Origin of the sequence: Lentimicrobium sp. L6 (genome assembly GCF_013166655.1) — a bacterium.
Classification (GTDB): domain Bacteria; phylum Bacteroidota; class Bacteroidia; order Bacteroidales; family UBA12170; genus UBA12170.
This window is the reverse complement of the sequence record NZ_JABKCA010000005.1, coordinates 1-57,671: the sequence shown is the minus strand read 5'-3', so window position 1 is coordinate 57,671 and position 57,671 is coordinate 1. Positions and strand designations below refer to the sequence as shown.

General features: G+C 35.0%; 29 protein-coding genes and 2 tRNA genes (1 of these 31 running past the window's edge). 23 read left to right on the top strand and 8 right to left on the bottom strand.

Annotated features, from left to right (window positions below; all coding sequences use genetic code 11):
- A protein-coding gene (nifJ, locus tag HNS38_RS02275; RefSeq protein ID WP_172345915.1) for a pyruvate:ferredoxin (flavodoxin) oxidoreductase crosses the window boundary here: on the bottom strand, positions 1–2,002 show its 5' portion. It extends 1,544 nt beyond the left edge of the window; 2,002 of the gene's 3,546 nt are visible here — the first part of the coding sequence; it begins with the start codon at positions 2,000–2,002; its stop codon lies off the left edge, out of view.
- Between the two features lie 274 nt (positions 2,003–2,276).
- Here nifJ and HNS38_RS02270 point away from each other — a divergent pair, with 274 nt between their 5' ends.
- From HNS38_RS02270 to HNS38_RS02225, 10 genes are all read left to right on the top strand, one after another.
- The gene (locus tag HNS38_RS02270; RefSeq protein ID WP_172345914.1) at positions 2,277–3,290 is read left to right on the top strand and encodes a dihydroorotate dehydrogenase-like protein; all 1,014 of its coding nucleotides are present in this window, start codon (positions 2,277–2,279) and stop codon (positions 3,288–3,290) included.
- Between the two features lie 199 nt (positions 3,291–3,489).
- Complete coding sequence (locus HNS38_RS02265) at positions 3,490–4,137, top strand: response regulator transcription factor (protein WP_172345913.1); 648 nt, start codon at positions 3,490–3,492, stop codon at positions 4,135–4,137.
- A gap of 71 nt (positions 4,138–4,208) precedes the next feature.
- Positions 4,209–6,242 carry a tetratricopeptide repeat-containing sensor histidine kinase gene (locus tag HNS38_RS02260; protein ID WP_172345912.1) on the top strand — a complete coding sequence of 678 codons (2,034 nt, stop codon included), beginning with the start codon at positions 4,209–4,211 and terminating at the stop codon, positions 6,240–6,242.
- A 5-nt stretch (positions 6,243–6,247) separates the two neighbouring features.
- Complete coding sequence (locus HNS38_RS02255) at positions 6,248–6,880, top strand: response regulator transcription factor (RefSeq protein ID WP_172345911.1); 633 nt, start codon at positions 6,248–6,250, stop codon at positions 6,878–6,880.
- Positions 6,881–7,087: 207 nt separating this feature from the next.
- The gene (locus HNS38_RS02250; protein ID WP_172345910.1) at positions 7,088–7,735 is read left to right on the top strand and encodes a response regulator transcription factor; all 648 of its coding nucleotides are present in this window, start codon (positions 7,088–7,090) and stop codon (positions 7,733–7,735) included.
- Between the two features lie 265 nt (positions 7,736–8,000).
- Positions 8,001–25,925 carry a BspA family leucine-rich repeat surface protein gene (locus HNS38_RS02245; RefSeq protein ID WP_172345909.1) on the top strand — a complete coding sequence of 5,975 codons (17,925 nt, stop codon included), beginning with the start codon at positions 8,001–8,003 and terminating at the stop codon, positions 25,923–25,925.
- 388 nt (positions 25,926–26,313) lie between these two features.
- On the top strand, positions 26,314–26,556 hold the full coding sequence (locus tag HNS38_RS02240; RefSeq protein ID WP_172345908.1) for a hypothetical protein: 243 nt from the start codon (positions 26,314–26,316) through the stop codon (positions 26,554–26,556).
- A gap of 63 nt (positions 26,557–26,619) precedes the next feature.
- Complete coding sequence (locus HNS38_RS02235) at positions 26,620–30,816, top strand: two-component regulator propeller domain-containing protein (protein WP_172345907.1); 4,197 nt, start codon at positions 26,620–26,622, stop codon at positions 30,814–30,816.
- Positions 30,817–31,025: 209 nt separating this feature from the next.
- A complete protein-coding gene (locus HNS38_RS02230) occupies positions 31,026–32,246 on the top strand; it encodes an L-serine ammonia-lyase (RefSeq protein WP_172345906.1) in 1,221 nt (406 codons plus the stop codon).
- 118 nt (positions 32,247–32,364) lie between these two features.
- Entirely contained in the window at positions 32,365–32,808 is a 444-nt protein-coding gene (locus HNS38_RS02225) for a WG repeat-containing protein (protein ID WP_172281249.1), read from the top strand.
- Positions 32,809–32,813: 5 nt separating this feature from the next.
- Here the strand turns inward: HNS38_RS02225 and HNS38_RS02220 are convergent, their stop codons facing one another.
- Positions 32,814–33,842 (bottom strand): quinone-dependent dihydroorotate dehydrogenase, encoded by a 1,029-nt coding sequence (locus HNS38_RS02220; RefSeq protein WP_172281247.1) that lies wholly within the window; start codon positions 33,840–33,842, stop codon positions 32,814–32,816.
- A gap of 57 nt (positions 33,843–33,899) precedes the next feature.
- Positions 33,900–34,343, bottom strand: coding sequence for a DUF5606 domain-containing protein (locus tag HNS38_RS02215; protein ID WP_172281245.1), 444 nt, complete (start codon positions 34,341–34,343; stop codon positions 33,900–33,902).
- A gap of 129 nt (positions 34,344–34,472) precedes the next feature.
- Here HNS38_RS02215 and HNS38_RS20875 point away from each other — a divergent pair, with 129 nt between their 5' ends.
- From HNS38_RS20875 to HNS38_RS02175, 8 genes are all read left to right on the top strand, one after another.
- Positions 34,473–35,993 (top strand): sugar transferase, encoded by a 1,521-nt coding sequence (locus tag HNS38_RS20875; protein ID WP_305847159.1) that lies wholly within the window; start codon positions 34,473–34,475, stop codon positions 35,991–35,993.
- Positions 35,994–35,996: 3 nt separating this feature from the next.
- Positions 35,997–36,395, top strand: coding sequence for a VanZ family protein (locus HNS38_RS02205; protein ID WP_172281243.1), 399 nt, complete (start codon positions 35,997–35,999; stop codon positions 36,393–36,395).
- Positions 36,396–36,411: 16 nt separating this feature from the next.
- Complete coding sequence (locus HNS38_RS02200; protein ID WP_172281241.1) at positions 36,412–37,425, top strand: GNAT family N-acetyltransferase; 1,014 nt, start codon at positions 36,412–36,414, stop codon at positions 37,423–37,425.
- A gap of 1 nt (position 37,426) precedes the next feature.
- The gene (locus tag HNS38_RS02195) at positions 37,427–39,091 is read left to right on the top strand and encodes a hypothetical protein (RefSeq protein ID WP_172345905.1); all 1,665 of its coding nucleotides are present in this window, start codon (positions 37,427–37,429) and stop codon (positions 39,089–39,091) included.
- On the top strand, positions 39,091–39,798 hold the full coding sequence (locus HNS38_RS02190) for a 2-phosphosulfolactate phosphatase (protein ID WP_172281237.1): 708 nt from the start codon (positions 39,091–39,093) through the stop codon (positions 39,796–39,798). The genes HNS38_RS02195 and HNS38_RS02190 overlap by 1 nt, the downstream gene beginning before the upstream one ends.
- A gap of 26 nt (positions 39,799–39,824) precedes the next feature.
- The gene (locus HNS38_RS02185) at positions 39,825–40,661 is read left to right on the top strand and encodes a S1 RNA-binding domain-containing protein (protein ID WP_172281235.1); all 837 of its coding nucleotides are present in this window, start codon (positions 39,825–39,827) and stop codon (positions 40,659–40,661) included.
- Positions 40,662–40,760: 99 nt separating this feature from the next.
- Positions 40,761–40,835 (top strand) — tRNA-Val (locus HNS38_RS02180).
- Between the two features lie 176 nt (positions 40,836–41,011).
- A tRNA-Val gene (locus HNS38_RS02175) sits at positions 41,012–41,086 on the top strand.
- A gap of 424 nt (positions 41,087–41,510) precedes the next feature.
- Here HNS38_RS02175 and HNS38_RS02170 read toward each other — a convergent pair.
- The 3 genes from HNS38_RS02170 to HNS38_RS02160 all read right to left on the bottom strand — a co-directional run bounded on the left by HNS38_RS02170 (position 41,511) and on the right by HNS38_RS02160 (position 46,627).
- A complete protein-coding gene (locus HNS38_RS02170; RefSeq protein WP_172345904.1) occupies positions 41,511–43,610 on the bottom strand; it encodes a PQQ-binding-like beta-propeller repeat protein in 2,100 nt (699 codons plus the stop codon).
- 135 nt (positions 43,611–43,745) lie between these two features.
- Positions 43,746–45,209: a transglycosylase SLT domain-containing protein gene (locus HNS38_RS02165; RefSeq protein ID WP_172284265.1), complete on the bottom strand. Its 1,464-nt coding sequence runs from the start codon at positions 45,207–45,209 to the stop codon at positions 43,746–43,748.
- Between the two features lie 44 nt (positions 45,210–45,253).
- Positions 45,254–46,627, bottom strand: coding sequence for an MFS transporter (locus HNS38_RS02160; protein WP_172284267.1), 1,374 nt, complete (start codon positions 46,625–46,627; stop codon positions 45,254–45,256).
- Between the two features lie 198 nt (positions 46,628–46,825).
- On the opposite strand from HNS38_RS02160, the gene HNS38_RS02155 reads away from it, so the two are divergent.
- On the top strand, positions 46,826–47,917 hold the full coding sequence (locus tag HNS38_RS02155; RefSeq protein ID WP_172284270.1) for a mannose-1-phosphate guanylyltransferase: 1,092 nt from the start codon (positions 46,826–46,828) through the stop codon (positions 47,915–47,917).
- Positions 47,918–48,002: 85 nt separating this feature from the next.
- Here HNS38_RS02155 and HNS38_RS02150 read toward each other — a convergent pair whose 3' ends face one another.
- Both HNS38_RS02150 and HNS38_RS02145 read right to left on the bottom strand, forming a co-directional pair.
- The gene (locus tag HNS38_RS02150) at positions 48,003–48,533 is read right to left on the bottom strand and encodes a dihydrofolate reductase family protein (RefSeq protein WP_172284272.1); all 531 of its coding nucleotides are present in this window, start codon (positions 48,531–48,533) and stop codon (positions 48,003–48,005) included.
- A gap of 6 nt (positions 48,534–48,539) precedes the next feature.
- A complete protein-coding gene (locus HNS38_RS02145) occupies positions 48,540–49,406 on the bottom strand; it encodes a ChaN family lipoprotein (protein WP_172284275.1) in 867 nt (288 codons plus the stop codon).
- Between the two features lie 224 nt (positions 49,407–49,630).
- On the opposite strand from HNS38_RS02145, the gene HNS38_RS02140 reads away from it, so the two are divergent.
- From HNS38_RS02140 to HNS38_RS02125, 4 genes are all read left to right on the top strand, one after another.
- Complete coding sequence (locus HNS38_RS02140; protein WP_172284277.1) at positions 49,631–51,286, top strand: S41 family peptidase; 1,656 nt, start codon at positions 49,631–49,633, stop codon at positions 51,284–51,286.
- A gap of 1 nt (position 51,287) precedes the next feature.
- A complete protein-coding gene (locus tag HNS38_RS02135; RefSeq protein WP_172284279.1) occupies positions 51,288–52,892 on the top strand; it encodes an O-antigen ligase in 1,605 nt (534 codons plus the stop codon).
- Entirely contained in the window at positions 52,876–53,352 is a 477-nt protein-coding gene (locus HNS38_RS02130; RefSeq protein ID WP_172284281.1) for a WbuC family cupin fold metalloprotein, read from the top strand. The genes HNS38_RS02135 and HNS38_RS02130 overlap by 17 nt, the downstream gene beginning before the upstream one ends.
- A gap of 589 nt (positions 53,353–53,941) precedes the next feature.
- The coding region (locus tag HNS38_RS02125; protein ID WP_216663616.1) for a hypothetical protein at positions 53,942–57,671 on the top strand (3,730 nt) is incomplete at its 3' end.

Genomic DNA, 57,671 nt, shown 5'->3' with positions numbered 1-57,671 from the left:
TACCGTCTTCGCGACCTGTAAATACAGAAACAGGAAGTTGATCACCTTTAAGGTTGTTAACAGGCTCTACTAAGTCTCTAATGAAAGCAGGAATGCTCTCGTCAATGATAGCTTGTTCTGCTTGTATGTCTAAATTTGCCCACTCAGCAGGAATTTCCACCTTGGTAACATCACCACCATTGTCAACAGCAGCAAAGTTCATGTTTACGATTTTCTCACCTTTGTTTCCATAGGATTTTACAATCATTTTCTTCATTTGTTCCACCGCCAATTCGTAAGGAACTACCTCAGCAACTTTAAAGAAAGCAGATTGCATAATAGTATTGGTTCTATTTCCTAGACCAATTTCTTTAGCTATTTCAGTAGCATTGATGATGTACATGCTAATGTTTTTCTCAGCCAAAGTCTTTTTGAAATGTGGAGGAAGATGATTCATTGTTTCTTCCACGTCCCAAATACTATTTAATAGGAATGTACCATTTTCTTTGATGCCAGCTAGCATATCATATTTTTTCAAATATGCAGGCACATGACATGCAACAAAATCAGGAGTAGTTACTAAATAAGTAGAGCGGATAGGTTGGTCGCCAAAGCGAAGGTGAGAAGCAGTAAAACCACCAGATTTTTTTGAGTCATAAGCGAAATAAGCCTGAGCATATTTGTCAGTATTGTCACCAATAATCTTAATAGAGTTTTTGTTTGCACCTACTGTTCCATCAGCGCCAAGTCCGTAGAATAATCCTTCAAATGTTCCTTTTGGAGCTAGAGAAATAGCTTCACCAACAGGAAGAGAGAGGAAAGTAACATCATCATTAATACCTAAAGTGAATCTGTTTTTAGGTTCAGGCAATTGTAAATTCTCATATACTGCAACTATTTGAGCTGGAGTAGTATCTTTAGAACTTAAACCATAACGACCACCAACTACAATAGGAGCATTTTCTTCACTGTAGAAAATATCTCTTACATCAAGGTATAATGGCTCACCATTAGCACCTGGTTCTTTTGTTCTGTCTAAAACAGAAATTCTTTTCACTGTTTTAGGAAGTACTCTTCTGAAATATTTCTCAGAGAATGGGCGATATAGGTGAACAGAAATAAGGCCTACTTTTTCACCATTGGCCACTTTATGGTCAATAACTTCTTTAATGGTTTCAGTTACAGAACCCATTGCAATAGTAATGTCTGTAGCATCTTCAGCACCATAATAAGTGAAAGGATGGTATTCTCTTCCAGTTAATTTAGTGATTTCTTGCATGTATTCTTCAACTACGTCAGGAATAGCATCGTAGAATTTATTAGCAGCCTCACGAGATTGGAAATAAATATCTGGATTTTGTGCTGTTCCGCGTGTTACAGGGTTTTCTGGATTTAAAGCATTGGCTCTAAAAGCAGCTAAGGCTTCTTGATCAACAAGAGGAGCTAAATCTTCGTTATTTAGTATTTCAACTTTTTGAATTTCGTGCGAAGTACGGAATCCATCAAAGAAATGTACAAAAGGTACACGAGTTTTAAGAGAAGCAAGGTGAGCAATACCCGCTAAGTCCATTACTTCTTGTACGCCACCAGTTGCTAAGAATGCAAATCCAGTTTGACGGGCAGACATCACATCAGAGTGGTCGCCGAAAATAGAAAGTGCTTGAGCAGCAAGGCTACGTGCACTTACATGGAATACTCCTGGTAATAATTCGCCAGCAATTTTATACATATTAGGAATCATCAGGAGTAGACCCTGAGAAGCTGTATATGTTGATGTAAGAGCACCAGCTTGTAAAGAACCATGAACGGCTCCAGAAGCACCACCTTCTGACTGCATCTCAGATACGGTCACGGTCTCTCCAAAAATGTTTTTTCTGCCACCTGCTGCCCACTCATCTACATATTCTGCCATGTTAGATGATGGTGTGATAGGATAGATAGCAGCAACTTCGCTAAACATATAGGCGATATGTGCAGCTGCATAGTTACCATCACAAGTGATAAATTTTTTCTTATTTTCCATCTTATATAGTATTTAAAATATCAATTTTATGCCAAAGCAGTGCTCCGCTTTAGCGGATGCAAATTTAATAAAATTAAGTGTGAATTTTGCGTAGAACGCGTAAGAATTGCTAATTTTCAGCAATTTAGAAAGGATATAGATTGTATAATGATTTCAAACGATTGCGATAATATAGAGTGCTGATATGGCAATAGTTAAAACATCCTTAATTTTGAAAAGGAGCTTAATAATTTGTATATTTACAATCCAATAAAAAAACTAAATATATAAAGATATGAGTAAGTTGAAAACAAATTATATGGGCATAGAATTAAAGAACCCCATAGTAGTTGGAGCTAGTAATTTGGTTACCGATTTAAATCATTTAAAGAAACTAGAAGCAGCAGGAGCAGGAGCAATTGTTTATAAATCATTGTTTGAAGAACAAATACAGCTAGAGAACTTTTTTGAAGAAGAAGCTATGGCGGAGTATAATAATCGAAATGCTGAAATGATTAATATATATCCTGATATGAAGGATGCTGGGCCTGTAGATTTTCTTCTTAAACTGAAGAAAGCCAAAGAAGCTTTGAATATTCCATTGATTGCAAGTTTAAATTGTGTTTATAAAGAGACATGGGTAGATTATGCCAAGGAAATTGAGAAAACAGGAGTTGATGGTATTGAACTCAACTTTTATGCTACTCCAAGAGAGTTTGGTGTATCAGGTCAAGAGATTCTAGAAGAACAATTGAATATTACTTCTGCTGTAAAAGAGGCTTTAAAAATTCCAGTTGCAGTAAAACTGAGTCCATACTATACCAACACCCTTCGTTTTGCACATATGATGGAAGGCGCAGGAGCTGATGCATTGGTATTGTTTAATAAATTATTCCAACCAGATATAGATATTGATACTGAGGAATTGACTTTTAATTTTAACAAGAGTGGTAAAGGAGATTATCGCCAGTCACTAAGATATATGGGAATGTTACATGGCAAAATGAAAGCTACCCTAGTTGGAAATAGTGGAATTATCGAGGGTAAAGATGTCATAAAAATGATTTTAGCTGGAGCTGAAGCTGTTCAAGTGGTTAGTACACTTTATCAGAATGGTTTAGATTATATTACAACCATGTTAAAAGATATGGAAGCTTGGATGGATGGAAAAGATTATAAATCTTTAGATGAATTTAGAGGTAACCTCTCCAAAGACAACCTAAAAGATCCTTACGCTTACACGCGTGCACAATATGTGGATATTTTAATGAAAAAAGTAGAACTCTATAAACCAAATAAGATGGTGTAATTACTTAGTGTATAATTAAATAAAAAAGGCAAAATTCTATTAGAATTTTGCCTTTTTTATTTGGTGTTTAGAATGTTTTTAAATAGAGGGCTTTGTTGGAAAAGCAAAAAATAGTCGTAAATTTATACTGCTAAACCCAATAGTGTATCTTTTTTCAACAATATGGTTTTACCCACGCGAAAGAAATAGATTAACACAAATGAAAGTAACCAAAATCCTCATTGTAGATGATCATGATATTACGCTTCATGGTCTATCAAAATATATCGAGAAAATAGAAAATACCGAAATTATTGGAATGGTAAAATCTGGAAAGGAAGCCCTGGAGCTGATTCAAAAGCATAAGCCAAATATCATATTTACAGATGTGGATATGCCTGAAATGGATGGTGTTGAACTATTAAAAATCATAAGAAAAGATTTTGTAGAGATAAAAGTGATAGCATGTACCATGCATGTGCAGCTTTGGGTAATACAGAAGCTACTCCATAATGGGATTAATGGCATCATCTCCAAGCAAAGTTTAAAGATAGATATCGAAAAAGCCATTGAGGGGGTAGAGACAGGCAAAGCTTTCTATTCCTCAGATATCTATGAAGCTGTTTTGGAAATCATGAAGCGGCCAGATGATTATTTCTCCAAATTCGATGAACTAGACCTCACCAAAAGAGAAAAGCAAGTCCTACAATTAATCTCAGAGGAGCTCACCACATCAGAAATTGCCGATAAACTAAGCTTAAGTCCAAACACTATAGAATCGCACCGGAAGAACCTGTTTCTTAAGTTCGGGGTTAAGAATGTAGCTGGCTTGATAAAGAAGGCTATGGAACGGCAGTTGATTGAGTAGAAGTTTTATCACTGTTAATTAAAAGTTACGAGTTTATTGAATACTAATTTAAAAATAATAAGAACTCTTATATGCAAATGAGAAAAGTCACTAGAATATCATTACTTATCATGATATTATTTATGGTTGTAAATGTTAAAGCACATTTTTCTAAGGTAGATAGTTTGAAAAATATATTGACTACTACAGTTGCGGATACATTTAAGATTAATGCATATAATCACCTTTCCGAGTATTATATGTTTTCAAACCCTGATTCAGGTCTGTTTTATGCAAATGAGGGACTCGAGTTGGCAAAAGGCATTTCTGATAAAAAGGGAATAGGTATTGGATATAGGTTGTTGGCATTGAACTATCACTTTTTGTCAAAGAACGATTCTGCAATATTGTTTATTGATAAAGCATATGGTGTGTTTGAAGAGATTAAATACAAAGATGGGATGGTTATTTGCTTGATGAATAAGGGAATATTTCAATCGAAGATTGATGAGCCTGAAAAAGCAATAAATAACTATTATAAAGCATTTGGTTTATTTAAAGAGGATAGTAATTTTCTGGGAATGGCTAACTGTAATGTAAATATTGGGATAATACTGTCGGAAGAATCAGATTATATTAATGCGATTAAAAAATATATTGAAGCTGATCAGTTTTATAAAGAAGACAATTTTCTCGATGGAATGGCAAGTTGTAAATTAAATATTGGAACCATATATTTTCATTTGAAAGAGTATGGAAAAGCCATAGAATATTTTACGGAAGGCCTTCCTTTGTTTCAAGAATTAAATAATAAAATTAAAGAAGCCATGTTGCTTAATAATATGGGATCTTGTTATAAAAACATTGGACTATTCGATTCTGCTCTTTTGATTCATCATAAAGCGCTTAAAATTCAAGAAGAAGGAAAAGATAAAAATGGGATGGCAAAAAGCTTTGAAAATATTGGTTCCGTTTACTTTGACATGAAGGAGTATGATAATGCGATGGTCTATTATAACAAAGCCCTTTCTATTAAAGAAACTTTAAATAGTAAAAAAGAACTTGCTAGTTTATATTATAATATTGGGTCTGTTGAATACAGAACTAAATATTCTGATAAAGCTTTGATACATACAAATATGGCTTTGGCATGTTTAAGTGAGGTGGATGATTTAAGGCTCAAGCAAGATGTTTATAAACTATTATATTCAATTTATAAAGATAGTCATAATAGCTCCAAGGCGCTAGAGGCACATGAAAGATACTCAGCTATTAAGGATAGTATATTTGACGAGGGTAAATATGAGATTATAAATAATTTAGAAGCCAAATACCAAACAGCAGAAAAAGAAAAAGAAAACCAAAAGCTACAATTCGATAATGAACTACAAAAGCAGGAAAATACTTCGATAAGAAAACAGAATATGTATATCTTATCACTTTCTGGATTGGCTCTGCTTCTAATTATTGGTTCTTTTATCGTTTATAGAAATTTTGAGAAACACAAGATTAACAAGCTAATGCTAAAAGAAATTGATGAGCAAAATGATATTATATCTAAAAACTTACACGATGGTATGAGTGGTTATTTGCATGCCATAAAGAATAGCCTGGTGTTTAGAAATGAGAAGGTGAAAGACCTAGACAAGGATATAGAAATAATAGACCGTTCACAAAAGGAACTGCGGTTTTTAATGAGACAACTTAGTTCACCTTATTATAAAAATAAAAATTTTGACATCTCACAGGAATTAAATGAACTCAATAGTTTCTACGAAAGCACCAGTAGTTTCAAGATTGATAGTTATTTTGATCAAACCATCATTTGGAAGAATATTTCTTATGAGAATAAGCTTCAGATTTATAAGTTGGCGCAAGAGTTATTGGCCAATGTTAAAAAACACTCAGGCGCATCTAATATTAGTTTGCAAATCATAAAAGACAAAAACAATCTAGTGATGTCTTTTGAAGATGATGGAAAAGGATTTGATACTGAAGAAACCTCTTATGGATATGGTCTTAAAAATATCGACAAAAGAATCAAAGAACTCAGAGGAGAGTTTAATATTGACAGTAGTATTGGACAAGGAACATTTATCACATTAAAAATACCGGTGTTAAGCTGATTTGTATGAAGAAAAATCTATCTGTTATAATAGTTGATGATCATGATACTATAGTCTCAGGCTTGAAATATGAGTTGAAAGAGACCTTCAAGGAGTTTGAGTTTACTGGTATAACTGCAATACATGATGCTTTGCTTTTGTTTAAAAAAAAGTCTTTCGATATAGCCATTGTCGATATTTCTTTTAAAAGTGAAGTGAACTCTGATGGGATTAATTTGGTTGCCATTATCAAGCAAAAATATCCCGAAACTAAAATAATTTCTTATACCAGTTATGCCGATAAGATTCAGTATGTCAGTTTGCTCCAAGAACTAAATGTAGAGGCTATTGTGTCTAAGTTTGATGGGAATAATGCTATTAAATCTGCAGTCGAACAATTACTCCTAAACCAGACTCCCTTTTATAGTTCAGGAGTACTTCAAGCATTAAAAATATCAAAAGCAAAAAATGAAATCCATATTTCAAAGCGAGAAAGAGATGTGATAAAATTACTTCGGCAGCATTATACATTTAAAGAAATAGCCAATAAGTTAGGTGTTTCAAAGAATACAGTAGATTTTCATGCGAAGAATTTATACGCAAAATTTGAAGTGCATAAAGCTTCTGAGCTATTAGAAAAAGTGGGTGAGTATCTTTAGCCTGCTATTTCCTTATCAAAGACTTCTTTTACCTACACATTTATGTGTTTTTTGGTGTTGTGGGGATATCTAAATTCGCAAATGATAGAATCTAACTCACGGAAAACCACTAATGGAAAGTCATAGAGAGTGGGCGAGAATATAATCTTTGAGCTTATAATGAGCTCGGTGATAAATAAAGCATCTATATGACAGAAAAGAATGCTTATGAAATTAACCAAAATCCTCATTGTAGATGATCATGATATAACCCTTCATGGTCTATCAAAATATATCGAAAAAATAGAAAATACCGAGATTGTTGGAATGGTAAAATCTGGAGAAGAGGCTCTTGATTTGATTCAAGAAAACAAACCAGATATCGTATTTACCGATGTGGATATGCCGGTAATGGATGGCGTGGAACTCCTTAAGCTTATTCGTAAAGATTTTGTAAATATCAAAGTGATAGCTTGTACTATGCACATACAGCTATGGGTGATACAGAAATTATTGCATCATGGTATTAATGGCATCATCTCCAAGCAAAGTTTGAAAATTGATATTGCAAAAGCTGTTGACAGGGCCATAACAGATCACCCTTTTTATTCCTCAGATATCTATGAAGCTGTGATAGAGATAATGAAAAAGCCAGCCGACTATTTCTCAAGATTTGATGAATTAGATTTAACCAAAAGGGAAAAGCAGGTCTTACAGTTGATATCTGATGAGTTAACTTCAGTGGAAATAGCAGAAAAATTATTTTTAAGTCCAAACACCATCGAAAGCCACCGAAAAAACCTCTTCCTCAAGTTTGGAGTGAAAAATGTGGCTGGGCTTATAAAGAAAGCCATGGAGCGGCAGTTGATTGAGTAAAAAAAAGCAAAGGGCAAAGAGCAAAGAGCAAGGGGACTAGGTTTTCTAAATATTCTCCACCATAAAAATCTACCAATATTACCATTTCTCCATCTAGATTCATTTTTTCTTCATTCCTGATCTTCCCACAAAACTCATGGTTTACCGTGAGTGATTAAAATCACGGAAAAGGGGGAGGGAAATGATAAAACAATAAAATATTTTTGACGAACACTGAAAAAGACCAAAGAGTCTATTGTATATAAAAATTAAACGCATTACAGAAATGAACTTCAAAACCAACCAAACCTTTATAGCTAAAGTGATAGCTGTGTTTTTATTATCTGCTTTTTTTGTTGGAGCTTTTGCTCAAAACCCTGCCACTGATATGATTATTCATATCAATACCAATCACTCATCAGGAACCACAATTGAATTGCCATTACACGGTAGCGTTGATGTTACTGTAAATTGGGGGGATGGGAGTAGCGAAACTGTAAATAATAGTGGAAATTTATCACATACATATGCTTTAGATGGAGAATATGCCATTTGGATTAATGGTAGTTTGACCCAGTTTGGAAATGGTTTAGCAGCTTATAATGGGGCTCATTTAATTGAAAGTGTAAGTAGTTTTGGGGATTTGGGATTAACTTCACTATCCGGGGCTTTTTATATGGGAGGCTATGTAGCTACATCTAGTATTGTAAGTGTACCAACTGTATTACCAGATGGTATTACTAATTTGTCTATGGCCTTTTCATATGCTACTCTATTTAATCAGGATATTAGTATGTGGGATGTTAGTGAAGTAACAAATATGGCGTTTATGTTTGAAGGAGCAAGTTCCTTTAATCAGAACCTTAGTTCATGGGTTATTAGTAATGTAACTAATTTTAATAATTTTCTTAATGATGTTACATTATCAGCTGAAAACTATTCAGCCACCTTAAATTCATGGTCACAGCAAAGTGTCCAACAAAATGTAAACTTTCACGGAGGAGACAGTAAATATTCCTGTGGTGAAGCTGAAATTGCCAGACAATCATTAATAGACAACCATGGATGGACAATAACAGATGGAGGTTCAGAAGAAGATTGCACGGAACCTATGGTCATCCACATAAACACCAATCATTCTGATGGAACAACTATGGAGCTTCCGCTGTTTGGTGAAGTTGATGTTACAGTGGATTGGGGAGATGGAACAATAGAAGATATTACAACTTCAGGAAAGGCCTCTCATTCATATGATTCTGAAGGCCAGTATACAGTCAATATTCGTGGAAGTTTGGAGCAATTTGGTGATGGAATTACACCGTATCTTGGTGCTGAAAAAATAGTGTCAGTCGGAAGTTTTGGGGATTTAGGATTAACTTCCTTGAATGGAGCTTTTAGCTTTGCCACAAATCTGAATCAAGTCCCAGCTAATTTGCCAACAAGTATTACTGATTTGTCCAACTTGTTTTTTAATGCTAGTAGCTTTAATGATCCTAATATAATTAGTTGGAATATAAGCAATGTCACAAAAGTATTCAGAATGTTTTATGGCGCTACATTATTCAATCAAAATATACAGAATTGGGATGTAAGTGCAATTGAAGACTTTAGCTATTTATTTAGTTTGTGTGAAAGCTTTAATCAAGATATTAGTGGTTGGGATGTTAGTTCTGTAACAAATATGTATTCTATTTTTCATGGTGCTAGTAGTTTTAATCAAGACATAAGTTCCTGGGATGTTAGTAATGTATGGAATATGAAACATATGCTGACATATTGTTCTTCATTTGATCAGAATTTAAGTACATGGAATATTTCTAATGTAAGTGATTTCACCAATTTTTTAAAAGGGGTAAGCTTATCAACGGAAAATTATGACGCCATCTTAATAAATTGGTCTTTGCAAAATGTAAATCAAAATATAAACTTTCATGGAGGAAACAGTAAATACTCCTGTGGGGAAGCAGAAAATGCCCGACAATCATTAATTGACAATCATGGATGGACAATTACAGATGGAGGTTCAGAAGAAGATTGTCCTGAACCTATGGTTATCCATATCAACACCAATCATTCTGATGGTACAATAATGGAGCTCCCTTTATTTGGGGAAGTAAATGTGACTGTTGATTGGGGAGATGGAACAACGGAAGATATTAATACTGCTGGAAATGCTTCTCATGTTTATGATGAAGAAGGGCAATACGCAATTGGGATTAGTGGTAGTCTGGAACAGTTTGGAAATGGTAGTTCTGGTTATGATGGTGCTCAATTGATCGATAGTGTATCAAGTTGGGGGAACCTGGGCTTGACATCACTGAGTGGAGCTTTTTTTGGAGGACTAACTTATGATAGTTCAGAAAATCTTGTTCTTGTACCATCCTCTATTCCTCAGGGTGTTACAAGTTTGTCTAATATGTTTCGGGGTGCAACATTATTTAACTTCAACATTAGTGATTGGAATGTTAGTTCAGTAACTGATATGTCTAGAATGCTTCAAGATGCAATCTCCTTTAATCAGAATATAGGTTTATGGGATGTAAGTTCAGTTTCAAACATGAGTCGGATGTTTGCAGGTGCTACGTCATTTAATCAAAATATTAATTCTTGGAATGTTAGCTCTGTGACCAACATGGAAGGATTGTTTTCATATGATGAATCATTTAATCAGAACCTGAATTCTTGGGATGTTAGTAACGTGACAAATATGAATTTTTTATTCATAAATGCCGAATTATTTAATGGAAATATCAGCTCATGGGATGTAAGCTCAGTTACAAGCATGAATAATATTTTTGCTGGTGCTTCGTCCTTTAATCAAGATATTGGATTATGGAATATCAGTTCTTTAACAATTATGATGGAGTTATTTCATAATGCTAGTTCCTTTAATCAAGATTTAAGTAATTGGGATGTAAGTAATGTTACATATATGCCCATGCTTTTTAAAGGAGCGTCTTCTTTTATTCAGGATATTTCTGCATGGTGTGTAGAACTGATTAGTGAAGAACCTCTTTATTTTTCTGAAAGTTGCCCATTAGTTCCCGAATACCATCCGAATTGGGGAGCAAACTGCCCTTCAACTTTGGAAGAACAAAAAAACGCCCTAATAGCCCTATACAATGCCACAGATGGTGCTAACTGGACTAACAATGAAAACTGGTTGACAGATGCGCCACTTGAGGATTGGTATGGGGTTGATGTGGATATTGATGGGAATATTGTTAAAGTTGATCTTGCAAATAATAATCTAGTTGGATTTATTCCAAATGAAATTGGGGACTTAACTTTCATAGGATATTTAAATTTATATGAGAATCAATTATCAGGTGTTATCCCAAATGAAGTTGGGGATTTAACTTACCTAGTTTCTTTAAATTTATACACAAATCAATTATCAGGAAATATACCTCCTGAGCTCGGGAATCTTTCAAATCTTCGTAACTTACATTTGTATCATAATTTATTAATAGGAAGTATTCCTCCTGAGCTGGGGGACCTTGTAAATCTTCAATACTTATTTTTGTATGATAATCTATTAACAGGAAGTATCCCTCCTGAGCTGGGGAACCTTGTAAATCTTCAATACTTAGATTTGTATGATAATCAATTAATAGGAAGCATCCCTAGTGAGTTGGGTAGTCTTTCAAATATTAGGGTTTTGGGTCTATCGAGTAATCAGTTAACAGGAAGTATTCCTTTGGAGTTAGAAAGTCTTTCAAATCTTAGGGGTTTGGTTCTGTCAAGCAATCAATTAACAGGAAATATCCCTGCTGAGTTGGCTAATCTTCCTAGTCTTGAAGAATTACATTTAGGTTATAATCAACTAACTGGAAGTATCCCTATTGCCTTTGCTAACCTTTCTAATTTTCAGCAGTTTGAATTAACTGATAATTTATTAGATGCTTATCCTTCTGAACTTAATTCATTAGAATTGAATTGGTCATATGCTTCACAGAATAATTTTACTTTCGAAGATTTACTAAACTTCCCTGATGGTATGGGATATAACCCCCAAAACACCATCCACGCCTACGACACCGCCTACCTCACTGCAGGACAAGAAGGCAACATACAACTAAGCTTCGACAACGATGTAGAAAACTCCACCTATAAATGGTATAAAGAAAACAACCTAATAGGAACTACAACTGAAAACAGTATTACAGTTACCGAAGACAATGCCGGAACTTTCTATTATAACTTAGAAATCACCAATACTGATTTCTCTGGTTTTACTTTGGAAGTGGATTCTGTTGTTGTGATTGTTGAGGAAGATTATAATGATGCTATGGTTATTCATATCAACACCAATCATTCAGCAGGAACCTCAATGGGATTGCCATTATACGGTAGTGTTGATGTTACTGTAAATTGGGGAGATGGAATAACGGAAGATCTTAATACTGCTGGAAATGCTTATCACACTTATGATACTGAAGGGCAATATACAATTGGGATAAGTGGAAGTTTAAATCAGTTTGGGAATACATTGTATTCTTATCCTGGAGCCGATAAAATAACTGAGGTAAGCTCTTGGGGGAACTTGGGTTTAACTTCACTTGAAGGAGCTTTTTGTGGAACAATAACTGATTCTTGTAGTATTGTATCTGTTCCAGAGACTCTTCCTAATGATGTAACCAACCTGAGCTTTATGTTTAGATATGCTTCAAATTTTAATGGAGATTTATCTAATTGGGATATTAGTAATGTAACTGATTTATATGGTATGTTTCAATATTGTCCAAGTTTCAATAATAACATAAGCAATTGGGATGTAAGTAATGTTACAACAATGTCATATATGTTTAATGAGGCAAATTTTTTTAATCAGGACATATCAAACTGGAATACAAGCTCCGTGGAGTTAATGGTTGGGATGTTTATGGATGCAAGTTCTTTTAATCAGAATATAAGTCTTTGGGATGTTAGTTCGGCTCAACATATGCAATTTATGTTTAGTAATGCAACATCTTTTAATCAACCTATAGGTGATTGGGATGTAAGTTCTGTTACATCAATGCAATTTATGTTTTCTGGAGCTACTTCATTTAATAAAAACCTATCAAATTGGTGTGTTGAACAAATTGTAGAAGAACCGACTAGTTTTTCAAACAATTGCCCCTTACTTCCCGAATACCATCCCAATTGGGGCGCAAACTGTCCATCAACAATAGAAGAACAGAAAAATGCATTAATAGCCCTATACAACGCCACCGATGGTGATAACTGGACTGAAAACACTAACTGGCTAAGCGATGAATCATTGGAAGATTGGTATGGCGTGACTACTGATGGGGATGGGAATGTGACCGAAATATCATTAACAGATAATAATATGGTAGGATTCCTACCAGCGGAATTGGAAGAACTCGGGTTTTTAAGCTATTTATGGTTGCCTGTTAATAGTATCTCAGGAAGTATTCCAGTTGAAATGGGAAATCTTTTAAATCTGGAAGTACTTAGCTTGACCAATAATGAAATAAGTGGAAATATTCCAGCTGAAATAGGAAACCTCTTACAATTAAAAACCCTTGGATTGGATTTTAATCAGTTAGATGGTACAATCCCATCCGAATTAGTTAACTTGACAAACCTGGAGAATCTTTATCTAAATAATAATAATCTGGAAGGTAATCTCCCAGTAAATATTGGAAATCTAATCAGTTTGCAGAAGTTAAGACTTAGTGATAATCAACTTCTTTCAGGAACTATTCCGGAAAGCCTCTGGGACTTAACAAATTTAAACACCTTAAAACTAGATGACAATGCATTTAGCGGAACATTGAGTAGTGACATAGAAAACTTATCTAATCTAAATGTATTATGGCTGAATGGCAATGCATTCAGTGGAGAGCTTCCATCTGAACTTGGTAATTTAACAGGACTAACAGACCTAAGTCTGAAATTTAACCAGTTTACAGGTGGTATCCCAATGAGCTTGAATTTATTAGAAAATTTAATCACAGCTAATTTTAGCTATAATCAATTTTCTATCGTTTCAGATTCGCTTTTTGAAAATACAAACAGCTTGACTTGGTTAAGTGTGAAATTGAATACTTTTACTTATGAAGATTTAACGAAGTTACCCTTAAGCGTATTGGATTACGATCCTCAAAGAATCATTTATGCATTCGATACAGCTTATCTTACAGCAGGAACCGAAGGAACCATCCAACTAGATTTTGATAATACTGTAGAAAACAGTACCTACAATTGGTATAAAGAAGGAAACCTAGTTGGAACCACAACTGAAAACAGTATTTCAGTGACAGAAGACAATGCCGGAACTTTTTATTATAATTTAGAAATTACCAATACAGATTTTCCAGGTTTTACTTTGGAAGTGGATTCTGTAGTGGTGATTGTGGAGGAGAATAGCACTGCTTCTGGCTTAGTTGCGCACTACCCCTTCAATGGCAATGCCAACGATGAAAGCGGAAATGGGAATGATGGAATCGTAAATGGAGCAACTTTAACGTCTGATAGGTTTGGTAATGCTAATAAAGCTTATAGTTTTGATGGATTAAGTAATTATATAGAAGTGCCAAATATTTCTGTTTTGAATGGAGCTTTGGAACTGTCTATAAGTTTATGGGTTAAAGTAGTTGGCTTTAATAATAATACTAATTGTACTGTAGGTTGTGCTCAATATTTTATTTCAAGAGGGCATGACTTATCGAATGGAGCTATTACACTTGGTATAAGTCAAGGAACCAATAATATTTTTTATTGGGGATTAAATGGTTCAAATGGCACTTCTGAACCTTCACCGACAGAATCTATACCTCAGAATAATTGGCATCATATGGTAGCAACTTATGATGGTGCTATAATTAAGTTATTTATTGATAATTCTCTTGTTGATTCAAATAATTATTCTACACCAATAGGTGCTTCAACAGCTTCTATATTATTCGGTCGTCATTTGTCATCTTCTTATCCATATTATGTAAATGGCAAAATGGATGACATTAGCATTTACAACCGCACCTTAAACCAAGCAGAAATAGATAGCCTTTATCATATAGGAAATTGGGATATGCCCAATATCTTATATGTATCCCAAACAGGCTCCGGCACCAAAAACGGCTCCTCCTGGCAAAACGCCATGGATTCCACAAAAGTACAATATGCCATCAATCAACAAAAAGACAATGAAGGTGGACAGGTATGGATAGCCCAAGGAATTTATCATCCTACCGATACTATTTATGGAACTCAAACCTCAGGATTAACAGGTCAAGATAGTCTTAGAATGCGTGGGTTTAGCTTCCATAGTAAAGTAGAAGTTTATGGAGGATTTTTAGGAAATGAGACTTCTATAGAAGAGCGTGATATAGAAAACAACAAAACCATTTTAAGTGGTGATTTTAATAGAAATGATGAATGGTTGGACGAGTGGGCAGAAGGACTTAGCCAAGGAAATCTGCTCGATGCATTGCAAATAGCTTTGCCCGATACCGCACTGCTACCCGATACCTTATTAATGAGCGAAAATGCCATGCATGTGGGCTTTATTCCTCCCGGAACCGATTCCACTTGTATACTCAATGGACTCGTTTTTGCCAATGGCTATGCCCGTTTGGGAACCCAGGATATTAATGGTGGAGGATTATTCTCTAGCGAAACCTCCTCTCCAACAGTGGACTACTGTGTCTTTGTTGGAAACCTTGCTGCAGATGGTGGCGGTGCATTTGTTTACGATGGAACGTTTACAAATTGTGAATTTAGCAATAATGCTACTTTTAGAATCGAAGAAGAACTCAATCCATTGGATGGTTATGGTGCCGGACTCTATTCTGCAGGTGGTCAGTATGATGATTGTTTATTTAGCTCTAATAAATCTATCTCCTATGGTGGTGGTATATATGGAACTGCCGGAACATTCAATAATTGTGAAATTGTATTCAATAGAATTGTCACAAAAGGACAAGGAGTAGGTGTTTGTGTTGATGGAGGAGCCGAGTTTTATAACTGCGAAATTGCATTTAATGTAGCACCTATAACTGGAAATACCTTGGGTGGTGGTGTTATGGCTCATAATCAAGGATATTTTTATAATTGTTCTGTGCACGATAATGCTGCAAGTTTAGATGTAAATGGTAGTGGTGGCGGAATGCTACTATGGGAATGGGGAAAAGCTGTAAATTGTAAAATATTTAATAATAAGGCAAAATATGGAGGAGGAGCTTCCTCAGGTTTGGCAGGATATTTCATAGGTTGTGCTATTTATAATAATGAAGCAGAACGAGGAGGTGGATTTTATGCCAATGCAAATGGCTTTGTTACCAATAGTACCATTGTTAATAATAAAACTACAAGTGATGCCGGAGGGATATTAATAAATTCCTCAGGTTTAATTAAAAACACTTTGTTATGGAACAACATTACTGCTGATACTTCAAACCAGATTAAAACCTATAACACTTTTGGTAACGAACCATATATTAATCATTGTGCCATTCAAGACACCTCTTATGGCGATTTCAATATGAATAATAGTTTCTATATTCATTCAAATAATATTGGAAATGAAAATAATGAAGAATATTCAGCCTTCTTAAACCCAATTAGTTTTATTGGTCTTGCTCAAACTGAAGAACAATATCAGGAGTTATTAAATGCTGATTTTAGTATTTCTAGCTTATCTTCTTGTATTAACGCTGGAACTTCAGATAATCAGGTTTCAGATGTGGATCTAAATGGAAATCCAAGAACAGTTCAAGATACTTTGGATATTGGGGCTTGTGAATATCAAAATCAACAAGATGGAAATCTAATAAATGGTTATGCCTATATTGACGGAGCAGATAACCACAACAATATCAGGATCATTTTGGAACAGCTAAATATTGGAAGCGAAATTGATACTGTTTATACCAATGTTGATGGTTATTATGAATATTATGGAGAATCAGATACTTATAATCTTTATTTTATAAAAGAGTGTGGTTCTACTCCAGATACGATTTATTCACAGTCTTGTTTTAATCCGGTGAATACTTTGGAGGATATTACGCTTTTCCCAACTCTAAGTGGGGAGATTTCTGGTACTCTTGCTGCTGGTACTTATTATATTGGTTGTGATATCGCAGTCGACACAAGTGAAACTCTTATTATAGATGCAGGTGCAGAATTATATTTCTTCAATCAGGCAAAGTTGCTTGTATATGGTTCTCTTAATATTGTAGGAAACGAATTGGATAGCGTATTATTAACATCCTATCTCGATGACAGTTGGCATGGGGTAAAGATTTTCAATACCAATACCGATACAGTTGATATTCAATATTGTGAAATAAAGTATAGTCGAGCGAGAGCATTCGAATGTAACAGAGTCATTAATATTGAAAGTTCTACTATTAATAATAATAGCGTAGCTGATATTAAAGATGGATTAAACGATGCCAATAGTGCCGCAGGTTATTTTACAAAAAGCACAAGTATTAGAAATTGTATTATTCGAAATAATAATTCACCAGAAAATCTAATTGAAACGGCTTACAATTCGAAAAAAATAATCTTCGAAAATAATAAAGTATTCGATAATAACACAGAAATAATATTACAGATTGGTGGTAACCAGTATGATGACTTGACAAGCTCATTGGTTTCAAATAATTTGTTCTATTCTAACTTTGAACCATCTGGGTACAACTCTAGTTGGGAAAGCATTATTCTGGTTGACTTTAATAGAAAATGCTATATAACAAATAATATTTTTTATAATAATGTTCACAGGAGAAATATTCATCAAAGAGGAGATTCTTATATCTATAATAACATTTTCCAACTTGGAGTAAACTCTATTAATAGTGAATGTAACATTGAGTCCTTTGGAGGTACATTAGAAGTTGGTAATAATCTATTGAATCATGATATTCAGAATTTTATTAATGTTGAAATCGACGGATTAGGTTCGTTGGTAATTGTAAATGACAATGGAGATAGCACAGATGTTTATGGTAATTTATATCAAGAACCACAATTTGTTGATGCTGTTAGTGATAATTTTTATTTACTAGAATCTAGTCCATGTATTGATGCGGGTGATAACACCAAGGTAATGACTGCAACAGATTTCGATGGAGAGCAAAGAGTCCAAGATGGAAATGGAGATGGAAATGCTGTTGTGGATATGGGACCTTATGAGGGTGGCGAAGAAAGTAACGATGCCATGGTCATTCACATAAACACCAATCACTCCGATGGAACAATAATGGAGCTTCCTCTGTTTGGCGAAGTAGATGTAACTGTTAATTGGGGGGATGGAACAATTGAAGATTTTACTTCTGAAGGATTAAAGAGTCATATATACGCAGAAGAAAATCAATTTTCTATCTCTATTTCAGGTAGTTTAGAGCAGTTTGGGAATGCAAATATTCCCTATTCAGGAGTTGATAAAATTGATAGTGTGAGTAGTTTTGGTTCAATAGGTTTGTTATCGCTAAGAGGTGCATTTAATGGTGCATCTAATTTGATTTCTGTCCCATCTGCTATACCTAACGGAGTAACTAGCATGGAATTTATGTTTTATTCAGCAAGTAGTTTTAATGCAGATATTAATTCCTGGGATGTAAGTAGTGTTACCAATATGCAAACTATGTTTTATAATGCAACTAGTTTCAATCAAGATATCAATAGTTGGGATGTAAGTAATGTAATTCTAATGAATAATATGTTTTCTGGTGCAAGCAGTTTCAATCAAAATATAGGTAGTTGGAATGTAAGTAATGTTACCAATATGGAGGCTATGTTTTCAGGAGCTAGTAGTTTTAATCAAGATATTGGTAGTTGGGATGTAGGTAATGTAATTATTATGAATCAGATGTTTCGCCATGCAAGCAGTTTCAATCAAAATATAGGTAGTTGGAATGTAAGTAGTGTTACTAATATGAGTTCTATGTTTAACACTGCCACCAGTTTTAATCAAGATATTGGTATTTGGAATGTAAGTAGTGCTGCCAAAATGAGTTTTATGTTTTTTGGTGCAAGCAGTTTTAATCAAGATATTGGTAGTTGGGATGTAAGTAGTGTAACTCTAATGAATAGTATGTTTCACTATGCAAGCAGTTTCAGTCAAGATATAAGTAGTTGGGATGTAAGTAGTGTTATTAATATGGAAAATATGCTTCGTTCGGTAATTAGTTTTAATCAAGATATTAATAATTGGGATGTGAGCAGTGTTACTAATATGAATGGCATGTTTAACGGTGCAATCAGTTTCAATCAAGATATAGGTAGTTGGGATGTAAGTAATGTTGAAACCATGTCAACCATGTTTAAAGATATCACCCTCTCAACCGAAAACTACAACACAATACTAGCAAGCTGGTCACAACAAGATGTTCAGGAAAATGTTCCATTCCATGGGGGAAATAGCCGATACTCTTGTGGTTTACCTAAAGTAGCAAGACAATCTTTAATTGATAACCACGGTTGGAACATAACAGATGGAGGAGTTGAAGAAGAATGTGGAGAACCAATGGTCATCCATATTAATACCAATCATTCCGATGGCACATTGTTTTATTTGCCCTTTACAGGGAATGTAGATGTAAATATTGAATGGGGAGATGGGCATAATGAGATTATTCAGGAAGAAGGTTATGTAGCCCATACATATGATATTGAAGGGCAATATGAGATTTTAATATATGGAGAGCTATATCAATTTGGTATGGGAATGACTAATGTTCCATATTTGGATAAAATTGACAGTGTTAGTAGTTTCGGAAATATTGGACTGAACTCTTTAAGCGGAGCCTTTTTAGGAGCTTCTAACTTGGTTTCTGTTCCTGATTCATTACCCCAAGGTATTGTCAATTTAAGTTGTACATTTAAGGGAGCCAGTAAGTTTAATCAAGATTTAAGTGGGTGGAATGTTAGTGAGGTTACAGATATGGCAATGATGTTTCATTGGGCCCTACTATTTGATAAAGATCTAAACTCATGGGATGTAAGTAACGTAACAAATATGGAGCAAATGTTTTATTACGCTACTAATTTCAATAGTAATATCGAAAATTGGGATGTTGGAAATGTTACTAATATGGCAGGTTTGTTCGCGGAAAACACAGTGTTTAATCAAGATATTAGTGATTGGAATGTCGGAAATGTATCTACCATGGAAGCGATGTTTGCCGAAGCGGAGAGCTTTAACCAACCTATAGGAACATGGAATGTTAGTAATGTTCTGAATATGAGTATTATGTTTGGTTTGGCAGCAAGCTTTAATCAAAATTTAAATGATTGGGATGTTAGTAATGTAGAAAACATGAGTGGAATGTTTTCAGGAGCCTCAAGTTTTGATAATGATATAACCTCGTGGGATGTTAGTTCAGTTACAAATATGGTGGAAATGTTTATGGAAGCCAGTTCTTTTAACCAAGACATTGGTGCATGGGATGTTGGTGAAGTAAGAAATATGGAATTTATGTTTTTTAATTCAATATATTTTAATCAGGATCTTAGTAATTGGAGTATAGGGAATGTTGAATCAATTGGGGGCATATTCGAAAATGTGACGCTTTCCACAGAAAACTACAACGCGATACTAACAAGTTGGTCAGCTCAAGATGTACAAGATAATCTTGATTTCCATGGAGGAAACAGTATGTACTCCTGTGGTATTCCAGCAGAAGCTCGTCAATCATTAATTGACAATCATGGTTGGAGTATCACGGATGGTGGAATGGGTGATAATGCTGTTTCTTTCAACTATAATACTACAGATGTTTTATGCTTTGGAGAAGCCAGTGGAGAAATCGAAATAACAGCCATAGGAGGAGTCTTACCTTATGAGTATTCCATTGACAATGGAATATCATATCAGACATCAAATATCTTCACAGGCTTATTGGCTAGTGATTATGAAGTGATGGTAAAAGATGCCAACCAATGTGAGTCTATGAGCACGGTGAGTATTTTAGAACCATCCTCAGCTTTAAGTTTCACAGCAAATACAACTGATGTCCTTTGTTTTGAAGAAGCCACAGGAGCCATAGAAATCACCCCAACAGGCGGAACAGCAAACTACGAATACAGCATCGATAATGGAGGAAGTTTCCAAGCGGAAAATAGCTTCGAAAATCTAACCGCTGGAGATTATGAAATTGTAGTTCGAGACGCCAATAATTGCGAGACAAGTGAAACAGTAAACATCAATCAACCAGATGCAGAACTAAGTTTCACAACAACTCTAACAGATGTACTTTGCTATGGAAACGCAACAGGAGCCATAGAAATCACTGCAACAGGCGGAACAGCAAACTATGAATTCAGTATCGATAATGGAGGAAGTTTCCAAGCGGAAAATAGCTTTGATAACTTGTTAGCTGGTGAGTATGAAATTATAGTTCGAGATGCCAATAATTGCGAAACAAGTGAAACCATCAGCATCAATCAACCCGATGCAGAATTAAGTTTCACAACAACCCTAAGCGATGTGCTTTGTTACGGCAACGCCACAGGAGCCATAGAAATCACAGCTACAGGCGGAACAGCAAACTATGAATACAGCATCGATAATGGAGGAAGTTTCCAAACGGAAAATACTTTCGAAAACCTATTAGCTGGAGATTATCAAATTGTAGTTCGTGACGCAAATAATTGCGAGACAAGCGAAACTATCAGCATTAGTCAACCTGATGCAGAACTAAGTTTCACAACAACCCTAACAGATGTGCTTTGCTATGGCAACGCCACAGGAGCCATAGAAATTACAGCCACAGGCGGAACTACAGACTACGAATACAGCATTGATAATGGAGGAAGTTTCCAAGCGGGAAATAGCTTCGAAAACCTATTAGCTGGTGAGTATGAAATTATAGTTCGAGATGCCAATAATTGCGAGACAAGTGAAACGGTAAACATCAGTCAACCAGATGCAGAATTAAGTTTCACCACCACCCTAAGCGATGTGCTTTGTTATGGCAACGCCACAGGAGCCATAGAAATCACAGCCACAGGCGGAACAGCAAACTATGAATACAGCATCGATAATGGAGGAAGTTTCCAAACGGAAAATAGCTTTGATAACTTGTTAGCTGGTGAGTATGAAATTATAGTTCGAGATGCCAATAATTGCGAGACAAGTGAAATGGTAAACATCAGTCAACCAGATGCAGAATTAAGTTTCACCACCACCCTAACTGATGTGCTTTGCTACGGCAACGCAACAGGAGCCATAGAAATCGAAGCAATTGGAGGAACAGCAAACTACGAATACAGCATCGATAATGGAGGAAGTTTCCAAGCGGAAAATAGCTTCGAAAATCTGATGGCTGGAGATTATGAAATTATAGTTCGAGATGCCAATAATTGTGAAACAAGTGAAACTATCAACATCAGTCAACCAGAAGCAGAACTCAGTTTCACCACAATGCTAACCGATGTCCTTTGCTACGGAAACGCAACCGGAGCCATAGAAATCACCGCAACAGGCGGAACAACAAACTATGAATACAGCATCGATAATGGAGGAAGTTTCCAAACGGAAAACAGCTTCGAAAATCTAATGGCTGGTGATTATGATATAGTTGTTCGAGACGCTAATAATTGCGAAACAAGTGAAACAGTAAACATCAGTCAACCAGATGCAGAATTAAGTTTCACCACCACCCTAACTGATGTGCTTTGCTACGACAACGCAACAGGAGCCATAGAAATCACCCCAACAGGAGGAACAGCAAACTATGAATACAGCATCGATAATGGAGGAAGTTTTCAAGCGGATAATACTTTCGAAAACCTATTAGCTGGTGATTATGAAATAATAGTTCGTGACGCCAATAATTGCGAAACAAGTGAAACCATCAGCATCAATCAACCAGATGCAGAACTCAGTTTCACAACAACCCTAACAGTTGTCCTTTGCCACGGTAATGCCACAGGAGCCATAGAAATTACGGCAATAGGCGGAACAACAAACTATGAATACAGCATCGATAATGGAGGAAGTTTCCAAACAGAAAATAGCTTCGAAAATCTAATAGCTGGGGAATATGAAATTATAGTTCGTGACGCCAATAATTGTGAAACAAGTGAAACAGTAAACATCAGCCAACCTGATGCAGAATTGAGTTTCACAACAACAATAACAGATGTGCTTTGTTATGGAGAAGCCACAGGAGGAATTGAAATCACAGCCACCGGAGGAGTCACAGATTATGAATATTCCATCGACAATGGAATCACTTTCCAAGCTTCAAATATTTTCACAGGATTATTAGCTGGCGATTATGAAGTCATGGTAAAAGATGCCAACCAATGTGAGTCAATGAGTATGGTGAGCATTTCAGAGCCATCCTCAGCTTTAAGTTTTACAACAACAATAACAGATGTCCTTTGTTTTGGAGAAGCCACCGGAGGAATTGAAATCACAGCTTCTGGAGGAGTCCCAACTTATGAATACTCCATCGACAATGGAATCACTTTCCAAGCTTCAAATATCTTTACTGACTTAATCGCAGGAGATTATGAGGTGATGGTAAAAGATGCTAATACTTGTGAATCTACGAGCATAGTGAGTATATCTCAGCCAGATGAATTAGCTATTTCTGCTGATTTAGTTCATATTGCTTGCTTTGGTGGGAACGATGGGGAAATACTGATTTCTGCAAACGGTGGAGCAGAGGAATATCTATACTCCATAAATAATGGACTGGATTATCAAAGCTCAGCTGTTTTTACAAACTTAATAGCTGGTGAATATTATATTCGAGTTCAAGATGCCAATGCATGTGAGGCTAGCTCTATTGAAGTACTCACAGAACCTGCTTCCTTGCCAAATGTTTCTTTTTCAGGTTTGGATAGTCATTATTGCTCCTATGATGAGCCCATCGTCCTGATCGGTAATCAGGCTCCAATGGGAAGCTTCGAAGGTGAAGGTATAACAGATAATGGTGATGGAACGGCAGTGTTTAGTCCAGAATTGGCTGGCACAGGAAATCATGAAATTATATATTATTATACAAGTCCCGAGTCTTGTTATAATTTTGAGATGCAAAATACTAATGTTTCTTCTCCAACGGTAGTTTCTATAGAAGGTCTTAGTGAACAATATTGTTTGAGCACAAATGATATTCTAATTACCGGAAGTGAAGCTCCTTTAGGTGAATTTAGTGGTGTTGGTGTTTTGGATAATGGAGATGGAACGGCATGGTTTAGTCCTTCCACTGTTGGTGTTGGAGCAGAACATATCATCATTTATCAATTTACGAATGCAGATGGATGTTTTTCAGAGGTCGAAGTTCAAACACAGGTTCTTGAGGATCCTATTGCCATACAGTCGGGTTTGTTAGCTCAGTATTGTATTGATTCCGATGATGTGATCATAACATCGAATGATCCTCAAGGAAATTTCTCGGGCCCTGGTATTATTGACCATAATAATGGAACAGCTACTTTCAGCCCTGCATTAGCAGGTGTAGGAGGTCCTTTCGAGATTGAATATGTATTGACCAATGATATTGGTTGTCAGGCAGAGGATATACAAGAAGTCACCATTTATGATTATGTAGAGATTAGTTTTGCAGGTCTAGATGACTTTTATTGTTCAAATGCTAATAGTGCTATCATAACGGGTAGTGAGGCTCCATTTGGTTATTTTATGGGTTCTGGTGTGCTTGACCATGGAGATGGAACGGCAGAGCTTAATCTTTCTAGTCTGCCAGTTGGTGGCCCCTACGATTTGGCATATTATTATGCAGAAGCAGGGGGGTGTTTGAGTGAATATCATCAGGAGTTTACGGTTGTTGAGGCAGAGAGTATTGATTTTTCTGGTCTTGAGATGTCGTATTGTTTTGCAGATGAAAGCCATCAATTAATAGGCAGCCATGCTCCTGAATGCTATTTTGAAGGGAATGGAATAGAGCAGCAATCTGATGGCCATGCTTGGTATAATCCTAGCTTAGTGGTAGCTGGACAAGAGGATACCATCACTTACTTTTACGAAAATGAGAACCTATGTTTGAGTAATACTTCACATATTACTTTAGTGAAAGAAAATCCAGTTGCTGATTTTGAGTTTGCTTTATATCAGTGTAATGATGAAGCAGTATTTATGGATCAGTCTTATTCTGCCAATGGTGAAATTGTTTCCTGGAACTGGAACTTTGGGGATATCTACAGTGGGGCATTTAATAGCTCCAATTTGCAAAACCCAGTGCATGAGTTTGTGACGAATTATTCCACATTTAATGTTCATTTAGAAGTGGAGGATGAAACAGGATGTTATGGCGATATTATAAAGCCATTAATTCCATACTCTGGCGTTACCATTAAAGGAAATGTATCTAAAACCAATGGTGAGCCTATTGAAAATGGTTATGTAGCCGCTTTCTATTTGTCAGATGGAGTTTTATCTGTTTTTGCTGACTTGACCCCAATACAAGAAAATGGAGATTATGAGTTTGTAGGAATGTCTTCTTGTGTGGAATATTTGATACATGCCATACCTAATAAATTCGATTATCCATTTGTATTTCCTCGTTGGTATGATGATGCTTTTTATTGGACGGATGCAACAGTTGTTTCGGCTTCTTTAGGAAATGAAGTTATAGAGCATGTTGATTTTAGTTTAGTAGATCATAATCCAATACCCAATGGTCCTTCAAGTTTAAGTGGAGGCGTATATTACCTCAATTCTAAAGGAGAGCCGGTGAAGAATGTAGATGTCATACTTGAATTTGATGCTGCTGATGATAAAATAAGTGATGTGAGCAGCTTTGAAATATCTGATGAGGAAGGGCAGTGGAAGTTTGATAATCTACCTAATGGTAATTTTAAGGTAAAAGTGGATATGCCTGGTTTAAGAATGGATTCTGTATATCAGGTAAGTATCAGTACTTCGGAAACTCATATTACTGACCTGAACTATTATGTGGATACCTTAAGTGGGATTTATATAATCTTCACAGGCATAGAGGAGCTTAATCAACAAGCTTTTGGTCAAATAGATATTTACCCCAACCCAAATGAAGGTCATTTTAGTTTAGCCGTGAGTAAGACAGCTGGACAAGTGGAGATAGAAGAGATTGAAATTTGGGATTTAGAAGGTCGATTTATAAGAAGGATTTCTGCAAATTATAAAGGTCTTCAATATGAAGCTGAACTTGATTTCACCGAACTGCAATCCGGAGTGTATCTGTTAAAGCTAAAGAATGGAGAGGAGATAGGCTTGAGGAAGTTTGTCATACAGAAATAGTGTTATGGTCGAATTTAATTTTTTAAAGATTTCTAAAGTCTATTATAAGGTTTCTTTAGTGAATTGAAATATCATGGTAAACCGTGATGAATTATTCGGCTGAAATATTTAACTTTGTAATCCTTTAATTAATGTGCAATTATAATGTTGCTAAGGGAAAAGATGAGTGTGGACTGAGGAAGTTCATTGTATCATATAAACTTGCAAAGGTTTATACATGCGACAGTAAAAAGCTTGGGTGAGATCCAAGCTTTTTTGTTATCTCAATAATGTATCTAAGACTGAAAACTCACGGTAAACCCTGAGAGAAGGAAATCACGGTAAAGGGGGAGTGCCATTATTTTTATTGGGTTTACATTTGTTATTGAACTATTAAAATATAATGATTATGGCGCTCACTATTATATATTTGTTAAATAGAACTTTAGGAAGGGCCATGGAAGGGTACAATGTTCAGCTTCTATGGCTTTGTGAAGGCGATAAGCCTATTGTATTTGAGTCCTACTCTAATCATTTAGGGCAAGCTATCGTTTCGCATCCATTCCATGGAAAGGTTAAGATTCTAGTCGATGGTGAAGATTATGGATTTATGGAAACCCCAGGAGTGCATACTGTTATTATGGAAGAATAATTGTTTGAATTGTTTTATGCAAATGAAAAAATAGTAAATTGTATTCCCTAAATAAAACGAATCATGCATCCTCTGATTAAGTATATTCTTCTGGTTTGTATTGGCTTACAAAGTATATTTTTATATGCTCAGGAGGCACAGTATTTCCGTGAAGGTTATACCGTTAAAAAAGATTTGTACTCAAAGTTTGATAATTATACTACGGAGGATGGTTTGATTAGTGAAGATGTAAAATTAATACTGCAAGATAAACAGGGTTATATGTGGTTTGGCACATCTGAAGGACTTAGTAAATACGATGGTTATGATTTCACCAATTATCAAAATAATCCTAATGACAGCTCTTCTATATCTGACAATTTTATCACAGCTATTGAAGAAGATATTTATGGTGATTTATGGATAGGAACTAAAAATGGACTGAATAAACTCAACCGATCTGAAGGGTCTTTTTATAGATTTTATGCAGAGACTGGAGAGAAAAATGCTTTGCAAAATAACTATATCAGTGATTTGTTATCAGACTCCTCAGGAGTTTTGTGGATAGATACTTATGAGGGCTATCTTCACAAATTTAATATAGAGGATTCTACTCTTAAGTTTTACAAGCATCCTCCATCTCAAAATGACATTTATTTTATACATAGGTTATTCAGAGATGGAAATAAGATTTGGGTTTGTTATAAAAATAAAACCCAGATTTTTTATATTAAAGAAGAGAAGTTTGAATTATTTGAAGATCGGGATATTAAGTTGGTTAATATGGGGAATAATAGTTGGTTTCATTCTTATTCATCTGTTTTAAAGGATAATAACGGGACTTATTATATCGGAAATGTCCATAGTAAAACGCTTATTTATGAACCCCAAAAACAAATATTAAGAAATTTGCCGTTTGCATCTATATATTATATGCTAAAGGGTACGAATAATCAAATATGGTTGGGAGGCTATACTCTTGGCCTAGTTCAGTATGATATTAGTAAAAACAAATTCACCCAATATAAGCATACTGATGATAATCCATATTCAATCGCGGATAAAAGAGTATGGGATATCCTAGAAGACAAAAGAGGAAATATTTGGATAGCGACTCCCTCAGGGGTCTCTAAATTAAGCCCACAAAAACAGGCCTTTCAACACATTAGGCATATTAGTAATGTTGAGGCATCCATCATTGATAATGATGTAAAAGATGTGATTCAAACTAATGACAGTAATATTTGGGTTGCTACTTCTAATGGTATTAGTGTTTTGAATAAGAACAAGAATAGTGTTAAAACATATCGACATGATCCCCAAAACAAAGAAGGTTTACTAAATGATAAAATTAAATGTCTGTATCAGGATAAGGAGGAGACGATCTGGATAGGTGGTTGGACAGGTCAGGGGATGGATTTTTTAAGGAACGGTGAAGAAGAATTCAAGCACTACTCCATCTCGGAAAAAAAATTCAATGGATATGATTGGTATGTCGATTTTGCAGAAGCAAATGATGAGCTCTTTGTAGGCTTTTTTGGAGCAACATCACTTGCGAAATTTGACAGGAATAGTTTAGAGTTATATGATTCCTTTAATAAAATTGGAATTAACACTAAAACGGATGTGCCAATTATTCAATCGTATAAAAATTATCTTTTTTCTCTAAATTTCGCCTTTCTCAATTTTGACAAAAATAAGCATGGGGCATATAGAGACCTTAATGTTAATAAGAATATGTTAAATGCAAATTCGGTGCATTTTAAGACAATTAATCTAGATAAAACGGAAAGACCAAATGGATATGAGATTATCAATGGAAATTTATTTGCATATACTAATTTCAACCTTTGGACCTTTGATGACATTAATGAGACCTTTACTAAAAACTTAAGAATAAATCAGGAAGTTAACAGCATTGAAAAAGCAAAAGAGGAGGACTGTATTTGGTTAGCCAATGAAAACAGACTGAAAAAGGTTAAGTTAGGACTTCAAGATCGTGAACTTAAAAGTATCAACCTTCCTTCAGAGATTACCGATTTATATTCATCTGATGATACTATTTATATTGGAACACAAAAGGGTCTGTATTTTGTAGCAGAATCAAAACTACAGAATTACAATGATCTTGTTCAGATAAAGGGGTTTGAGTCCACGAAAATTAATGAGATTATTATCAATAAAAATCGCTTAATCCATGTCTCCTCAGATAATGGTTTGTATATTTTGAATCAAAACAAAACCATAAAGAATTACCTAACAGCTGAGAATTCTGAACTCTCAAATGTAATTATTCACGATATTTTCATAGATAAGCAGCAAAATTTTTGGATTGGAACACAAGAGGGGCTTAATTTGTATGATGAGGAAGGTGGTAATTTTCAATCATGGTTTCATGATGAAATGGATCCCCATTCAATTTCAGGTAATACCATCTATTCCATAACGGAAAGAGATGATGGCTTATATCTGGGAACAAACTGCGGTTATAGTATATTCAATCTAAAATCAAATTCCTTTATCAGAAAATTTTCTGCCGATGAGAATAGTGTCCAGACTAGCTTAACCACTTGCTTGTTATCAGATTCCAAAGACAATATTTGGATTGGAAATGGGTCAAATGGGTATAGCGTTGACTATCTAAATACCGCAACAAATACGATTAAACACTATCATGATTTACCCTACGATTCTGCTTCCTACAAAGGGAAGGAAGCCAATTTTGTTTTTGAAGATAGCCAAAATAATATATGGATAGGTACAGATAAAGGTTTGAATAAATTCGATAGAAAAACAGAGACATTTAAATTGTTTTCTAAAGAAAATGGTATGCCTACTTCAGAAGTACTGGCGATGGAAGAAGATGATAAAGGGGTTTATTGGTTAGGCTCGAATGAGGGTCTTATAAAATTTAATGAGGAAGCTAATTCATTCAAACAATTCAGAACAAGGGATGGTATATCATCCAATACTTATAGCCAAAAGGCATCGGCTAAATTATATTCAGGGGAGTTGGTCTTTGGTTCCAGAAAAGGACTCACTGTCTTCCACCCCGATAGCATATATCCAAGCCCAATCTTGCCCAATCCTGTATTATCAAAGATGTATGTTTTCGATAGCTTAGCATTCGATGATTTATCAAATATCTCTGATGTGAAGCTTAGTGATGAACAAAATAACTTCACCATAGAGTTTTCAGTTTTAGATTATATCAATCCAGCAAAAAATGAATACTCCTATCGGTTGAAGGGGTATGATAAAGATTGGATAACTACCTCTTATACCAATAGAAAAGCAAAATATACTGACTTGCCCTATGGTAAGTATACTTTTCAATTATTGGCTAGCAATCAGGATGGTTTATGGACAGAGAAGCCTATTGAACTCGAAATAAGAATTATCCCTCCATTGTATAAAACCACAATAGCCTATGTTTTTTATATTTTAGTATTTATATTGAGTTCCTTCCTCTATGGAAACTTTAGGATAAGAAGAATAAAGAAGCATAATAAACAATTGGAGGAAACTATTCAATTAAGAACGGAAGAAATTGTCTCTCAAAGTGAGGCTTTAGGTGAGCAAAAAATAAGTGAATTCATTAAAGAAAGTAAACTAGAAATTGCTCAGCAAAGAATGATTGTGCAAGAAGAGGAGAGAAGACGGATTTCTCGTGAACTACATGATGGCGTTGGTGGCCATCTTACGGGGATTAAATTGTTTTTAGAGAATATTCAAGAAGAGGAGGAGTCTCACGATTTAAACCTTCTTTTGGAGGATGTAAAACGACTTTATCAGGAAGTCAGGAATCTTTCCCACGATTTATTGCCGCCTGAGTTTGAAGAAACATCTGTAAAGGAAGTACTCAAGGTTTATGTGGAGCAATATATGTTGCGTACAAATGTAGATATCGTTTTGTCTTTCCATCCCAAAAACCAGTGGGATAAAGTAGAACAGGTAGCTCAAGTCGATATTTATAGAACAATACAAGAACTATTGCAAAATGCCATAAAACATGCCGATGCTAGCGAAATTGAAATTGAAGTCACACGTCATGAAGATTATATTGGAATAATGGTAGAGGATAATGGTTCGGGAATGGATGTAAAGGCAGAGCATAATGGTAGTGGTTTGAGAAACCTGAGAAAAAGATTAGAATTACTCGGAGGGAAGGTTTTTATCGATAGCAAATTAAAAAGAGGTACTATTGTGAATATTGAAATTCCTAATGTGTTTCATGAGGATGAAATTGAGAATTCATACCCGCTTTTGTCTAAATCATAAATTCTAAAAAATGTTTTATCTACGATATCAAAACTTGCATTAGAATAAGTAAATAATCACTACTATTAAGTTTCCTTTGTACTATGAGGTAGGCTCTAGTTTTTTATAAAATGAGTCTAAGTTGTAGATTTAACCATTTAATAAGCTATTGAAATAAACTCTGTTTATCCTAGCTTTTTCCTAATTTAGCCGTTTCAAATACGAACAATATGGAATCCATCAGAGAAATATATAAAGTAGGAAAAGGACCATCGAGTAGCCATACTATGGGGCCTCGAAAAGCAGCTATTGCATTTTTATCAAAAAACGAAAAGTATTCAAGTTTTAAGGTGACTCTTTTTGGAAGTTTGGCATTAACTGGTAAAGGCCATTTAACTGATCAAGCCATTGAGGAGGTTTTTGAAGATAAAAAACTAGAAATTATTTGGAAACCTGAAGAAAGAAAAGAGTTTCATTCCAATGCCTTATTATTTCAAGCCTTTGACGAGAAAGATAGTCTACAAGCTGAGAATTTAGTTTATAGTGTTGGTGGAGGTAGAATAGTAAATGATGCCGATAAAGACGAAATGCAAATGGCTGCAAACCTTTATCCTTATCGCACCATGGCTGGGATATTAGATTGGTCGCAGCAAACCGGTAAATCCTATTGGGAGTATGTATTTGAGGTGGAGGATGACGATTTTAAAACATTCTTAGCTGATATTTGGACCCAGATGAAAGCCACCATCCGAAATGGTCTAGAAAATGAAGGGGTTCTACCTGGCCCTTTAGGTATTAGAAGAAAAGCCAGCTCTTATTATGTTCGTTCCAAGACCATGGGGCGTCATTTACAAAATACATCTAAATTATTCGCATTTGCTTTAGCAGTAAGTGAGGAGAATGCCAGCGGTGGAACTGTTGTAACTGCTCCTACTTGTGGTTCCTGTGGGATTTTACCTTCTGTTCTTTTGTTTCTTCAGGAATCTTACCAATTTACCGATCAAAAAATAATAAGGGCCTTAGCAACAGCAGGTCTTGTTGGGAATTTAATTAAAGAAAATGCTTCCATTTCTGGCGCTGAAGTAGGTTGTCAAGGAGAGGTTGGAGCGGCTTGTTCTATGGCTTCTGCCGCTGCCGCACAATTAGTAGGTGGAAGTACTGGGCAAATTGAGTATGCTGCAGAAATAGGTTTGGAGCACCACCTAGGCCTGACTTGTGATCCGATAGCGGGCTTAGTTCAGGCTCCATGTATTGAAAGAAATGCACACGGTGCTGTCAGAGCCATAGATGCCGCCAGCTTCGCTATTTTGGGTGATGGCACGCACTTGGTCAGTTTTGATGAAACCGTAGAGGCTATGAAACAAACAGGACATGATTTGCCTAGTTTGTATAAGGAGACTTCTCTTGGAGGTTTGGCCAAGTTTTCAAAGAGGAGAGAAGGTTATATGTAAGCCTTTTAATGTTCTATGCGGAATATTCATAAGGTTGTTTTTTGAATCTTGAAAATGAATTTTGAGCATTTTATAAAAATATTATTTTTGCAAGCCAAATTATATAATGAAATCTATTATGAAGAAATCACTTTTGTTCAGCTTAATATTTAGTCTTTTTGCTCTTGTTTCCTTTGGTCAAGATGTTTTTACCTCAGAAAATGATGAGGGTAAATGGGGCTTCGTAGATAATGATGGAAAAGAAGTCATTCCTCATGTTTACGAGAAAGCAGATTGTTTTTATATGGGCTATGCTTCGGTAGTTTTAAACGGAAAAATGGGTCTAATAGATCTGAAAGGAAACGAGGTGGTGCCATTTGAATATGATAATGACTTGATGTATTTTGAGGGTGGTTTAGCCGTGGTAAAGAAGGGAGAGAAATTTGGATATGTGGATTTAACTGGAAAAGTTGTTATTGAAATAAAATTCGACGAAGCCGAGGATGTTAACGATGGGAAATTGAAGGTAAGAATGGGTGAAAAATGGCTTTTCTTAGATAAAGAAGGAAATAAAATACAGTAATTATATTATTTCATTGATTTTAAAATCGCTTTATTAATTCTTTTGGCAATTCCTGGGCCTTCATAAATAAATCCTGTATAGACTTGAATTAAATCAGCCCCAGCCTCTATTTTTTCAAGTGCGTCTTTTGCAGTATGAATTCCTCCAACCCCAATAATAGGGAATGCTTTTTTACTCTTGGTAGCGAGGTATCTAATCACTTCGGTAGACTTGTTTTTTAGAGGAGCTCCACTGAGTCCACCGTTTCCTATCGATTCAAATTCGCATTCTAAGTTTTCGCGTGTAACGGTGGTGTTCGTAGCAATTACGCCGTCAATCTGGGTTTTCTTAATGATATCGATTACTTCATCAAGCTGTTTCTCGTTTAAGTCTGGAGCTACCTTAAGTAAAACAGGTTTACGTTTGGCTTTCTTATTATTGGCTTTCTGTACTGTAAAAAGAATTTCCTCTAAAAAGTCTTGATCTTGTAATTCACAAAGATTAGTCACATTGGGGCAACTTACATTCACCACAAAATAATCCACATAGGGAAATAACCCTTCGAATACAGCTAAATAATCTTGTACAGCTATATCATTTGGTGTTGCGGTGTTCTTGCCTAAATTACCTCCTATGATAGCCTTGGTTTTTCTCTTTTTTAAATTCTTAACAGCGAAATCGATACCGCCATTATTAAAGCCCATTCTATTGATAATCGCATGATCTTTAATCAAGCGGAATACTCTTGGTTTGGGATTTCCGGGCTGGGCTTTTGGAGTTACGCTACCAATCTCTATATGACCAAATCCAAATTCTGCCAACTCGTTAAACATTTGTGCATCCTTGTCAAACCCTGCAGCAATTCCAACAGGGTTTTTAAACTTGATGCCAAAGACTTCTCGTTCTAAGCGACTATCTTTAACTGCATAACATCCTCTCACTATGTTTTTAATGCATGGAATAGCAAATCCAATTTTCAAGGTCTTTTTGATCAAATGATGAACATTCTCAGCATACATTTGGAAAAGAACTGGACGAATAATGAGTTTATACATTTTTTGCAGTTTAAAAAACACAAGATTTTAATAGCTAAAATCTTGTGTTTATTTTTTTTATTTTTCTGTTGAAGTCTCTTCTTCAGAATTTGCTTCTTCTTCTTCTTTGGTCGCTTCTTCTAAATCAATCAGTTCATTTTCGATTAAAAGATTGTACCAGCTAATTAATTTCTTGATATCAGAAACGTATACTCTTTCTTGATCATAGTCAGGAAGTATTTCAAGCATCAATCCTTTTAACTCGTTTGCAGAACTTTTATGACTGATGGTTTTCTTTCCGTCTTCTTTCTTATAAATACTCTTAAGAACTTCTTTCAAAGGAACATCATCTAATTCAGTGAATATGCTAATCTCTTCTAAAGAGCTAATTCTTTCGTGTGAAAATGCAGGGATTCTTCTTCCGTCTAATAAAGATTCTACTATCAATCCTGATTTAGATTGAGAAATCATTTTGTGTAATCCGGGTTTACCGGCTATCGATAAAATTTTGCTTAAATCCATATGCTTTTTTTGATTTGTGCCTGCAAAAGTAGTAAAATTCGATAATTTCGAAATAGCCACTAATTATTTAACGTATAATAATTGATTTTTTTTCTAATTCACTACATTTGCAAGCAAATCAAAATCTCAATGAAGAAACGCACACTGATTTTTGTACTTTTTGATATACTCTTTGTATTTATTGCCTTTATGTTGGCTGCTTATTTTAAGACAGGCAAGGAAAAGGCGGTATTTAATTATTATTGGGTGCCTTTTTTAATATTTGAAGCGGTATGGATAGGTTCGTCTGTTATTTTTGGGAAATATCATCCTAATAAGGCTAAGAATAGCAAAGCTTATGTGTTGTCTATTATAAAAAGCAATCTCTTTATCCTATTTTCTATCACTTTTGTTATCTTTTTTGCTTCTTTGAGCTATAGTAGGTTAATGATTGTTTTAACAGTTGTCTTTGCAACAATTTTAGAGGGCGTAGCGAGTTCTTTCTTTGTTCACAACCGAGAATTGAATAAGGAAATGGATGACTTGGAGCGCTTTCAAAAGATTCCAAAATTCAAAAAAGAATATGAATATCCAACTTTTGATGAGCAAGCCAAGTCAAGCGAGGGATTGGAGCAAAAACATCAATTGATACAAAGTGAAGTGGGTAATGAGGTGCTTAAGTTTATTGATGAGCATATTCCTTTGGTAGACCCAAGTCTTATGTTGGTTTCCACTTCAACTAAATTCAATATTTATAATCAACCTAAGGCAGAGTATAACTCAGTAGTAAATTTAAAGAGAATCAATGATATTCTTCGAATCAATAAGTTTTTTGAAGCGGTGAACGCCAAGCTACCCATGGGAGGTTTGTATCTTAATTATGTGGAAACCTATACGCTCCGCAAACAAAGAATATTGAAAAAATTCCCACCGGGGATTAACTGGGTTGTATATAGTATCGATTTTGGTTTTAAACGTATTATGCCAAAATTATGGACTACAAAAAAAATATATTTTATTTTAACGAAAGGAAGGAATAGGGTGATGTCAAAAGCCGAAACTTTCGGTAGACTTTATAGTTGTGGATTCGAAATAGTAGAAGAAAAGTTGATAGGCTCTGATTTATACTTTGTGACGCGTAAGATTGCTGAGCCGGTATTTGATTCCAACCCAACCTATGGTCCTTTAATTAAACTTCGTCGCTTTGGTAAAGGAGGAAATAAAATTGGAGTTTATAAGATGAGGACCATGCATCCTTATTCTGAATATTTACAAGGCTATATTTACGATAGGAATAAATTACAAGATGGAGGGAAGTTTGCCGATGATTTTCGTGTGACATCTATTGGTAAATTTATGAGGAAATTTTGGTTAGATGAGCTTCCGATGTTCCTCAATGTGTTTAAAGGAGAGATGAAAATTGTTGGTGTAAGGCCATTAAGTTCCCATTATTTTAATCTTTATTCCGATGAATTAAAAGAACGTAGGTTAAAATATAAACCAGGCTTAGTTCCTCCTTTCTACGTAGATATGCCTGTGACTTTAGAAGAAATTATGGCGTCTGAAATGAAATACCTAGAAGCATACGAAAAACATCCTTTTAGAACCGATGTGAGTTATTTCTTTAAAGCATTTTATAATATTCTCATTAAAAAGGCTAGGAGTAATTAATTTATGAAGCAACTACTTCAACAAAAGAAACTATTTAAAATACTATTCTGGCTTTGGGGATTAACTATTTTTATATTGTCTTCTTTACCCAATATTCCAACACAAAAGATAAATATATGGAATGAACCTTTCCGTTTGGATTATCTGGAACACTTTGGAGTTTTTGCCATTTGGGGGACTTTCTTTATCGTATGGAAATCTAGTATCGATGGCGTTTTTCCATTTAGAAAATACTTTTGGGCAATAATTGGTTTAGTTATTTTTGCATGTGCCGATGAAATACATCAAATTTGGATTCCTGATAGGACATTTAATCCTTTAGATTTGATTTATAATGTGGCAGGTTTATTGACCACTTATTTGCTAGTTCCTGCTTTTTTGAAACAGATTTATAAAAAATAGCTATCTTCAAACCCTCATGATAGAATATTTCATTCATAAAAACAATATTGGAGATTCTTGGGATGATTTTGTAAAATCTCATCCCAGAGGTAATTCTTTTCAAATGAGTTTGTTTTATGAATTTTACATACACACTAGTGAGTTTCGTCCTTTTTATTGTGTGGCAAAAGATAGCAATAGTAAAAAGTTACTGGGAGGATTCCTATTTGTGATTCAACGAAAAAGTAAGCGAATCCCAGATAGGTTTTTTAGGCGATCATTAATTGTTGGAGGACCTTTGATTCCTACCAATGGGGAGAAAATACTCGATGGATTACTGAAAGTCTATGCTGATTTTACTAAACACAAAGCTATTTATTCTGAAATTAGAAATTTACACAGTTGGAGCCATCAAATAGATGTTTTCTTGAGGAACGGCTTTAAATATGAGGCGCATTTGAATTATCAGATTCCTCTGACTAATCGTGATGTGGAAGCTTCATTTAGTAAAAGTAAACGTCGTCAGATTAAAAAAGCCATAGCCAATGGAGCTAAAATCATTAAAAAACCAGATATTGGCCAAGTCAATCAGTTTTATGAGATTCTAGCCGATTTGTACCGCACAAAAATTAATAAACCACTTCCTGATTGGCATTTCTTTGAGAGTTTTTATAATCATGTGGTTCAAAAAGGTCATGGGAAATACCTTTTGGTGCATTATGATGGGAGGATAGTAGGAGGGATTATGTTGCCTATTTATCAGCATAAAATGGTATATGAGTGGTATGTGGCTGGATTAGATCAAGAGTGTAAACCCGCTTATCCTTCAGTAATGGCTACATGGGCAGGTATAAAATATGCCATGGATAATGACTTCACAGGTTTCGATTTTATGGGTGCCGGAGTACCATCACATTCTTATGGCGTTCGTGAGTTTAAAAGTAAATTTGGAGGAAGAATCCTCAATTATGGCCGTTTTACCAATAGCCATTACAAAGTTTTTCATTGGTTCATTAAAATGTTCCTAAAACTATTTTCTAAAAATGCATAATATGAAGAAATATATAATAGGATTGATATTGATGTTTTCGGCTTTGATTAATATACATTCTCAAGTGGTGTATGAACATATTAGCAATGAAAATATCTATGATTATTTAGATGAATTGGCAACTGAGGGTTGGATAGAAATCAATAGTGTAATAAAACCCTATAGCAGAAATTTTATCGCAGAGAAACTGGAAGAGGCGGAAGGATATCGTAACGAAATGTCTCAAAGACAATCTAAAGAACTTGATTTCTATTTGACAGGTTTTACCTTGGAATTACATGATAGGTTGAGTTTAAATCCTAAGGTTAACTTTCTTAAGAAAACTGACGGGTTTGGAATAGATATCAATCCCTTAGGAGGATTCTATCAAGATAAATTATTTAGCTTTCAAATACAGCCAGTCTACGGTTATAATATGTTTAATAACGATAATGGAACAGAGTCTTTTAGTTATGGTGGGCTGCAAGGTTATGGATATATAGGCGAGCATGTTGGCGTTTATGCCAGTCTCCGAGATCATCATAGTACAACTATTTTTAATAAGACGGATTATTTGACTCCCATGTCTGGAGGGAATTTTAAGTATAGAGACGGAGGAGTGGATTGGAGTGAGATGAGAGGAGGAGTTACTTTTAGTTGGAATTGGGGAGAAATAGGCGTGATAAAAGACCATTTTGAATGGGGAACCAATACCCACGGCGCCAATATCTTCTCAGGTAAGCAGCCATCGTTTGCTCAAATAGCTATTAAGTTAAAACCTGCTTATTGGCTCGAGTTTAATTATGTTCATGGCTGGTTGGTGAGTGAAGTAGTGGATAGTGCGCGTAGTTATTGGGATGGTACAAGCAATGATCCTCGGTATCGCTCCGTATTTCGCAAAAAGTGGATGACAGCTAATATGTTCACTGTTCGTCCCATAAAAGGATTAAATGTTTCCATAGGAAATAGTATTGTTTATAGTGATGTGGATCATCCAGCCTTCTGGATGCCCATATTTGTTTACAAACCTATAGACCATACATATAATGCTACAGATAGTTATGGGCAAGCAGGACAAAATTCTCAGCTCTTTGCTGATGTTTCTGTGAGGTTGATCAGGCATTTGCATTTATACGGCGCTTTATATTCCGACGAGATAAAATTCGATAGGATGAAAACCGATTCGCTTCATAATTTTTGGAGTTGGAAAGGTGGTTTTCAATTAAGTAATTTCTTGGTGAACAATTATGAAATAGGTTTCGAATACTCTAAAACATTACCAGGTACTTATCAGCACCCAATATCAACGACAACCTTCGAGTCTAATAAATATAATATGGGGCATTATTTACGAGATAATAGCGATGAAATATATTTCTACCTCAAGTTTAAACCCATTAGAGGCTTGCATATAAAAGGGGAAGCTTTTATCGCACGCCATGGTCCGGATGCCAAGTATGAAACGGGTAGTGATATTGTAGCTACGCCGTTTATGGAAGAGGTAAGTTGGAAGAATACCACCTATGCTTTGAATATTAAATATGAAGTCGTGAATAATGTATATGTTTGGGCCAATGCCACCATTAGCAATATTGAAGGAGATGAGGAATTGGTAAAAAAATGGACGCCAGAATTTTATATTGGAAACCAGACTACATTGTCAGGTGGGTTTAATATTGGTTTCTAATGCACGAAATAAATGTGATATTTCGGCATCAGGATGTGGCTCCTAAGGAATTAGTTGGACAAGTAGCTGTTGTGATAGATGTGCTTCGTGCAACTTCTGTCATGGCCACAGCTTTGGCAAATGGTGCCACAAAAGTAAAGACGGTTCAAACTTCTCAACAGGCTCTAACTCTAAAAACTCAAAATACTAATCTACTTTTGGCTGGCGAGAGAAATGCCATAAAGTTAGCGAAATTTGATTTTGGTAACTCTCCTCTTGAAATGCGTAGCGAGCTTATTGATGGAAAAGAAATAGTTCTCTGTACATCCAATGGGACTCAAGCGGTAGCAATAGCCCATCGTGCTATAAAAGTTGTTACAGCTGCTTTTGTAAATATGAAAGCAGTAGTTAAACGATTAGATTTATTAGAAGAGGATATCACCATCATTTGTTCTGGAACTAATGGGCAATTTAGTCTAGATGATTCATTAGCAGCAGGTATTTTAGTTAACAGGTTGACAAGAACTAAGGGCTATAAACTGAGTGACAGTGCACAATCCATGGCATTAGCTATTAAAGATGAAAATAAGCTTCAAGAGAGTTTGAAAGACTGTTACCATTTAAATTTATTAAGGGCTAAAGGATTTAAGAATGATGTGGATTATTGTCTGACTTTGGATAGCCTTAATGTGGTTCCACAATTGAAGAATGGTTATTTCGTGGTTTAAATTACCTTTGCAAAAAAAATATTGAAATGATACAATTAGGAGAATATAACGAGCTAGCGGCAAAAAGACAAACAGATAATGGATGGTATTTGGTTGATGATGAGGATTATGAGGTTCTGATGCCCAATAAATATGTGCCTGAAAATTGTGAGGAGGGTACACAAGTTAAAGTGTTCGTTTATAAAGATTCTGAAGATAGAATTGTAGCTACTACAGATACGCCTTTGATTCGTGTCAATGAGTTTGCTTTTTTACTAGTAAAAGATGTCAATTCATTTGGTGCTTTCTTAGAGTGGGGTATGGAAAAGGACTTATTGGTTCCATTTAGCGAGCAACAACATAGAATGTCAGCAGGTGATACCGTGGTGGTGCGTTTAGTTTTAGATGAGAAAACTGAACGACTATTCGGTACTACCAAGCTCAATAAATATCTGGTTACAGAACATATCGTAGTTAAGGAAGGTGAAGAAGTAGATGCCATTATTATTGATGAATCAGACTTGGGTTTTAAAGCTATTATTGAGGATGCGCATCAAGGATTACTATATAAAAGTGAAACTTTCAGGACATTGGAAATAGGAGATAAACTAAAGGTTTGGGTGAAGAAAATCCGTCCAGATGGTAAAATTGATTTGAGTCTACAGCAACAGGGCTATGAAAGTATTGAGCCAGCGGCTCAGAAAATTCTAGATAAATTAGAGAAAAATGATGGTTATTTAGCACTTCACGACAAAAGTCATCCCATGGAAGTAGCAGAATTTCTTCATATGAGTAAAAAAGTATTTAAAAAAGCTTTAGGGACTCTTTATAGTAAAAGGCTTATTGTATTGGAAGATAAAGGGATACGATTGGTGAAAAAATAAATTTGAAATAATAGTTCTAAAATGGCTTGTATTTTCAAAATATCTCTATATTTGCAACCGCTAAGGACGAAAAGGAATTAGCAAAGTGCAAAATTTAATGGGGGCTTAGCTCAGTTGGTTCAGAGCATCTGCCTTACAAGCAGAGGGTCGCTGGTTCGAATCCAGCAGTCCCCACTAAAAAAGCATTTAAAACTTAGGTTTTGAATGCTTTTTTTTTGTCTAAAACCTTGGATAAATGCAAATATCATAATTCAGAAAAATATTTTAAAAATCTGATTCGTATATTTAAAAATATTCTATATTTGCACTCGCTAAGGACAAAAAGGAATTAGCAAAGTACAAAATGTAATGGGGGCTTAGCTCAGTTGGTTCAGAGCATCTGCCTTACAAGCAGAGGGTCGCTGGTTCGAATCCAGCAGTCCCCACATCAAGCACTTATAACATTGTTATAGGTGCTTTTTTTTATTTGCTCACACAGAATTAAAAGTTAAATTTAAGCAAGTTCGATATTCTTATACCAACCTAAGTGAAATCCCTTAGGTTGAAACACTCAAGTTAATAGGTTTTTCCCCCATTAGAATGCTGTTATGATAAGGTATATTTGTTCCATCAGATTTTTGAAAATCTAAGTTCTTTTTGTTTTGACACAAACCCGAATATATATACGATTATTTTGGATTTATTGATATCATAATATATTATTAGTTAATAATCGGATTGCAATCATTTGTAACATATAGATTGTACTTTTGTTTTTGATAAGGGCTGGTTTTTTGAAACCTGCCCTTTTTTTATGATCAAAAAAAACCGATACATTTCTGCATCGGTTCGTGAGTTATGCATATTTGATTAGAGTGTATTTAAATCAAAAGAAAGAATAGTCCCGCTTTTTTCCATCTTTTTAATGTCATTATATTTTCCAAAAGTATTGGTTCCATTATCTAGATTTGGCATCCAGAAGAGGATGTTTGAAAATGGATCTACTGTGTAAGAAGGGTTTTCTTTACTGAACTTCATGGGGATAAAGCCTTTGATATCTCCATCTAATTTAGAAACTATTGCTAAGCCTATCCCTCCTCTTTCTTTATCCTTTGTCATTAAAAGGACATATTTTTTAGTGGCTTTAGAATTTTTAAAACGCTCAGAAATGGCTTTGATATTATCTCCTAAATCCACAGCGTTTAAAACACCCATTGCAGCCATTTCTTGCATGTCTGAGTTTAGCTCTTGTTTGGCTTCATCCATTCCTTCTTTGTATTCTGTGACATCTTTTCGGTATTCTGCGAGATCTGCGTCATATCCTTTAGTTTCTACATAAGCTTTGTCAAGAGCATCCATTCCTTCACGCATATTTTGATCGTAAGATTCTACTGATGCAACTATCGCTTGTGATGCCGCTACTTGTGCCAAGCCACCCATAACCTTTAATGTGGCACCAAGTACATTTCCGGCTACATTTAGAAAGCCAGCTCCAGGAGCAGGGTAGTATTTTTTGTATATTGTTTTACCATCCCAGTCTAATTTTAATAAGTTTTGATCAGAATATAAAGCCAAACCATCCTCAAAAGAATCTAATCCTTTTGCTTCGTCACCGCCATCAAATTTAATTTTGTCTATATTGAATTGCTTGGCTTCTAACGTGTTCGTGTTGAATTGTATAATGTATCTTTTTGCGGATGAGTAGAAGTAAACTTGGTCTTTGTGTTTGGTTTTTAAAAGGAAATCATCTCCACCCGTTTTTAGTTCATTGTTAATGACTAATTCTTTTGTCTCATAATTATAGATGTTGGCTCCATGGGGAGATGAGATAAGTAGTCCACCTTTAACTTCTTCGAATTCGTATGGCCCAGGGAATATTTTGATTGATTTTTTCAGTTCTAAGCTCCCTTCTTCTTGATTGATGATGTTTAAGAAAAAAGTCTCAGCCATATAGGATTTCGTAATGAATGCGATTCCATTTTTACAGAATCGAGATTGTATGTAACCTCCTTTAAATTCTATTCCTTTTTCGCCCCATTTTGTAGCTCCGGTATTATAATCAACAAATTGTAGCTTGTGTTTTTTCATGGCATTATTGTCACTGGCAGGAATTAATATCATACCTTCTTTTTCAAAAATCAGGTTTTTTACTGGGCCAGTAACTTTTACTGGTTTATCCCAGCTTAATTCGCCAGTTGAGACTTTAAAAGAAGACATATATCCACCGCTAAAAACGTATAGATTTTCACCCTTAATATCTGGGAAAATATTTGAATACAATACTGAGGCTGCTTTAAAGAATCCTTCTTGATCGCCAAACATGCTTGGGTATTGTATGTTCCAAACAATTTCCCCACTTTTATTAAAGTATATTAACCTGTCATGAACAGCGGTAAAAACACCACCTTTACTATCTCCAACAGGATTACACATTAAGCCTTTAGCTTCCTCATCTTCTTCAATACTGATAAATCCACCTGCAATCTCTTTATCATGGTCAAGGTCTAAATCTTGCTTCCAGAGGAGTTTTCCACTCGTTAAACTCACCATCCAAAATTGCTCCTTATCGTTCATTTGAGTATAAACTAAAAAATTATTACCAGCTCTTACCGGGTAATAGGCATCAATATTTTCCATCCCCAAAAGCTCTGAATTGCAAATTTCTTTTCCATTTATGGCGTCAATTACTAATAACCCAGTTTTTTCACTGTCAAAATAAATGTATGGGGTGTTAGGTAGTATTTCAAAGGATCCATAATCAAAACTTTTCTTCCAGATTTGTTCTCCAGTTTTTGGGTTAAAAGCAATGGTTTCTTCATTTTCTGTTCCGCAAATTAGATTTCCATTTGGCGTGAATTTATTCCAACGAATACTGGAGTTGGCTTTTGCTTCCCAAGTGGCATCCATTTGGGCGAAAATAGTTGTGCTGAGCATGATGAATGCCACAATAATTAAGGTTGTTTTTTTCATTTAATTTTTTGTTTATATGTTTACTTGTTTGCAAGGGCGCAAGTTAGTTTATAGATAAAAAATAGAAAAGAAATCAGTTAGATTTTTGTTAACAAAGAAGGGAAGTTGGTTGAAAAACGACAAAAAGTGTATTGCTTAATTTGGGGGGGCGATACTGTCTTTTATTAAATTGGTATAATGTTGGTAACGCTCATAAATTTCATTGACATATTTATACGGCTCAGAGCCTCTGCAGTACCCATAATAAACTACCGTATCTTGATAGTATTTGGGATTTGATTTATTGAGTAAATAATAGTCAACATTATTGTTCCATTTTTCGGGGTCTTTATTGTATTTTTTAGCCAATCGTTGTGCATCTAACACATGTGCCAAACCAGCATTATAGGAAGCCATAACGAACTTCTTCCTTTCATTACTGTCGGGTACTAAAGGCTCTAGTTGACGATCAATTAGTTTGATGTATTTTGCCCCAGCTTCAATTTGAGTAGAGGGTGCCGAGGAATCTGAAACACCATATTGTTCAGCTGTTTGTGGCATCATTTGCATGAGGCCAAAAGCACCACTCCATGATTCTGCATTTGGGTCGAATTTTGATTCTTGATATATTAAACTGGCTAATAGTCTCCAATCCCAATTGATATCTTCACTATACTTTTTGATGAGCTCATCATAGGGTGAAATCTTTCCTCCTTGGTTGCTGTTATACTCACTTTTTGCCATCATTGTGGTACGAGAATTCTTAAAGTATTTATTGTAGACGTAATAGAATTCTTTAGACTTTTTATATTCCTTTAGCCATTGATTTATTTCAAGCAGTAATGAATCGGAACCAAGAGGAAGGGCCCATGCTAAATTTTGGCTATATGCTCCTAGCATTGTTTCAATATCAATATTTTTATGGTACTTTTTGTTAATAGCGCCCACATGACTGTCACAAACTGTATATTTTATTTCACCATTCTCTACTTTCTCGATTAACTCATCCACTGAAAGGTCATCTTCAATGATAAGGATATCTCCTCCGGTTTCTATGTTGATGTGGTTGAGCCTATTGTAAAATACGGATCCCTTTTGAATATGTACTGTTTTTCCTTGTAAATCAATGGCATCTCTTAGGAGGTGAGATTCAATTTCATCCCAAGTTTGCATCTTTCGCCAATTATCAGGCATTTTTTGAACCAATACCTGCCTAGATTGATAAATGGGTTCGGTAAAGAGCATGCTTTTTCTGCGTTTGGCTGTTATAGCTAAATCCATGGCTAATAAATCACATTTCTTTAGCTTAATATCTAATAATGCTTCGTTGAGATCATTTCTAACCGAGATTTCTAATTTCACCCCTAAATAATCAGCAAAAGAGTTTAGTAATTCAAATTGAAAACCCATTGGTGTTCCCTTATAAATAAAGTAACCATGGCTGTTATAATCAGTGCTAACAACGATTTTTCCTTTCTCTTGTATTTTCTTTAAATGGTTTTTCTTAACATGAGAACTAGGTGTTTTGGGCTCCTTTTTTGCTACAATCGGGGATTCACAAGCCGTAAACTGACTTAGTAGAAGCGTGAATATGAAAAATTTAAATAGTCCCCTGAGCATTGAATAATGAAATTGTTTGAGTTGACTAAAATAGGTATTTTTATTTACTTTTCATTCTTTATTCCTAGAGATAGGAGGGTGTTTAATATACTTATGCCGAAAGCAACAGTAAATACTAGTTGAATCGCTTCAGATTTTATAAGAAAGTAGCTTAGGTTTTGATGGGAGAAAAACTCAAAGGAAACTTGAAAAAATAAGCCAAATAATAAAACACCCATCAGTTTACCTATACTTTTACTAATAGAAATGCTTGCAGACCCCATTCCATGTTTCCCCTGTGGAAGACTTTTCATGCCTATTTGTGTAGTAGCAGGATAATAGAAACCCATAGCTAAACCTAGTATAACCATTGAAACAATAATGAATATCATACTAGAATCGGTATTCCAAAAACTGAACATCAGCATGGATATGCTTAATAGAATATTCCCAAGAATGACCATGTTTCTGGTGCTGAAATAGTTCCTAAAAAGATGACTGAAGTATGATAATACCAGCATTACACTCGGGGAAACCATCATTAAAATTCCTGAAGTGCTAGGATTCAAAAATCTAGTTTCTTCAAAATAGAAAGGCCTGAGAAATCGACTTCCTATATTCACTAAAAAGAAGAGGAGGAAACCTAAATTGGCTTGTCGAAAGTTGATGGTTTTAAATAGTTTTAAATCCAGAACTGGCGTGCTGCTTGTTTTTTCTTGTTTGATAAATAGAATCAGGAATAAAAGACTAGCAGAAGCGGAACCCAATTTACTTAGTACATTGACACTGGAAGATGTAACAAGGTTAAAGAATAAGATAAAGAAACCTAAAAATAAAAAACTATAAATACCACCGAGTATATCAACTTTGTTTGGGTCTATCTTTGGATTTTCGATTTTGATTTGATATGCAAAGAGGATTCCGATTATTGACAAAGGGAGGTTAATTAGAAAAACTGTCTGCCAACCAAAAGAGTGGATAAGTAGACCTCCTATTAATGGCCCTAAACTAATTCCTAATCCACAACTCATCATCCATCTTCCATATTCTTTTTGCTGTTTTGATGCTGCTACAAGTTGTTTGATTAATGCAGGACCACTCACATATAAAGCAGCCTCCGCTATCCCTTGAATAAAGCGAATGGGAATGAGCCAGTAAAAGTTTGAAATTTGAGAGGTGATTGTGGTGGTGATGCCGAATAATAAAAAAGCAGTCGTTAGAATCGTTTTCGAATTTTGGGATTCAATAAACTTTCCCATGATTAAAGCAGTTCCAGTAGCAGTTAACATGCTCGACATTAGAATTAATGAAACTGTGGTGACTGAAATATCGAAGTATTCTTTAATGGTAGGCAAGGCAATATTAATAGCAGAAAGGTCCATTAATACCATTAATGCTGCAATGTTGATTGAAATAATCAGAAAAGTCTGATTTTTCATACCTTAGGTTTTGCGTTCGTATAAATTAATTTTATTTCAGTTTTCAAAGTTATCAGCTTCGTTTAAATCTAATATAGGCATAATACTGATTTCATTTATTTTCTCAGTGGATTCTTTAAAATTTGGTAGTTTTGAAAAAAATACTTAAATTTATAGAGCAGAATTAGTTCTCACTTTTATGATTTTAAAAAACAAAAAATGAATAAAAATAACTTTTGTGTAATCATGGCAGGTGGTATTGGAAGCCGCTTCTGGCCAATGAGTCGCACTACTACCCCCAAGCAATTTATTGATGTATTAGGAACTGGAGAAACATTAATTCAACAAACTGTTAATCGTTTCAGGAAAGTTTGTCCTATCGAAAATATATATGTAGTCACCAATGATTTGTACAGGGAAATGGTAAAAGAACAAATTCCAGATATGGAATATGACCAAATTCTTTGTGAGCCTGCTAGAAGAAATACAGCGCCTTGCATTGCTTATGCAAATTATAAGATACAATCTATAAATCCTAATGCAAATATTGTTGTAGCGCCATCTGATCATATTATTTTAAAAGAGGATGTTTTTGTTGAAGTCATTAAGTCTGCATTAGAGGCTACAGCCAATAATGATTGGTTGATTACATTAGGAATTGAACCAAGCAGACCTGATACCGGCTATGGTTATATTCAGTTCGACAAGAACTTAAAAGACGATCGTGATGGGCGTATCCATAAGGTTAAAACCTTTACAGAAAAGCCAAAGTTAGAATTAGCTAAGGAGTTTTTGAAAAGTGGAGATTTCCTATGGAATGCAGGAATATTTGTTTGGTCATTAAAGAGTATCCAAAAGGCTTTTGATACCCATTTAGCCGATGTGAGTAATATCTTTAAAGAAGGTATGGGAATGTATAATACAGAACGTGAAGAGTTGTTTATTGAAAACGCCTATTCTATTTGTAAAAACATTTCTATTGACTACGGAGTAATGGAAAGTGCCGAAAATGTATATGTTCTGAGTTCTGATTTTGGATGGTCCGATTTAGGCACATGGGGTTCTTTGTATGCCATCAGAGATAAGGATGAGAATGAAAACACCATACTCGGTAAGAATGTGATGACCTATGATACTAAAAATAGCATTGTAAATGTAAAAGGAAATAGGTTGGTCGTTTTGCAAGGTCTCGATGATTACATTGTGGTTGATGAAGATAATATCCTGTTAGTTTGCAAGAAAACAGATGAACAAAGCATCAAAACCATTGTGAATGATGTGAAGGCTACTAAGGGCGATAAATTTGTTTAAACATAAAATAGTTGTATTAAAAGGCTCTGATCTCGAAAAAATCAGAGCTTTTTTTGTGCTATTAAAAAGGTTGGAAAATATAGGTTTATCTCACATATTTCAGTTGCAAAACCCCATTAGTATAATGTTTGCTTTCCACCAAATTCAGTTTTTTTTCTTTGATAACTCCATGGAAGAGTTTGACCCCATGCCCTAACATAATGGGGATTATATTTAATATAATTTCATCAATAAGGTTATAATTGATAAGGATTTGATTCACCTGTCCTCCTCCAACAAGAAAGATATCTTTGCCATTTTGTCTTTTCAACCTGTTTACAAAAGAGGCAATGTCTTCTTCGATAAATTCTATATCGTTATTCCCCTTTAAACCTTGCTGACGAGTAAAAACATAATTCTTTTTGTCTGGGTAGGGGAATGGTTTATTGAAGCCTTTAATGATTTTATAGGTAGTATGACCCATGATAGTGGTGTCTATAGAATTATAAAAATCTTGACGGCCATAGTCTTCTCCTTCAATTATATATTCTGGTAAATCTAACCAGCTTACATCGCCATTGGCTCGAGCGATATAATGGTCGAAGCTAGTAGTGATATATAGTTTAAGTTTTCTCAAAATATCCTAATGAGTTTTTGTCATGTCTTCGTCTACAGCAAGAATGAAATCAGCAAGATTTAAATTTCCCTCTTCTAGTTTTTCAATTTCAGACTGTTCTACACTTGCAATAGTCACAATTTTTAAATTAGGATTGGCTTGCTTGAGATACCATACTATTCCTTCAAAATTATTACTATGAAAGGTCCCATGATAATGAAGGAATTGCTGACCTTCTTTTAGGTTTTTTAAGATAAAATGAGCCATAGTAGCGTCTTTAATGGCTTGTGCTTTAGGGAGGTTTTCATTGGCGTGACCCATATCTTTCATCATTTCCATCATTTCTTTGTAAGCAGGTAATTCAGCATCATAAACAATAGGGATTTCTGCTAGAAATACTTTTGAAGCTTCTGGTAATTCCTCCAAAGCTTCAAATCCTTTTTTATGAACGATACTGGCATATCTTCTAGGGACATTTGTAGCTATAAAGTCTAAATTATTTGTTTTGGCAAATTCTAATAATGGTTTGTAATCAGTTTTGTAATTTGGCCATAATCTAGCATCTGCTTCAAACTTTTTTGCTGCAAAAAAGTCTGCAAAATATTCGTCAATAATAATTTGGTTATCCGATTCGAACATCTCTGCTCCAAGAACTAAGCTTTCTCCATTTACATCAAAAAGATCTTTTGTTAATTCAAGTTGCAGCCAATGGCATATCGGGTTGTTGTGTAATTCTCCAAACATTACAATGTCAGCATCCTCTATGGATTTTATCATCTTTTGATATTTGATGGTTTTACCGTCTTTTTTGAAAATTTGATAGGAGGGTTTATCCGTTTTGAATGCAATAGATAGTATTACTAGTGGGATAATAAATAATAGAAATCGTTTCATATAGGTTTTGTTTTTAGCAAATGTAAGGTATTTTTTTATTTTAAATTTCTAGTTTCAATCCAATGCTTTGCCGAAAAAATTAAAAAATAATCCTGCATATATTTCATTAATAATTAAAGTACTATTTTTCACATATTGACGTTATATTTTATATGGTGTAATATCTTCAATATATCTTTTGATTTATTGTTTAAAAAAACCGAGTTTTGTACAAAATTAAATCTATGCGCAGTACTTTTACATTATTCCTAAGTAGTTTACTCTTGCTATCACAAATTGCTGTAGCACAAAATAAATCACATGCATTTGAGATATCAAAGAATTTAGATATTTATGCTACACTTATAAAGGAGCTTAACAATAATTATGTTGAAGAAATAAATCCCGGAGAGCTGAATACCATTGCATTGGATGCTATGTTGTCATCTCTAGATCCTTATACTATTTATATTCCGGAAAGTAAAATTGAGGATATGAAATTCTTAACCACCGGAGAATATGGTGGAATAGGAGTCAGTGTAATTAAACGAGATGATAAAGTTATAATAGCATCATTAGAAGGTAATTCTCCAGCTGTAGAATCTGGTTTGTTGGCTGGTGATGAGGTTATAAGTATCGATGGTCAAGATCTATCCGAATTAACAGATGAAGAAATTAGCCTATTATTAAAGGGGCAGCCTGGAACACCAACTCAAATTGTTCTTAAACGATGGGGAATTACAGAATTTATTATAAAAGAAGTGCTCAGAAGGAATTTAAATGTAGATAATATCCCTTTTTATGGAATGTTGGATTCAGCTTATGCGTATATTAATTTAACCTCTTTTACTAAAGATGCGGCATCAAAATCGGCCAAAGCATTTTTGGAATTAAAAAAGAATAATCCGCAGGGATTAATTTTCGATTTAAGAGGAAATGGAGGAGGCTTGATAGGAGAGGCTGTTGATATTTTGAATATTTTCATCGATAATGGTCAAGAAGTGGTTAGAACAAAAGGTAGATTAAGAGAGAAAAACTATATCTACAAAACACGTAAATCAGCCATTGATTTGGAAATGCCAGTCGTATTCTTAGTGGATAGAAACTCAGCCTCAGCTTCAGAGATTGTAAGTGGAGCCATTCAAGATTTAGATAGAGGGGTTATTCTTGGGGAAAGAACCTATGGAAAAGGCTTGGTTCAGAGTGTATTGCCCTTAAGCTTTAATTCTCAATTTAAAGTTACTATTGCTAAGTACTATATTCCTAGTGGTAGATGTATTCAGGCCATTGATTACTCTCATAAGGATAAAAATGGAGATGCAATCCTTGTAAATGATTCTTTGTTGGAAGCCTTCAAAACAAAAAATGGGCGCACTGTTTATGATGGTCGCGGCATTAAGCCTGATGTTATCTTGTCACCTAAAGACTTTAGTGATATCTCTGAGGCTTTAATTGATAAATTTCTAATATTTGACTTTTGCACCGAATATAGACTAAGCCATGATAGTATTGCAGCAGCTGATGAATTTGAGATTTCTGAGGTGATTTGGAATGATTTCTTGACTTTTCTTAAAGGTAAGGATATATCATATAAGTCAGCGTTGGAATTGCAGTTGGACAAGATAAAAAAGCAAATTGTTGCTGATAGTTTGTATGATGGCTTGGAGGAGATTTGTGAACAGATTCAACAAAAAATAGATGCTAAAAAGGAAAACGAGATAGAAGAGCATAAAGATGAAATAATCAGAATTCTTAAAACAGATTTAGTGAGTCGCTATTATTATACAAAAGGTGTTATTGTAGCCAACCTCTATGAGGATAGAGCAATCGCAAAAGCTATATCGCTAATTTCAAACATCGAAGAATATAATAAGATTCTAAAAATAGACGCCAACAAATAATATGGGTTTTCAAAAGGGTTTAATTAGTGATACGTTATATGAGAAGCTATTGTTCTGGGCTTTAGCATTAATGGTAGTTAGTATCCCTTCGTCTCGTGTATTGATGAGTATGTCGCAAATGGCTTTCGGAGTTCTATGGTTAGCTCATGGTCAATACAGAAAGAAATGGAGCGCCTTTATAAATAATAGAGTCGCTGTATTAATGGTTTCTCTTTTTGTTATCCACTTCATTGGGGTATTCTACTCTACGGATATAGATTACGCTCTGAAAGACCTACGGACCAAAGTTCCTATCCTTATTATTCCATTTATGTTTAGTGCTTTCCCGAAAATCAATTCTGAAAAACTTTATACGCTTTTAAAGCTATTTATAGGCTCTGTGATTATGATATCACTTTATGTGTTTGTAGAACATTATAATTCTCAGGAAGTGATAAGAGACTTGATAAGTAGAGAAGTTTTTTCCCATATTCGTTTTAGTCTTAATTTGAATTTGGCCTTATTTTTTATTGTCATTCTGCTTTGGAAGCAAAAATTGGGTTTTATGGGTAAGATATCTGCTATAGTTGTATTTGGATGGTTGTTTTTTTTCCTATTAAAACTAGAAGCATTTACTGGTATCGTTGTATTTGCTGTATTATTGCTTGGAATGTTCATGTTTGTTGCAATTAAGGTAAAAAAAATCATTATTAAAATTTTATTGTGGTCAATTGTATTTTTCTTACCTCTGTTTATTGGATTTTATTTACTTGACTTTTATGAAAAGAATACAAAGCTTGAGGAACTAGATATTGAGAATTTGGATAAGTGGAGTCCATCGGGTCATTATTATTATCATAGGCTAGATTTGGGTACAGAAAACGGTAAATATGTTTATGCATATATTCAAGAAAAAGAACTAAGAGAAGAATGGAATTCAAGAAGTGAGATAAAATATGATAGCTTAGATAGTCGGGGGCAAATGATTAAGTATACGCTAATACGATATTTAACCTCAATAGATCAACGAAAAGATAAGGAAGGCGTTATGTCCTTGACTAAAGAGGATGTAGCTAATGTTGAAAATGGTATAGCAAATGTAAATTACACTAAGGGTTTTGGTATAGACGCACGTTTAATGAAGATTCTATTGGAATATAATAATTATATTCGTACTGGCGATCCTAGCGGTCATAGTGTGATGCAGAGAATAGAATATTGGAAGACAGCTAGCTATATTATTAGAAATAATTTCTGGATTGGTGTAGGTACTGGAGATATGAATATTGCTTTTCAAGATAAATACGATTCTGTTGATTCAAAATTAGATTTAAAATGGCGCTTAAGAACGCACAATCAATATTTGAGTATATGGGTGGGTCTTGGAGTTTTAGGCTTTTTGTGGTTTATTTTCGTTCTTATTTATCCGGTCTTGTATTTAAAAGCATATAAAGATCTGTTTTTTATGGTATTTTTTATAACACTATTGGTTTCTATGTTAACGGAAGATACAATTGAGACACAAGCAGGACTTAGCTTCTATGTGTTTTTTTATTGTTTGTTTTTGATAATAGTGCCTCATGAAAATATCCAAAATAAAATTGTTTCAAATGATCAAAATCGATAGAAAGCTTCTTGATAGATTAACAGAAAGTGCAAAGAATAGTGAACGGAAGCGCATGAATTATAATTTCCACCCTCAACTAGATGATCCTATCCAACGACTCTTAAATGCATTAGAACCTGAAACATATTTACCACCACACCGTCATCAGGATCCTGATAAGGAAGAAGTGTTTTTGGTGTTACGAGGGAAGCTAGTACTTATAGAATTTGATGATGATGGTTCTGTTTTATCCCATATGATAATAGAACCTCAAAACGGAACCTATGGAGGAGAAGTGGCATGTGGGGTTTGGCATACTTTGATTTCATTAGAATCAGGAACTGTGATTTATGAAGTTAAGAAAGGACCATTTGCTCCAATATCACGAGATAATTTTGCTTCTTGGGCTCCTCTGGATAGCTCTTTGAAAGCAAAACAATATCAGGAGGAATTGTTAAAAAGCATTGGAATCCTCAGGTAAATACCTCCGGTTTAAACTAATATTTCATTTATATCCTGTTTATTTTGTGCCCATAAAGATTGCGAAAAAATTGTCTTTTCTGTGCCTTTTTCTATTTGTTTCGAGATTTTATTAGAGGGTAAAATTGTTGAAAACTACATAGTATACTCGATATAGGTTGTTCATGATTGATTCCCAAATAATAAAAAATCAAGAGATGTAATTTTTTATTTCAATTATTCAAAAATGTTTAATTTCTTTGGTGTACATCTTCTGGACATTGTCCAAAAGTAAGCATAACTCTCTATACATTAGTTAGATGTATTCTTAATTGTGTTGATCCTTTATTTCCCTTTGTCAACATTAGACTGTTCATTTTCTGTGACTTAATTTCATATACGTGCGCAACTTAAAATTATATTTGAGTAGATGATTATTAGGTCTTTAGCAGCTTGTCAACAATTTGTTAATAACTGCTTGAGAATTATTATATACGGAAGAACTCAAGATTATAACCACAGAGAGTAATGAATTTAGATTATTGATCATTTGTATGGTGGAGAATCGAAATTCAATATTGTATTTTAAACCTATTGAAATTAATTCGCATATGAAAGCACGGGTACTAATTGCAATCGTATTTTTAAGTTTATTTATTCATCAGGCCATTAGTCAGACACAAACTTATATCGATAATTTTGGGTCCCAAAATTATGGCAATAATGATGGAACCAACAATTTTCTAAATAATTGGTCAGAGACTGTTGATACAGATCTTGGTCCTACTGGCACATATATTTATATAAATAATGGTCGCCTTTACTTTAGCTATATCTGGACTGAAACAATACAACGTTCTCTATCTATTCCAGCAGGTTCAGAAGCTACCTTATCGCTTTCGTATAATAGTTCGAGTATAGGTTTAGGAATTTTGGCAGTTCAATTATATAATAATACCTCTAGTAGTTGGGAAACTATTGGGACTATTGATAGTTCTCCATCTAGCGGAACAATTAACTATACCTTGACTGGGGATCAAAAGTCTGCTAATGCGGCTATTAGATTTCTGAAGGATGGAAATGATTGGGCTTCTTCTGATTTAGCTTGGATTGATGATGTAAAATTTGAAGTTACATTGTCACCTGCAAGTATAACAGCTACTGGCGATCAAGATTTTTGTTTATCCTCTGGGAACTCTGTTGCTATTGCTGAATCTGTTAGTATCACAGGATCAGGTACAGGAACATCAACTGTTTATGTTCAAGTTTCTTCTGGTTATGTTAGTGGCGAAGATGTATTAACCTTATCTGGGTCACATCCTAATATAACACCTTCGTGGAATGCTGTAGAAGGTAAAATGACATTAAATGGAAACCCTACTGCTTTATATTCAGAATTTGAAAATGCAATAGAGGCAATAGATTATTCAAATTCTAATCTAGCTGCAAGTGGAACTAGAGAGTTCTCAATAACTGTAGGAAATGCAAATTTTTTACCAAGCAGTGGCCATTATTATGAATATGTACCAGCTCCGCTAATTACATGGACACAAGCTAGAGATGCTGCCGCAGCTCGAACTTATTTTGGTTTAGAAGGATATTTGGCAACCTTAACATCAGCTGATGAAGGTGTTTTTGCGGGGACTCAGTCTATTGGTGTGGGTTGGATTGGGGGGTCCGATGCTCATACTGAAGGTGTTTGGCGTTGGGTTACTGGTCCTGAGGGTATAGAGGATGGAGGATTAGGAAGACAATTTTGGCAAGGAAGGGGTACGTCAAGTGGAGGTCAAACAACGGGACCTGATAATTATGCTTTTTGGAATCCGCCTAATGAACCAAATCAATCTGGGAATGAAGATTATGCACACGTAACACATATTAATGTTGGACCATTAGGTTCCTGGAATGACTTAGCTAACACTACTAGTAGTTCAGGATATTATGCTTCACAAGGTTATGTAGTAGAATATGGAGGTATGCCTGGAGATCCTAGTTTGAGTATTTCTGATGCTACACAAATTAATATTGTAAATATTCCTCATGCAGGTACAAATGGAACTTTAGACAATTGCTCTGGCAATGTTTTAACTGAAACTGATTTATTTGGTGCATTGGGAGGAACAAAGAATGCTGGAGGAGTTTGGTCACCAGCCATTTCTTCAGGAAGTAGGGTTTACACATATACTGTAAGTGCTAGCTCTCCATGTGTGGGTGTAGCAACAGCTAATGTGTCAGTATCCGAATATGAAATGCCAAATATTACTGGAACGAATCCAGGTTCTTCATGTGGAACTGGCGACGTTACAATTAGTGCAACAGCAAATGTAGGAACAATTAATTGGTTTGTAAGCTCAAGTGGTGGATCTTCTGTACATACGGGAACATCATATATTATAAATGGGTTAGCTTCAACTACAACTTATTACGTGGAGGCTCAAAATGGGCCTTGTATTTCTGCAAGGATTCCTGTTATCGCAACTATACATCCTGTCCTTACTGTGAATGCAGGAAATGATGAAACTATTTGTCAAAATGAAACTATTGTTTTAACTGGTGTTCCAAGTAATGGGAGTGGTATGTATTCTTATGAGTGGACAATACAAGGATCTGCTACTGTGCTCGGAACTAATCAGGATATTTCAGTTTCTCCTATAGGAGATCCAAATGTGAACACTTCTATAGATTATCAAGTAAAGGTAACTGATATAAATACAGGTTGTGTTAGCACAGATCTAGTAAGGGTTTATATTCGTTCTAACCCTTCTGCAAGTATTATAAATGTTAATCCTGTGTGTCCTGCTTCGAATAGTGGAAGTATTACTTTTGACTTCTCAGATCATCCAAATCGAACCAATATAAAATTTAGTATAAATGGTTCTGTTGGTTCATATATGAATTCTTCAGATAATGCAGGCTCGTATACATTTTCTGGTTTGTCAGCAGGTAGCTATGATGTTTGGACAAAATGGGGCGATAATAGTTGTCCAGTAGATCTAGGAATGGTTAATTTGTCTTTGGATAATATTCCCAATACTAATTTTAATTATAATCAAACTTCTTATTGTCAAAATGAAGGAGATCCTTCACCTAATATTACTACAGCTGGGGGAACTTTTTCTTCGACAGCTGGTTTATCTATTAATAGTACTTCTGGAGAAATAGATTTAAGTGCATCCACCAGTGGCTCTTATGTTGTTACTTATAGTATTTCTGGTATTTGTGGGAATAGCTCCATTCAGAATGTGACGATTAATGAGATACCTATTGCTACAGTTGATGGTCCGCATTCTATTGATTGTAATAACCCATTGGCTACTATTAGTGGATTAGGTTCCTCTAGCGGAGCAGGGTATTCCTATAATTGGATGGTCACAAATGGAGGAGTAATTTCAGGAGCAACAAATGGAATTAGTGTTTCTGCATCTTCAGCTGGTGATTATACATTATTAGTAGCTAATAATGTTAACTCATGCTCTAGTTCTGTTTCCACTAGTGTAAGTAGAATACCAGATAATACCAATCCTGTTTTTGCAGCCACACCAGCAGGTATCACTGTAAGTTGTATCGACGATGTGCCTGCTATGACGAATTTATCATGGACAGATAATTGTGACGGTAGTGGAACCGTTATTGGAGTAGATGGAGCCATAAATGGGTCCAATTGCAATGGAACGATTACAAGAACTTGGTCTTATACAGATGTAGTTGGTAATTCTGCTTCAACATCACAATTAATAACAATACTTGATAATATAGCTCCTATAGCTTCAAATCCAGCCAATATTTCCGTACAGTGTGCAAGTGATATTCCTGCAGTCGATATTTCCGTAGTTATAGATGAAACTGATAATTGCGACTTAAGTCCTTCAGTATCATATGTGTCGGATGTTTCTGATGGGGGTTCTAATCCTGAGGTGATTACTAGAACATACACGGTTACAGATGATTGCGGAAACTCCATAAGTGTCTCACATTTGATCACAATTAATGATGTATCAGCACCAGTTGCCAATGTAGGAAGTTTGCCAAATATTACAGCGCAATGTGAAGTGACTAATTTAACAGCACCAACAGCCACTGATAATTGTGATGGGCAAATAACCGGAACTCATAATGCCAGTTTGCCAATCATGGCTCAAGGAACAACAACAGTCACATGGACTTATGAAGATGCAGCAGGAAATACAAGTAGCCAAATTCAAAGTGTAGTTATTACAGATAATACAGCTCCAGTTGCCAATGTTGGAAGTTTGCCAAATATCACAGCACAATGCGAAGTGACTAACTTAACAGCACCAACAGCCACTGATAATTGTGATGGGCAAATAACCGGAACTCATA

Excerpts from the sequence above, each read along its gene's own strand:
- HNS38_RS02200 (WP_172281241.1), top strand. The coding sequence starts at position 36,412 with ATGATAGAATATTTCATTCATAAAAACAATATTGGAGATTCTTGGGAT.
- HNS38_RS02190 (WP_172281237.1), top strand. The coding sequence starts at position 39,091 with ATGCACGAAATAAATGTGATATTTCGGCATCAGGATGTGGCTCCTAAG.
- HNS38_RS02230 (WP_172345906.1), top strand. The coding sequence starts at position 31,026 with ATGGAATCCATCAGAGAAATATATAAAGTAGGAAAAGGACCATCGAGT.
- HNS38_RS02235 (WP_172345907.1), top strand. The coding sequence starts at position 26,620 with ATGCATCCTCTGATTAAGTATATTCTTCTGGTTTGTATTGGCTTACAA.
- HNS38_RS02130 (WP_172284281.1), top strand. The coding sequence starts at position 52,876 with ATGATCAAAATCGATAGAAAGCTTCTTGATAGATTAACAGAAAGTGCA.
- HNS38_RS02160 (WP_172284267.1), bottom strand. The coding sequence starts at position 46,627 with ATGAAAAATCAGACTTTTCTGATTATTTCAATCAACATTGCAGCATTA.
- HNS38_RS02255 (WP_172345911.1), top strand. The coding sequence starts at position 6,248 with ATGAAGAAAAATCTATCTGTTATAATAGTTGATGATCATGATACTATA.
- HNS38_RS02205 (WP_172281243.1), top strand. The coding sequence starts at position 35,997 with ATGAAGCAACTACTTCAACAAAAGAAACTATTTAAAATACTATTCTGG.
- HNS38_RS02270 (WP_172345914.1), top strand. The coding sequence starts at position 2,277 with ATGAGTAAGTTGAAAACAAATTATATGGGCATAGAATTAAAGAACCCC.
- HNS38_RS02265 (WP_172345913.1), top strand. The coding sequence starts at position 3,490 with ATGAAAGTAACCAAAATCCTCATTGTAGATGATCATGATATTACGCTT.
- HNS38_RS02240 (WP_172345908.1), top strand. The coding sequence starts at position 26,314 with ATGGCGCTCACTATTATATATTTGTTAAATAGAACTTTAGGAAGGGCC.
- HNS38_RS02140 (WP_172284277.1), top strand. The coding sequence starts at position 49,631 with ATGCGCAGTACTTTTACATTATTCCTAAGTAGTTTACTCTTGCTATCA.
- HNS38_RS02225 (WP_172281249.1), top strand. The coding sequence starts at position 32,365 with ATGAAGAAATCACTTTTGTTCAGCTTAATATTTAGTCTTTTTGCTCTT.
- HNS38_RS02245 (WP_172345909.1), top strand. The coding sequence starts at position 8,001 with ATGAACTTCAAAACCAACCAAACCTTTATAGCTAAAGTGATAGCTGTG.
- HNS38_RS02135 (WP_172284279.1), top strand. The coding sequence starts at position 51,288 with ATGGGTTTTCAAAAGGGTTTAATTAGTGATACGTTATATGAGAAGCTA.
- HNS38_RS02185 (WP_172281235.1), top strand. The coding sequence starts at position 39,825 with ATGATACAATTAGGAGAATATAACGAGCTAGCGGCAAAAAGACAAACA.
- HNS38_RS20875 (WP_305847159.1), top strand. The coding sequence starts at position 34,473 with ATGAAGAAACGCACACTGATTTTTGTACTTTTTGATATACTCTTTGTA.
- HNS38_RS02250 (WP_172345910.1), top strand. The coding sequence starts at position 7,088 with ATGAAATTAACCAAAATCCTCATTGTAGATGATCATGATATAACCCTT.
- HNS38_RS02155 (WP_172284270.1), top strand. The coding sequence starts at position 46,826 with ATGAATAAAAATAACTTTTGTGTAATCATGGCAGGTGGTATTGGAAGC.
- HNS38_RS02220 (WP_172281247.1), bottom strand. The coding sequence starts at position 33,842 with ATGTATAAACTCATTATTCGTCCAGTTCTTTTCCAAATGTATGCTGAG.
- HNS38_RS02215 (WP_172281245.1), bottom strand. The coding sequence starts at position 34,343 with ATGGATTTAAGCAAAATTTTATCGATAGCCGGTAAACCCGGATTACAC.
- HNS38_RS02145 (WP_172284275.1), bottom strand. The coding sequence starts at position 49,406 with ATGAAACGATTTCTATTATTTATTATCCCACTAGTAATACTATCTATT.
- HNS38_RS02195 (WP_172345905.1), top strand. The coding sequence starts at position 37,427 with ATGAAGAAATATATAATAGGATTGATATTGATGTTTTCGGCTTTGATT.
- HNS38_RS02260 (WP_172345912.1), top strand. The coding sequence starts at position 4,209 with ATGCAAATGAGAAAAGTCACTAGAATATCATTACTTATCATGATATTA.
- HNS38_RS02170 (WP_172345904.1), bottom strand. The coding sequence starts at position 43,610 with ATGAAAAAAACAACCTTAATTATTGTGGCATTCATCATGCTCAGCACA.
- HNS38_RS02165 (WP_172284265.1), bottom strand. The coding sequence starts at position 45,209 with ATGCTCAGGGGACTATTTAAATTTTTCATATTCACGCTTCTACTAAGT.